This is a genomic window from Chitinophaga cymbidii (assembly GCF_007992715.1).
In the GTDB taxonomy this organism is placed as follows: domain Bacteria; phylum Bacteroidota; class Bacteroidia; order Chitinophagales; family Chitinophagaceae; genus Chitinophaga; species Chitinophaga cymbidii.
In genome coordinates, this window is record NZ_BKAU01000001.1 from 1 (window position 1) to 57,671 (window position 57,671).

Sequence of the window (57,671 nt, forward strand, 5' to 3'; positions counted from 1 at the left end):
GGTGGCTTCCGGTGTTAGCGTGAGTTGCTTGGGACCGGTGGCGTCAGTGATCGTTACCGTTGTGCCGGTGACGGTGAAGCCGGTAGCGGTGCCTTCCAGTATTAAGGTTTCGCTTCTTTCGAGGATGTTATCATTGCCTGCGGTAAGCGTGGTGCTACCGGAGGTCTGCGTTGCTGCGATCGTGATCTGGTTTAACGTGCTGTGGTCACTGCTCTGTGAGGAGGAGCTGCTGCCGCGGCTTAGGTTGATCACGATGTCTGTGCCGGCTGTCAGGCCGCCGAGGAGCGTGGCCGTGATCGTCGTGCCTGTGCCGCCTTCTGCAATCGTGGTTTGCGAGGTGCTTAGCGCAATCGTGGCACCGGTGTGGTCGTTGTCTAGGATATCTAATGTTACATCTGATCCGAACGTGAAGCCGGTGGCGGAAGGGATCAGGTGTAGTTTTTCTGTTGGTTCGAGGATGTTATCTGTTGACGGGTTTACGTGATAGTCCACGTGATCGCCGCCGGCGGGGATCGTTACACTCGTCAGTAATGCCGGGCTGAAGTCGGCGGCATCTGTTGCGGGTGTAGCAGTGCCCGGAGCGAGGTTTATGGTGATCGCTTCTGCGGTGGTGATGCCGGAAGGCAGGCTGAAGGTCAGCGTGGCGGAGCTACCTTCGGTGACAATAGCCGGACCAGAGATCGTGATCGTCCTATCATTTGCATCAACAATATCTACTTTATTTGACGCGGTAATCGAAGTTCCATACACCATCGCGCTCGCTTCAATCTCCAACTCTTCTAAAGGCTCGATCACATTATCCGTCATAATATCCAGATCAAAAGACACCTCGCTCCCACCCGCGGGAATCGTTACTGTCGGGTCGAAACTATATTCACTTGCCAGCAAACCTGCACTTGTAGCCGACCCTCTTTGCAAACTGATCGTCAGCGCCTCCTGCGTTTTCTGCGGCGACGGCAAGCGTATCCATACTTTTGTTCCACCTCCTTCTGTAACAGATGTGGCTTCAGGTGTTATCGTAAATATCTTGTTCGCAGCGTTCTGGCCGTTCTTGTCATCGATCGTTACGGTGGTGCCGGTTACCGTAAATCCTGTAGCGGTGCCTTCAACGACCAGTGTTTCCGCGGCTTCCAGGAAGTCGTCTTCCAACGTAGTAAGGGTCATCGTTCCGGTGGACGATTCCGCGGGAATCGTAATGTTCACGAGTGCGGCATGATCGGCAGCGTCCGCGGTGGATGCGGAGCCTGCGGAAATAGTGACAGTGATATCAATTCCTGCAACAAGACCACCCTCCAATGCAGCAGTGATCGTCGCGCTTTCTCCCTCCGTCACGCTTGCGTCGGAAGAAGTGATCGCGATAGCAGCACCGGTTATGCTATTATCAATAACATCCAGCGATACATTTCCACTAAACGTAAATCCGGTAGATGACGGGGTGAGCAACAGCTTTTCAGTCGCCTCAATAATATTGTCATTTGCAGCTTTAATGGTCAGCGTTGCATGATCTGCGCCGGCTGGTATCGTAACAGTTGACGGAATGGCAGGATTGAAATCCGCGGCAACGGTTGCCGGCGTTACAGTGCCGGCGGTGAGGCTGATAATAATATCCTCTGCGGAGGTAATGCCGGACGGCAGGCTGAAAGTGTAGCTCACGGCGCTGCCTTCCGTAACAGTAGCGGGGCCGCTAACGGTCACTACTTTATTGGCAGGGATCGTACCGGTTACATCCACGATACCCACATCCATAGCGGACGTTCTCGTATCACCGAATATGTCAGCCGTGGCAATCAGTTCCAGCCTTTCGTCTGCCGGTTCTATCACGCCATCAGGTTTTGCTTCCACGTCAAAGGCAACATAATTCGCACCGGCGGGAATCACAACGGATGCCGGGAAAGCGTATTCAGTAGCCAGTAATGAAGCAACGGAACCTGCGCCACGGCTAAGATTAACCGTCATGTTTTCTGATGCCAGAATACCATCATCCAGTTTCACCCTAAGCCGTAGCGTTGAGCTTTCCTCTACGAGCGGCGACATGGAAGGATCATCCAGCACCAGCGAGATATTCTTGCTGTTATTGTCCTCGAAATATAATGTTGTGCCCACAAAAGTATAACCGGCGGCAATCCCGCTGAGGTTGAGCACTTCCCTCCTTTCCAGGAGAAGATCGGCATTTGCCGCCATATAAAATGTGAAGCTGCTTTGGCCTGCTTCAATAATGACATCTTCCGGAAAGAAAACAAAATCATCATCCGTTGCCGTGGTGCCGGCTAATTTATCCAGCGTAATAGTGATGGGAGAAGACGCCGTACCAGACTGCAGTGACACAGTGATCTCCGCAATATCAAAGCCATCTTCCGACAGCGTGGACAGCGAAGTGGAGAACTCAATGGTTGTAGCGGGACTGGCAGACGTATTATCCAGCACTTCCACATCCACCGGATTATTGTCATTCACGGTGAACCCTGTAGAAGTGGTGGCTTGCAGCACCAGGTGCTCCGTACCCTCCGTCACGCCATCCGTTGCAGGCACTGCGGTCCACGTTACATTGTTGCCGCCGGCGGGGATCACGAGGAAAGGCGGTACGCCCCCCACGAAATCCAGGTTCTCCGCATATCCTGCACCCACCTGGGTAATGGCGATATCGATGGTGATGGGATCTGTGGTGGTAATGCCAGCGGGCAGGCTAAAGGTCACGGGCAGGCTGCTGCCTTCTGTTACCGACAGCGGTGTATTGACAGCGATCTTTTTGTTATCGGGATCATTGCCGGTGGCATCGAGGATGTCGATCGTCGCATATCGCGTAGTACTGTATCCGGAAATAGTGGCATTGCCGCTGATCTGTAACTGTTCCGCGGGTTCGATGATCATATCCGGTGCGGCCGTTAGCACAAAAGTGGCTTCGTTATTACCCGGATCGATCGTAACGGAAGGCGGCATGGTATAATCAGCGGCATCGGCTGTACCACCGCCGCCGTTGCCCAGGTCAATGGTGATCGCCTGTGTACTTTGCACGCCGGGCGCCAGTTTCACTTTTACATTAACGCTGTTGCCTTCCAGCACGTTTACAGCCTGGGGTTCGATGGTGAACTCGCACAATCCGGGCTGGTTCTTTGTTTCATCTTTAATGGTGACCGTTCCGGGAACGACAGTGAAATCCTTATAAGTACCGCCGATCTTCAGGAGCTCATCGGGTTCGAGCAACAGATCGGAATTGATATCCAGTGTAAATGATGCTTCGTTAGCAAGCACAGCGAAAGTCACCTTCGTATTCTGAAAATCAAAATCATCATCATCCGCAACAGAGGAAAGATCTTTCAAAAGGTCCAGCTCCAGCGCATATGTTGTGAGATATGGCAGATGAACGGTGCCTGTTACCGTATTCCCCTCGCTTACTTCACTGAGGTCGAAGCTGATCGTTATTTGTTTGTTGGCCTGATTGTCGATCACATAAAAGCTGCCCTGCTGCACGGTAAAACCGGTGGCGGTGGCATCGAAATAGGCAATTTCATCCGGCTCGATGCGGTTATCGGACGCGGCGGTAACCGTGAAGTCCACGGATGATTCAAATGCGCCGATGGTCACCGTGGCCGGGAATATCGTGTTGAAGTCGCTCGAAGATGCAAGGGAGCCAGACGAGAGGTTTGCCGGCATGGTGATCTCCAGCGGTAATTCTGTACTGACGCCGTCCGGCAGACTGGCCGTGAAAGTCACCGGCGTATTTTCCGGAGCGTTCTGTGTAATAAAATGAATGACTTTGTTCGCCGCATTGTTCTGCGTGGTATCAATGATGCGGATGGTATCGGCGGCTGTTTTTGTTTCTATGCCGAATGTCGCTGTGGCGTTGATCTCCAGTGTTTCTTCAGGTTCCAGTATCCGGTCCGGCGCAGCATCCAGATCAAATTCCACTTCCAGCTCACCGGCGGGGATCGTTACTGTCGTCGGCAGCGGGCTATGGTCTTCATCTTCCGCTTCCGATGTGCCGCCTTTTGACAGCGTTACGGTAACAGGCGTGGGCAGCAGCTCTCCCGTCATCCTTACCTTCACTTTCATGCTCTGTCCCTCATCCAGCGTCGGCTGCGCCGCTTCTACATATATTTTATGTTCATCATCATCTATGATCGTATAGCCGGATGACGTTATACTGCCGAGCTTCAGGTATGGTGAACACGTAGGCAGCAGCTCTACAGTAAGCGTTTTATCGGGATTCTCGATGGCATCGCCATTGATCAGAATATTGTTCAAAGGGATTTGAACAGGCGTAAAATAGCTTTCCGCGGGAATAACAACGTGGGTATATAATACTTCGTAATCCGTTCCGGGGGCGGCGTGACCGGTACCGGTGCCGGTTGTGACCACGCGGAGATATGCGATCTGCGGGGCATTGAACATGCCGCCGCTAACCGTCAATGTCAGACCTTCCAGCGGATGTGAGATCTCCCCTTCCATACCGGAAGATGTGGCGGCGGAGAGCTCGATGGTCACTTTGGATGAATCTGTAGAAGTTGTTTGCCCGTGGTTTTCTGATAGTACCAGTGGAGGTTCCGGCAGATCAAGCGCCGCTATTTCCGCCCTGTCAAAGCCGATGATGAACCTTTTTGTCGCGCTGCGGGTTTTGCCGGCATTGGAAGCTTCTATTTCAACGGTTTTATGAACGGCCACGCCCATGCTTTGGATGACAGACGTAATCTGCGATTCCAGCTCATATCCGGGAGTCACCTTGGTATCCCGTCCCTGTGGCGCACCCCCTTTATAGGAAGTAAAACCGCCTTTGGTCTTGAAATAATGCCCGCCGGTGAAGCCATCGGGACAATCACCGCTTCCACATTCGGCGCCCACCAGTTGCGGCTGATTCCAGGAAGGGACAAGCGTAAAATCCCACTCATCATCAAAATAATCATCCGTCTCACATGAAACCCAATCATCCGCAACAGCGCCGGCGATATCGGAATTATTCAGCCAGCTGCGTTCGGAGAAATAAATATGCATATAATACGGTCCGCCTGTGCCTGATGCTGTCAGGAATCTTTCATGTGCGCTGATATAAAAATCCACCAGGTAATAATCATTCCCGTTTACATAAGAATAAACGGTCGTAAGATTATAAATGCCGCCGGTGGCGTTATTGAGCGTAGTCAGCGTAGTGACCTTCCAGGGATCAGCGATGGTACCTTCGCCATGTACACCGGATATGTCACAAGCGGTGAGGTAAGTCGGTTGTTTGATCGTGTTGGTCCCCGATTTCTGTTGCAGGATCACGTATGTTTTCAGTCCACGGTCATGCGGGGGGATCGTATCGCTGAGATTATACTGTTCCAGTCCGTTCCTTTTTACGAGAATGGCGGTATCCGTGATCGTGATGCGCAGGCCATCCGTGGGCGTATTGCCGCCATCCGGGTTGATGATCGCTGACTGGGCCTGGGCTTTGGCTGCTCCGGGTGCAAGCAGGCAGGCTGCTATGGTGACAGCCAGCAGGAACAGGATGTTTTTCTTAGGATAGGATAGGACTAACATAATCTTTCAGTTTCAAACTTCCATACTAAATATTGCTGGTGGACGTTATATTCCGGTAACTGTTCCCCGTGGTATGAATGCGTGGGCCAATGTGCCTTTTCCCTCTCTATTTTGATTTATAAACGCTTCAGTTGCAGTTGCTTGGACCTTTAATAATCTCAAAATCTAATATGTAAACTCCTGGGAATATACGTCTCCAATTAGCAAATGTATATTATTTATAATATTAAATCAAATAATAATTATATTTAATTATCTATATAAATAATACGAAATATGGCTGGAAAGGGGTTCAGGATTATTAAGATATGTTTGGGAGAAAGCATTATGTCAAGAGTTAAAATAAAGGTAGATTTGCAAAAAATTATCAGGAATGTCCACAATTACTAAATCAAAAATTGATTTTAGCCTCAAGTACAAAGTAAAAGACATGTCTTTGGCTGAGTGGGGCCGTAAGGAGATAGAATTGGCGGAAGCCGAAATGCCGGGCCTGATGGCCTTGCGTGAAGAATATGGTAAATCCCAGCCGCTGAAAGGCGCGCGTATCGCGGGTTGCCTTCACATGACCATTCAAACTGCCGTGCTGATAGAAACCCTGGTTGCACTGGGTGCGGAAGTACGGTGGAGCTCCTGCAATATCTTTTCTACGCAAGACCATGCTGCTGCTGCCATTGCAGCGGCGGGCATCCCGGTATTCGCCTGGAAAGGGCTGAATGAAGAAGAATTTAACTGGTGTATCGAGCAGACGCTGTTCTTCGGTGGTGAAGACCGCCCGCTGAACATGATCCTGGACGACGGCGGCGACCTGACCAATATGGTGCTGGACACTTATCCCGAGCTGATCCAGCATATCAAGGGCCTGAGCGAAGAAACCACCACCGGCGTTCACCGTCTTTATGAAAGAATGAAGAACGGTACTTTGCCGATGCCTGCGATCAATATCAATGATTCTGTTACCAAATCCAAGTTCGACAACAAGTACGGTTGCCGTGAATCCTGTGTAGATGCGATCCGTCGCGCTACGGACGTGATGATAGCCGGTAAGGTGGCTGTTGTGGCCGGTTTTGGCGATGTGGGCAAAGGCTCCGCGGAATCACTCGCGGGCGCGGGCGCACGTGTGATCGTGACTGAGATCGACCCGATCTGCGCACTGCAGGCTGCGATGGAAGGTTATGAAGTGAAGAAAATGGCGGATGCGGTGAAGGAAGCCGATATCATCGTAACCACTACCGGTTGCCGCGATATCATCACCGGCGAACATTTCCGTGCCATGAAAGACAAAGCGATCGTTTGTAACATCGGTCACTTTGATATTGAAATTGATGTGGCCTGGCTGAACACCAACTACGGCCATAGCAAAGTAGAGATCAAACCGCAGGTGGACAAATACACCATCGAAGGAAAAGATATCATCCTGCTGGCGGAAGGCCGCCTGGTGAACCTGGGTTGCGCTACCGGCCATCCTTCTTTTGTGATGAGTAACTCCTTCACAAACCAGACGCTGGCTCAGCTGGAACTCTGGACGAACGCCGACAAGTACGAGAACAAAGTATACGTGCTGCCCAAGCACCTGGATGAAAAAGTAGCCCGTTTGCACCTGAAGAAGATCGGTGTGGAACTGGACGTACTGACCTCCGCACAGTCAAGCTACCTGGGCATCCCGGTAGAAGGGCCGTTCAAGCCGGAGTACTACCGCTACTAATACTTACTAACAGTCAGGTATAAACGTAATCTCTGAAAAGCAGTCCACACGGGCTGCTTTTCTCATTATAAGCCTGTGGCCTTATAATGGTACAATATAAGGCTATAGCCTTATAATGAGGTAATATAAGCCTGTAGCCTTATAATGGTGCAATATAAGGTTATAGCCTTATAATGGGGTATTATAAGCCTAAAGCCTTATATTTGTAACAGCAGATGAAAAAACAAGCAGCCGTTATCACCGGAGACATCATCCAGTCTTCCTTGCTAAAAGCCTCACAACGCAAGCGTTTACAACAAACGCTCGAGCAGGCTTTTAATATGGTCAAGTCGAAAGATGCGACTTTCAAAGCGGAGCAGTTCCGGGGAGACAGCTTTCAGGCGGTGCTGATAGAAAGGCCGGGGAATGCGCTGCTGGGCTGCCTGATCGTAGCGGCCAGGCTGCGGAAAGAGAATTTCAAGGTACGGCTGGCCATTGGTACCGGAGACATCACTTTCTCTGCAAAAAATATTGTTACCTCAGATGGTACGGCTTTCCAGCATTCGGGGCCTTACCTGGATGAACTGAAGAAAAAGAACGGGCTCATCTCCATTGTAACCCCCCATCCTGCCATGAACCAGGAATGGGAAATACACAGCCAGGTACTCTCCTACCTGCTGGAGCGCTGGAGCGCGTTACAGGCGGAAGCCGTGCTGGAACAACTGAACGGCCTCACACAGGCCCAGGCGGCGGAAAAACTGAAAATCAAACAACCCGCAGTGCATCAAAGGCTGCAAGCGGCCGGATGGCATGTGATCGTCCTGATCATTAACAGGTTCGGGCAACACATCCCTTCCATGTTTTAAAACCATATCGGATGTTACTACTCATCAAATGGCTTTGCGCCCATCTCATCGGCGACTTTGCCCTTCAAACCACGCGGTTCATACAACACAAGCGGCGGCACAAAGCATCGTCCGTTCACCTTTACCTGCACTGCCTTATCCACGGCGCACTGATATACCTGTTCACCGGATGGTGGCAGCAATGGCTGATTCCCGTTATTATTACGGTCACGCATTTTCTGATCGACTGGTGGAAGCTGTACCGGAAAGACAATGCCGCGAGCTTCGTGATCGACCAGGCGCTGCATGTGCTGGTGATCCTGGTGCTGTGGATACAAGCCTCCGGTTACTGGCATGATATATTGCCTTTCATGGGAAGCATCTGGCAGAACAATGCTTTCTGGGTGATACTGCTCGGCTATGCCGCCGTGATATGGCCGGTAGCTTTCCTGCTGGGCTTTGCCACCCGCCGCTGGCGCGACGAGGTGGCGGATTCCCGCCTCAACAACAGCAAGACCTCCCTCAGCGAGGCAGGAAGATGGATCGGCATATTTGAACGCGCACTGGTGCTTACTTTCATCATCACCAATCATTTTGAAGGCATCGGCTTCCTCATCGCCGCAAAATCCATCCTCCGCTTCAACGACCTGAAAGAAAGCGATAACCGCAGAGAAACGGAATATGTGCTCATCGGTACGCTGATGAGCTTCTCCATTTCCATTTTCATAGGGCTGGCGGTAAAGCTTCTGCTCTAATTTGATTAATTTTGCGGCATGACAAAGCTGAGTGTTAACATCAACAAGTTCGCTACCCTGCGCAACGCCCGCGGTGGCAACCTGCCGGATATCATACAGGTGGCAAAAGACTGTGAACGTTTTGGTGCGGACGGCATCACCGTACATCCGCGGCCGGATGAACGCCATATCCGTTACCAGGACGTAAGGGACCTGAAGCCCGTTGTTACAACCGAATTTAACATAGAAGGATATCCTTCCCCGGATTTTATGGACCTCGTGCTGGACGTAAAACCGCATCAGTGCACTCTCGTGCCTGATCCGCCCAATGCGATCACTTCCAACACAGGATGGGATACGGAACAATACCAGTCCTTCCTCCGCGATGTGATCGGCACACTCAAAAAAGCGGGCATACGGGTTTCTATTTTTCTGAATGCGGATGTCAGCAAGGTGGAAGGCGCCAAATCTGCCGGAGCGGACAGAATTGAGCTTTATACAGGCCCTTATGCGGAAGAATATACCCGGGCGCGTACCCAGCCGCAAAACCTTCAGCTCTTCAACGATTACAAGAATACTGCCAGGGAAGCAACCGCCATCGGGCTGGACCTGAATGCGGGACATGACCTGAACCTGGACAACCTGCGTTTCTTCAAGCTGCACATCCCGCAGCTGAAAGAAGTATCCATTGGCCATGCGCTTGTATGTGACGCATTATACTTCGGGCTGGAAAATACCATCCAGCTGTATAAAAGAGAACTGCACGATTAAACAGACGGCGGGGTGCGGCGCAACCGCATCCCGCCTATACTTCCAGCCGCGCCCAGGACGTTTCCCGGTATTTCATATACACCAGGTAAAAAGCGGCGATCGATAACAGCGCAAAAAGCCCCACCAGCCACAGCTCTCCCGCCACCAGAAAATGCCCGAACCCGATGCCCCCCGGAATGATCAGCGTCAGCAACCCCCGCAGGAAAGTACCCGCGCTCTGCTTGATGTTCTGCTCCGCCGAAAAAGGCAGCTTCCGCAGGAATACCAGCGCAAACACCAGGTTGATCAGCACTACGTTCACAAAGCCCAATGCCAGGTCCGGCAAGGTTTTGATGCCCCAGGTAAAAAGCGTGAACACCGCCACTACGCCATAAAAAGGCACGAAGAACTTCACCAGCGTGGCCTTGAACGCCCCCATCAGCAATTGCCCCGGCGATGCCAGCGGCGCCGCGTAATAGATCCAGGCGGCCCTGTGTTTGTCGGAATACACCAGGTTGCTGATAGCGGTGAGAAATACGAAGCTGCTGGTATAAATGAGAAAGATGAACATATTGGTTTCCGGCAGCTTGCTCCAGGCTTCTCCCGGAGAGCCATGCCGGCCGGTGAGCAGGAAGTAGGCGAAGAACACGAACACATACGCCAGTGAAGGATATACCTTCAGCTTGAACTCCCGCATCCGCCCCGTCATCAGCCATACCAGCTCAAAAGAAAGCTGCTCCTGCGTTCCGCTGGTAAAACGTTTCGCCAGCTGCTTATAAAACATGGATGTGCTCACCGCCTTTGTCCTCGCCGGCGCTTCTCCCCCGCTGCTGCCGATCATGGCCAGTTTGCGGTTGAAGCTGGGCGCGAATATCCGGATCACCAGCCAGAGGCTCCCGAACGGCACTATCCAAACCAGTACCAGGTAAGCCACATGAGAGGGGGTATACAATCCGTCCGCCACGGCCTGCCAGGCCCCCGCAAACCAGTAAGTGGGCACAATTTCCAGCCAGGGATAATCATGCAGGTTGATGTCCGCCAGCTGCGACTCCCGCAGCAGCCTGGGCACGAGGTAATAAGTGGCGAACACGATCACGGAAAAAATGATCTGCACATAGTTGATCACTTCCTTAAAACGCTCCGGTGTTGTGAGCTTCAGGGCAATAATATAGATGGTGTTCACCACGAATATGCCGAAAATGCTGAGCAGCAGCACCAGTATACCGAACCACACAGCGGCTATAAAACCATCGCGCACGGTCAGCCATACGAATGCCGGCAAAGCCAGCGGCAGCACGATCCGGGAGATGTGGATCATGATGTGCAGCAGGCGCGATACCACTACCGTACGGTCGTTCACCGGCCGCGGCAGGATCACGTAATTATCTTTTACATCGATGAGCACGCTCGTAAAATCCGATATCAGGGTAATGGTCATCATCACCATATACACCGTAAACCACATGAACAGCTGCATCAGGTGGTCCGGGCTGACAACGAAAAAATAGAGATAGAAAAGCCCCATCAGCAAGGAAACCAGCAGCATCACCACGGACCCGTTCTTCATTTCCTTTCTTTTCTTCTGCTGCATCTGCGTGTATGCATTGGGCCGGCGGTCGTCCATGATCAGCTTTGCCTGCAGGATAGCGCGGAGCTGGGGAACGTTCACGCCCAAACGCAGCCAGAGTGGGTTCAGCAGGGCTACCACCGCCAGGAAAAATCTGTTCATCATGGCTGGTTTTTATGAATGAAGGCATCGGCTACGTTGGTGAGGGACTGGCTGCCGGTGAGGTTGGCGAAGATCTTTTCCAGCGTATCCGCTTCGGCCTGCTTCAGCTGCTCGAACGTGCCGTCCGCCACAATGCTGCCTTCGTTGATGAGCACAATGCGGTCGGATACTTTCTCCACCACGTCCATCATATGCGAGCAATAAAAGATCGTTTTACCTTCTTTTTTTAATAACGACAGGATCTCCTTTACGATGATCACCGCATTGGCGTCGAGGCCGGACAACGGCTCGTCCAGCACCACGATCTGCGGATCATGCAGCAGGCCGGATGTGATCAGCACTTTCTGCCGCATGCCTTTGGAAAAGGTGTCCATCCGCTGGTCTTTGTTTTCGAGCAGGCCGAAAGCCTGCAGCATACGGTTAGCGCGCTCTTCGATCAGTGCATCGTCCATACCGTAGAGTTTTCCCACGAAAGAAAGGTATTCCACCGGCGTCAGCACTTCGTATATCTCGGCGTTCTCCGGCACATAACCCACCAGGCTTTTGACGGTCAGCGTATCCTTGCGGAGGTCCTGCCCCAGCATGCTCACTTCGCCTTCAAAATCACTCAACAGGCCGATGAGTATTTTTACCGTGGTGGATTTACCGGCGCCATTGGGACCGATGTACCCGATGATCTGGCCGGGATATACATCCAGGTCAATGCCTTTCAGCACCTGCTTTTGCCCGTAATTTTTCCGGAGGCCCCTGATAGCGATGATAGGTTCCATATATGTTGATTTAATCCTGTTTCCATCCGATGCGGTCTCCCAGCCTGCCCAGTCCCATCCACTGGTTCAGCGGCAGGCTGATGCCGAGATGATTGAATGCGGTGGCGCGCTGGAACCAGGAGCGCGCAAACCTTAACTGCAGCTTGTTCACGATCACGCCGGCGCCGAAAGAGAAGCCGCTCATGCCCTGCTGGTCCGGCAGCGCCAGCTCTCTCCGCCGCAGGTGGTTGTAAGCGGCGGTCAATTCCACATATTTTCCGATCTCGAACTGCGCCGCCAGCACAAAATGCCGGAAGACCTTGTCCATTGTCCCGCCGCCGGCCCTGATCGTATCGCCGTTCTCGATCACGGTGCCTTCCTCATAGTCCGGGTCCGCATACCGGATATCAAACTGGTAGGCATGATGCACGGTTGCGGATAGTTGCAGGGGGATGTGCGTGAGCCGTTTGGATATGCCGATCTGCAGGTCGAAGGGCAGCGGTTCCTGTACGCCGTTGCTGTAGGAAGTGAACTGTGTGCCCATATTCCTCGCCACCAGCCCCGCCTGCCAGCCGTGCGCCGTATCCTGGAAAGCGATGCCCACGTCCGCCGCCAAACCCGAAGAATGATATTCCTGGTAACGGGAACGGATATATTTCAGGCTGAGGCCGTAATGCCATTTTTCCAGGTATCGCCGGGAAGCGGTCATCTGCCAGGCGAAATCGGCGGGGCGAAAAGTGCCCATGATGTTGCCCGCCGCGTCCGTATGCGTTACATCGCCATAGCCAACGTATTGCAGGCTGGTGGCGAATGTTGTTTGAATGGAAGCGGCATGGTACCCCGCGGCGACGTGGCTGTATTTCACGCCCGCGAAGTAACCGGCATAGTTGACCTGCAGATGCGTGTGCATGGAAGGCCGCAGCAGTGCGGGATTCAGCAGGGCGAGAGAAAGGTCGCTGGTTTGCTGGCTCACGTTCACTCCGCCCAATGCTGTGATCTGCGGCGCGGGCGGCAGGTCCAGGAAAGCGAATACGTTCTTTCCGCCAAGCACCTGGGCCTGGGCGGGAGCGGATAGTAAAAGCGATATGAGCAGGTAACGGAGCAAGGTGATGAATTACCGGGACAAATTACGAATCGCCGGGCGGATTTCAACGGTGGCGGTGAAAGAATGAAATTGGCGGGCGGATGCCGGCGCCGGATACCGGCTGCAGCGACAGAACGAAATTGTCAGGCGGATGCGAAAGAAATGCAGCGGCATCCACCGCCCCAAAAAGAATAAGGCCTCCCCGCCGGGTGGCCTTATTCAAACCCTTAAACAATCAACATGCGCCCGCTTCCGGAGAAGCGGAGCTTCGTAGTTACATACCGTTGCCAGGAATGGCAATGATATGTCCTTATCTCTTTAATAACGCTGTTTCCAGCACTTGGTTCATTTCTTTTACATAATGAAACTTCAGCCCCTTGATATAATCGGGATTGATGTCCTGTATATCTTTCTCGTTCTGCCAGCAGAGCACGATCTCCTTGATGCCGGCGCGTTTGGCGGCCAGTATCTTTTCCTTGATGCCGCCCACCGGCAATACCTGTCCGCGCAGCGTGATCTCCCCCGTCATGGCAAGGAACGGCTTCACACGGCGGCCGGTGTAAGCGGAGGTAAGGGCGGTGAGCATGGTAACGCCCGCACTTGGCCCGTCTTTCGGCACGGCGCCTTCCGGCACATGCACGTGTACGTTCCGTTCGCGGAATATCTTCGGATCTATCCGGAGGGAAGTGGCGTTGGACTGCAGGTAGCTGAGCGCTGTTACGGCGGATTCTTTCATCACATTACCGAGGTTGCCGGTGAGCTTCAGCTCGCCTTTTCCTTCGCTGAGGCTGGATTCGATAAAGAGGATATCGCCGCCTACGTACGTCCAGGCCAAGCCCACGGCAACGCCGGGTGGGTTGCCGGTTTTATATATTTCGTTGCTGTATTTGGATTTGCCGAGCGCTTTGGCCACTCTTTCATCCGTCACGGCGTCTTTCAGTTTCACGCCCAGCGCCACATCTTTCGCCAGTGAGCGCATCACGGCGGCCAGCTGGCGGTCCAGCTCCCGCACACCGCTTTCGCGGGTGTAATCCGCAATTATCTTTTCGATCACCTTGTTGGAGAAAGTGAACTTGATGGTGTTCAGCCCGTGCGCTTCCCGCTGCTTGGGGATCAGGTGACGTTTGGCGATCTCCACCTTTTCTTCGATGGAATAACCGCTGAGGTCGATCACTTCCAGCCTGTCGCGGAGCGCGATGGGGATGGCATTGATATTATTGGCCGTTGCGATGAACAGCACTTTGCTGAGATCATATTCCAGCTCCAGGTAGTTATCGTAGAAGGTGCCGTTCTGTTCGGGGTCGAGCACTTCCAGCAAAGCGGATGCGGGATCGCCGCGGAAGTCGTTGCCAACTTTATCGATCTCGTCGAGGATCATCACCGGGTTGCCGGATTTCACCTTGCGGATCGTTTGCAGGATGCGACCGGCCATCGCGCCGATATAGGTTTTACGGTGGCCCCTGATCTCGCTTTCATCATGCAGTCCGCCAAGGCTCAGCCGGGCGTACTTGCGGCCGATGGCGTTGGCGATGGAGCGGCCAAGTGAGGTTTTGCCGATGCCCGGAGGGCCTACGAAGCACAGGATCGGTGACTTCATATCGCCTTTCAGCTTCAGCACGGCCAGGTATTCCAGGATGCGTTCCTTGATCCTGTCCATCCCGTAATGATCATTGTCCAGCACTTTCTTCGCTTTCTTCAGATCGTAGCTGTCCGTTGTATATTCGTTCCAGGGCAGGTCCAGCATCAGGTCCAGATGATTGTACACCACTGAATAATCCGGTGTGCTGGGATGCATGCGTTCGAGCTTTTCAATGCCTTTGGTGAAAAGCTCCTTCGCCGCTTCCGGCCACTTCTTCAGTTCCGATTTGCGGAGCATTTCCTTGATCTCCCGGTCGTTCGAATCACCGCCCAGTTCTTCCTTGATGGACTTCATCTGCTGTTGCAGGAAGTATTCCCGCTGCTGTTTGTCCAGGTCCTGCTTCGTTTTGTTGGTGATCTTGTTCTTCAGTTCCGCCAGCTGCAGCTCCATTTGCAGGAGCTTCATCAGCAGTTCCGCGCGGGTGCGGATGTTGTTGGTTTCCAGCAGCAGCTGCTTGTCTTTCAGCTCGCTGTTGAGGTTGGAAGACACGAAGTGGATCAGGAAAGTGGCGTTCTCTATATTCTTCAGGATGATATTGGCTTCTGAAGGGATATTGGGCGAAAGTTGTATGATCTGGCTCGCGAGGTCTTTGATAGAAGACACATAAGCGTCCAGCTCGGAATCATTCTCTTCCATTTCTTCCTGCAGCAGTTCGTAGCTGGCTTTGAAGTAAGGATCTTCTGTAAGAATGGATTTAATGGCGAAACGTTTGCGGCCCTGGATGATGATGGTGGTGCCGCCGTCCGGCATTTTGATGAGCTTGACAATGCGGGCGATGGTACCCACATTGGTGAGATCGGCAACGGACGGTTCTTCTACATTACTGTCTTTTTGCGCGACTACACCTATCATTTTGTCAGTCCGGTAAGCATCGTTTACCGCCTTTATGGATTTATCTCGTCCTACTGTAATGGGTAATACCACACCGGGAAACAGCACCGTATTTCGTAGCGGCAACAGGGCCAATTCCTCCGGTATCTTGTCTTCCTCCTGACCTTCGCCTTCTTCATTCAAAGGGATAATCGGCATAAATTCCATCTCGTCTTCCGAATTGCCTAAAAAAAATGTGTTCATCTGTCAGTTTTAAGTCCGGGGACAATATGGCAGGAACCTCCTGTTTATAGCCCCCAATTTAATAGTAATGCTATATAGTCAACTTTAATGCCATGATCAAAAGGTAATATTTATAACTGAGAAAAGGAAAAGGGCGCCTTGAGGGACGCCCTTTCGTTAACAGTGTAGGTGTACATCGGTTATAATGTAATACCTACGCCTAACTGGATGGCCTGGTTTTTCCAGGAATCAGGTTTTGTTGCATTGCTTAGTGTTACGTCGTTTACATTGGACAGGCCGATGATGTAACGGGCGCTGATGTTAACGATCGGCAGCTGCAGCCAGAGGCCGCCCACTGCGGAAAAGTCACCGCTCTTGAAAGCTTCCTTCCCTTCTTCGAACACGTTCTTCTTTTTGCTGGTCAGGATGCTGAACTGGGGACCTACCTGCAGTTTGAAACGCGGCGAGCCCAGGTCGATATTGGCCAGCACCGGAATGCTCAGATAATTCAGTTTCGGTTTTGTTTCTTTCAGATTGTTGAATTCATTCTCCGCGCTGAACTCCGAAGTATTTTTCACTTCAGCCGCGGTAGAAGAGAACACCAGTTCCGGCTGAATGCCGAATCCCTTTACCAGGTTGATCTGCGCAAAGCCGCCAAGGTGGTATCCCAGCTTGAATGCTTCATCATAACCTGTACCGTCGATCTTCCCGAGGTTGGCGCCTCCCTTGATACCAAAGCGTAATAATTTTTGGGCATTTACGGTGGAAACTGTGGATACGGTGGTAACAGCGATCACTGTCAAGGCGAAAAACAGTTTTTTCATATTGATTTGTTTAAGTGTTTAAGCGTCAATGGGTTTCTTGATTATGACGCGGGAAATGACTCTGACCCCTATCAGCCATGCAAAATCCATGCTAAATAACTTTCAGAAACTAACACTCAGGCTGGCCGTGAAATAGCCGGTGATATTATTGTCTTCTCCCTGCAACATTTTAAAAAGGGTGTAAGACGGCGAGAGGGTGAACTTACCAAGCAGATAAGACATCCGCAGGCTCATGTCTACCGCGCGGGGCTGAAAACCGGTGTTATCGCTCACGATCTCTTCCACTTCCACGACCTGCTGGCCCTGGCCCCTGTTTTTCTTTTGCCTGTTCCTTTTCTGGATAAGTTTCGAGCGGGATACATATTGGAAGCTTTTGAGGTTGCTGTAGTAATTGGCGGTGCCGGTGGTGAAAGACAACACGGGCATGATGAGTATGGCGTCGTCTTCCGTGAGGAGGTCCATGTAAATGAAAGAATGTCGCAGGTCCGCGATCACGTTGAAATCGCTGCCGGTAATGTTTTTTTCTGCCAGCTTGTCTTTTCCCCATCCGAAGTCCACGCTGAGACCGGGCTCCAGCCACCATTTCCGGAAGATGAAATAAGCGAACAGCTCGTTTTTGATGGGGGTTGGCGGTACGTCTGCCGAATCTTTATAAAAGTAACGGGTATACGAAATGCCGGTGAGCACGTTCCGGTGTTTCGTGTAGTCATAACCAGTACTCAGGTCCAGCTCGAACCAGGGGTTCCGGTTGGCGGAAAAAAGATAGTATCCGTAGGCGGAGGCGAACCAGCCGCTTTTATGGTTGTAGGAAACGACGGGGGACAGGAAAGGCTTCATGGTAATGGGCCGGAAGGGGTCGGTGGTTTTGCCGCCGTACGCGGGGTTGTTGCCATATCCGATGCCGATGGACACTTCACTTTTCTGTTGCGCGCCCAGCAGCGAATCGAGCTGGCGTTCCAGCTCGGCCAGCGTCTGCCCTGCAGCCTGTTGAACAGAGAAAAGAAGGATGGATAAAATGATATGGTGTCGCACAGCGCCCCCAATTTAAGCTAATTTCCTTTATGCCAGTTCGAGAAGCAAGAATCTCGGCGATGATGGGCTACGCCAGTTCGATGACGGTGATCTCCGGCATGATGCCCATACGGCCGGATGACAGCGATCTCCGGGATGACGGGCTACGCCAGTTCGATGACGGTGATCTCCGGCATAATGCCCACGCGGCCGGGATACCCGAGGAAGCCGTAACCGCGGTTGACGTAAAGCTTTTGCGCGCCTTCCTCGTAGAGGCCGGCCCATTGCTTGTAGATATATTGGGCGGGGCTCCATTTGAAGAACGGTATTTCCACCCCAAACTGCATGCCGTGCGTGTGGCCGGCCAACATCAGGTCAATGTCCGGGTAAGTGCTGCGCACCTGTCCGTCCCAATGCGTCGGATCATGGGAAAGCAGTATTTTAAAAGGGATGCCGGTGGTGCCCGCATGCGCCGCCGCCAGGTCACCTTTCCGGGGGAAGCGGGGGTTCTGGCTCCAGTTCTCCACGCCTATCAGGGCGATCTTTTCACCGTTTCTTTCCAGCGTAACGTGCTCGTTCATCAGCAAACGCCAGCCCAGTTCACCGTGGATGGCCTTGAGGCGTTCGAGGTTCTGCACTTTGAGAACGCTGTGGCGGTTGGCATCGTAATCCGGCCAGTGATAGTAATCGCCGTAATCGTGGTTGCCGAGGGTGGAGTAAACGCCCATCGGCGCGCTGATCTTGTTGAATACATCGATGTAATCCTCCATTTCATTAGCGCGGTCATTTACCAGGTCCCCGGTAAACACCACCAGGTCCGGCTTCTGCGCCTGGATCAGTTCAATGCCGCGCATCACGGCCTCTTTATTGGCGAAGCTGCCGGAGTGAACGTCCGATATCTGCACCATTTTCAGTCCACGGAAAGCTTCAGGAAGGTTCGGATATTGGAGGCGCAGCTTGCGCACATGATAATTATACTTGTTGGAAAATCCGTACAGCAGCGTCCCGAATAGCGTGCCTCCCACCAGCAGGCCGGATTTCATCAGGAACTGCGAGCGGCTGATCCCGTCCACCTCCTTATTGCCTTCCGCCACGGCCGCGGCCACCGCGGGAGCCGAACGGAACTTCTCCACCACCCACATCACGGCTCGCCGTCCGTCATCTATCAGCATAAACAGCACCACCACCGTCTTCGCCAGCCCCAACCCGATCGCAACAGCCCGGAAATAGCTGCGGAACATCGGGAAGGCGTCGCCGGGAATGAACTGGAAGAATAATATGGACAGGATGACCGGGGCGGATACCAGCCAGTAAAGGCTGTATACCGGTATTTTCCAGCGCAGGGAAGTGTGCTGCATCAGTGAACGGATGGCGACAAATACATAAATATCTATCAGAAGAAGCAGGATAGCAAAAAAGATGATGAAAGATGTAGATCTCATAAATTATTTGAACTCAACTGTTTTTAATCCGGAAACAGCAAATTTACCATAAAGCGGCGGCATGATTCCTGCTGTTTGATTTTGTAGACGATCATGTGACCAAAAAATTGCAATCCGGCGGAAAAAATCCTACTTTTCCCCACCGGGGCTGTGTGAATAAATAAATCAGGGGCGAGCCCCATTTGTTATTGATTCGTTGTATTTTTGTCCGATTAGGTCATTATAATAGATAATTACAATATGAAATTCACCTATTACGGCCATTCCAGCTTTGCGGTGGAGATAAAGGGCAAGAAAATCGTTTTTGACCCGTTTATAACACACAACGAGCTGGCCCGTGCGATAGATGTAAATCGTATTGAGGCTGATTATATTTTTGTATCGCATGGTCATCAGGACCATGTGGGGGACCTGGTGGCGCTGGCGCAGCGTACCGGCGCCAAAGTGGTGGGAGCGTTCGAGCTGGTGGAATGGGTGGCGAAACAGGGCATTACCAATACCCATCCGATGAATACGGGGGGTAAATGGGCGTTCGACTTCGGCGCCGTGAAATGTGTGGTAGCGCATCATTCCAGCGGTCTGCCGGACGGCAGCTACGGCGGCAATCCCATGGGGTTCATATTCACCACGGAACAGGGGAACTTCTACTACAGCGGTGATACCGCGCTGACGTTCGACATGGAGCTGATCCCCCGCTGGGCGAAGCTGGACTTTGCGGTGCTGCCGGTCGGGGATAACTTCACGATGGGCGTGGAAGATGCCATTATAGCAGCAGAATTTATTCAATGCAGCCGGATCGTGGGCGTACATTACGACACGTTCGGTTTCATCAAGATAGATAAACAAGACGCTATCCGCCAGTTTGAGGCAGCCGGACTGAACCTGCTGCTCCCGGCCATCGGAGAAACGATCGAAGTTTGATCCTGTTATCCTGTAAAACCTAAGAATTCAAGACAGAACAAATGGCAAGAATTATCGCAATCGCCAATCAAAAAGGGGGCGTGGGAAAAACCACCAGTGCTATCAACCTGGCCAGCAGCCTGGCAGTACTGGAATACAAGACATTGCTCGTAGATGCGGACCCCCAGGCAAACAGCACCACCGGCCTCGGCTTTGACCTGCGCAATGTGCAGCAAAGCCTGTACGACTGCATGGTGAACGATGTACAGGCCCGGGACGTGATCCTGGAATCCGATACACCGAACCTCAAGGTATTGCCCTCGCATATCGACCTCGTAGGCGCCGAACTGGAACTCATCAACCACCCCAACCGGGAAAGGGTGATGAAACAGGTGATCGACTCCGTACAGGGAGATTATGATTTCGTGATCGTAGACTGCTCCCCCTCCCTCGGCCTGATCACCGTGAACGCCCTCGTGGCCTCCAACTCCGTGATCATCCCCGTGCAATGCGAATTCTTCGCGCTGGAAGGGCTCGGCAAACTGCTCAACACCATCAAGATCGTACAAAGCAGGCTGAATACGGAGCTGGAAATTGAAGGCATCCTCATGACCATGTACGACGGCCGCCTCCGCCTCAGCAACCAGGTGGTGGACGAAGTAAAACAACACTTCGAGGAAAGCGTGTTCAACACCATCATCCACCGCAATACCAAACTGGGCGAAGCCCCGAGCTTCGGCAAGTCCGTGATCATGTACGACGCCGCCAGCACCGGCGCCATCAACTACCTGAACCTGGCAAAGGAAATACTGCAAAAGCATAACTTTACCAAGATCAAAACAGAAGATAAAATCCTAGCAATAAACGATGACCAATCCGAGTAAGAAAGAGGCACTGGGGAAAGGTATCCGGTCGCTGTTACAGAACATCGATACGGACCTGAAGCAGACTACCAGCGCCTTAGGCGAACAGGTGGTGGCACAGGCTACCGGCATTGAACGTATTCCGCTGGACCTCATAGAGATCAATCCCAAGCAGCCGCGCCGGGATTTTGATGAGCAGGCTTTACAGGAGCTGAGTCAATCCATCAAACTGCACGACATCATCCAGCCCGTTACTGTGGCGCGCCTCGGCAAAAAGTACCAGCTCATCGCCGGTGAACGCCGCTTCCGCGCCAGCAAAATGGCCGGGCTGAAAGATATTCCCGCATACGTAAGGCAGGCGAACGACCAGGAACTGCTGGAACTCGCCCTGCTCGAAAACCTTCAAAGGGAAAACCTCAACGCCATAGAAATCGGCCTCAGCTACAAACGCCTGATGGAAGAGATCAGCCTCACCCAGGAACAGGTAGCCGAGCGCATGGGCAAAGAACGCAGCACCGTCACCAACTACATCCGCCTGCTGAAACTGCCGCCGGACATACAGGTGGCCGTACGCAACGCCAAGCTCAGCATGGGCCACGCCCGCACCCTCATCGCCGTGGAGAACGTGGAAAAACAACTCTTCATCTTCGGCGAGATCATGAAAAACGGGCTTTCCGTACGCCAGACAGAAGAGCTGGTGCGGAAAGTAAATCATATTGAAAAAGGCAACGTCAAAAAATCCGTCAAAAATACACTGCCGCCCGCCTATCAGAAGATACAGGACAACCTGGCCTCGCACTTTTCCACCAAAGTGAGCCTGGACAGAAGCAAGAACGGCAAAGGCAGCATCAACATCGAGTTTTATTCTGACGAAGAACTGGACAGTATCCTGGAAAAATTATCATTATACGGTGAAAAATAAGACAGGGTACACGCTTTATACCCTGTTGTTCCTGCTCTTATTACCCGCCCTCACAAGCCATGCACAGGATACAACAGGCAACAACCGGCTGATCGTGGATTCCCTGCAGCGCCGGACAGTTGCCGCCGCGCGCGATACCACGCCGCCCGTTGTTTCCGTTGAAGATTCCCTGCTGCTCAGCTATAAATCCATTCACAGCCCCCGCAAGGCGGCGTTCTACTCCGCCGTACTGCCCGGCCTCGGTCAGGCTTACAACCGCCAGTACTGGAAGATCCCCCTCGTATATGCCGCACTGGGCATCAGTACCGGTTTTTTTATCGGGAATATGGACCTGTTCACCGAGTACCGCAATGCTTACCGCGTGCGGGTAGCCAATGCGAGCAACCCGGATTATGTGGACCAGTATCCGCAGTACAGCGACGCCAACCTGAAATACCTGCGGGACGCTTACCGGCAGTACGTGGACTATTCCGTGCTGGTATTCGTGGCCGCGTACGCGCTGAATATCGTGGACGCCACGGTGTTCGGGCATCTCCGGCAGTTTGACATGAGCGACGACCTCAGCATACGCATTTTTCCAAAAGTAATCGACAACCGCGCCATCGGCGTCGGCGTCAACATATCCCTCTCCCCCAGGAAGAAGATCAGGCAGGGATTGGCTTTCAGATAAATCACAACGCATTATGAAGATAGCATTAATCGGATACGGCAAAATGGGCAAGGCCATTGAAGCCATCGCCCAGGGCCGCGGACACGAGATCGTTCACCGCATAGACATCAACAGCAGCCACCTGCTGGAAAAAGAACACCTGTCACAGGCCGATGTGGCCATTGAATTCACCACGCCTGAAACCGCCTATCATAACATCGAAAAATGCTTCGACGCCAATGTGCCCGTTGTTTGCGGCACCACCGGCTGGCTGGAAAAGCTGCCCGAAGTAAAGGCCCAATGCCTTGAAAAACACCAGGCTTTCCTGTACGCCAGCAATTTCAGCATCGGCGTGAACATCTTTTTTGAGCTGAACCGCAGGCTGGCCGAACTGATGGCCCCGCAAAAGGAATACAGGGTGAGCATGGTGGAAGTGCACCACACCCAGAAGAAAGACGCCCCCAGCGGCACCGCCATCACCCTCGCCGAACAGATCCTCGAAAAAGTACCCGGAAAAACCGGCTGGGTGAATGAAGCCACCAACGACCCCGCCAGCCTGGGCATCGTTTCCAAAAGAGAAGATCCCGCCCCCGGCACCCATACCATCCACTACAGCTCCGCAATAGACGACATCACCATCACCCATACGGCCCACTCCCGCGAAGGGTTCGCCGCCGGCGCCGTCACCGCCGCGGAATGGCTGAAAGGCAAAAAAGGCATCTTCACCATGAAAGATGTGCTAAGCCTGTAGACCGGAGGATTTTGTTATATTTGTGCCCAGGGAGTGCAATCACTATCGATCTCTAATTCAATATGCTGTCAAAAAAAACACAATATGCGTTTCACGCATTAGTATATCTGGCCGAAAATATTGACAAAGGACCTATACTGATATCAGAAATAGCGTCCGAAAAAAATATTTCCATCAAATTCCTCGAGAATATCCTCCTGGAATTGAAGAATGCCGGTATCCTGGGCAGCAAAAAAGGTAAAGGCGGCGGCTACTACCTGCTGCGGCCTCCAAAGGAGATCCAGCTGGCACGCATCATCCGCTTGCTCGACGGCGCCATCGCCCTCCTGCCCTGCGTTAGCCTCAACTACTACGAGCGCTGCGAAAACTGCAAGGACGAGGCCGTTTGCGGGCTGAACGAAGTAATGAGCAAAGTGCGGGACGCGACGCTTAAACTGCTGGAAAACAAAACGTTAAAAGATATCCTCACCAAGGAACGATAAATATTTACAATGGGTTATAAGCAGGGAAAGTCTATGTGGACTTTCCCTTTTTCATGCGCGGCAATTTTCATGCGCGGCACCCCCCAAAAAATACTCACTTATAGGTATTGTAAAACGCATCCCCTTCCGCTTACCTTTGCTGTATACATTAGTACTTTAGTTACTGCTTATCAATTAGTTAAAAGAAGTTTCCCTATACCTGTTTTCTATCGTAACCAGAGAAGAAAAACGTTCTCAGAACCGACAAACAGCACGTTCCCCAGGAAAGTTGGCAAAGGCCCCGGGAAACCGGGGCTCTCTGTTTCCCAATCTCCCCTTTTACCAACACATTCTGTTTCTCAATCCTCCTTTACCAACACATTCCGCTTCCCAAATCCTCCAAGTTGCCAGCGCATTCCCTTTCCTCAATCCCCCAATCCCCCCGGTCCGCTGTTTTTTTTAATCTTCTTCATAATTAGTCTATCTTTTTTATAGGTTTTATGTATTTTTGCAGGAGGTAGTTAGGAAGCATTATGAATGACTTAGCAGGGCTGGTAGCCCAACAGCAGGACATAGCTGCAGGAATACGCATATTAACGGAAAAATTCCCTGGCGCAGTGGCCTTTTCCACGTCATTTGGCCAGGAAGACCAGGTACTCGCAGATATCATCTGGCGCAATCATCTACCGGTGCGGGTATTCACACTGGATACCGGCCGCCTTTTCCAGGAAACGTATGACCTGATGGACCTTACCAGGGCCCGCTACAAGCAGCCTTTCGAGATATATTTCCCCGAAACAGCCGCCGTGGAAGCGCTGGTAAAGGAAAAAGGAATGAACAGCTTCTATGATTCCGTGGAAAACCGGAAGGAATGCTGCCATGTCCGCAAAGTAGTGCCCCTCAACAGGGCGCTGCAAAACACTAAAGTATGGATCACCGGCCTTCGCGCGGAACAAAGTGAAAACCGGCACGACATGCCGGCGCTGGAATGGGACGAAGGCCGTCAGTTATATAAATACAATCCCCTCATACACTGGTCGTATGAACAAATGCTCGCCTATCTGCAGGATAACAACGTGCCCTACAACAAGCTGCACGACAAAGGTTTTATCAGCATAGGCTGCGCACCCTGTACACGCGCCATTGAACCTGGAGAACACCCCCGCGCCGGCCGCTGGTGGTGGGAAACATCCAAAAAAGAGTGTGGTTTACATAGTAGTTGATCAAGTTTAACATCGTTATATGAGTAGTAGTATTCAATGGCAATTCCCCCGGGCGCTGGAAGATGAGGCAATTTACATCCTCCGTGAAACGGCTGCGCAATTTGAACGCCCTGCCATCCTCTTTTCGGGCGGCAAAGACTCTATTACCCTGGTACGCCTGGCACAAAAGGCGTTCTACCCGGGCAAGATCCCCTTTCCCCTGCTCCACGTGGATACCGGGCATAACTTCCCCGAAACCATCCAGTTCCGCGACTGGCTCGTGGAATCCCTCGGGCTCAACCTCATCGTTCGCAACGTACAGGACTCCATAGACCAGGGAAAGGCGAAAGAAGAAACCGGCAAATACGCCAGCAGGAACGCCCTCCAGACCGTAACCCTCCTCGACGCCATCGAAGAACTCAAGTTCGACGCCTGCATCGGCGGCGCACGCCGCGATGAAGAAAAAGCCCGCGCCAAGGAAAGGATCTTCTCCGTACGCGACGAATTCGGACAATGGAACGCCAAGATCCAGCGTCCCGAACTGTTCGACATGCTCAACGGTAAAATTAATATAGGCGAAAACGTTAGGGTGTTCCCGATCTCCAACTGGACGGAGCTGGACGTATGGAACTACATCCGGGAAGAAGAATTGCAGATACCCTCCATCTACTTCTCCCACGAACGCGAGATCATCGAGCGGGACGGCATGTACTGGCCGTACTCCTCCTTCCTCAACACCTCCGAAGACGAAGTGCCCTTCCGCAGCAAAGTACGCTTCCGCACCGTAGGCGATATGACCTGTACCGCCGCCGTGCTCTCCGAAGCCGACAAGCTGGAAGACATCATCAGCGAGATCCTCGCCGCCAAGATCTCCGAAAGAGGCGCGCGCATAGACGACAAACGCTCAGAAGCCGCCATGGAAAAACGCAAGCAGGCGGGATATTTTTAAACTACGAACCGATCGATAACATGGATGTTTTACGTATAACCACCTCCGGTAGTGTAGATGATGGCAAAAGCACCCTCATCGGGCGATTGCTGTATGATACAAAATCCATCACGCAAGACAAGATGGAAGCGCTGCAGGCCGCCAGCAAACGCAAAGGGCTCGACTTTACCGACCTTTCCCTGCTGACGGACGGCCTCATCGCGGAACGCGAACAGGGCATCACCATAGACGTGGCGCACATCTACTTCTCCACACCCAACCGCAAATACATTATTGCAGATACCCCCGGCCACTTTGAATACACCCGTAACATGGTGACCGGCGCATCAACGGCACAGGTTTCCCTCATCCTCATAGACGCCCGCAAAGGCATCGTGGAACAAACCTACCGCCACTTCTTCATCGCCTGCATGCTGCGCATTCCCCACCTGGTAGTGTGCATCAACAAAATGGACCTCGTGGAATACGACCAGGCGCGCTTTAACCAGATCGTGGAAGACTTCCAGGCACTGCTGAAAGGTTCCCACTACGAGGATAAAGAAGTGAAGTTCATCCCCATCTCCTCCCTCTACGGGGAAAATGTGGTGACAAGAACAGAAAAGATCAGCTGGTACAACGAACAGCCGCTGCTCGAATACCTCGAGTCCATCACCTTCGACCTGAACGACCGCCAGCACCCCGCGCGCTTCCCCGTACAGTATGTGATCCGGCCTAAAACAGACCAGCATCACGACTTCCGCGGTTTCGCCGGCAAAATTGCCAGCGGCAGCTTTCATGTGGGCAAGGAAATCGTTTCCCTCCCGAACGGCCAGCGCAGCAGGATCAAATCCATCGAAAAATTCGATCAGCAGCTGGATGCCGCACACGCCGGCGAAAGCGTGGTGATCACCCTCGAAGATGAAATAGATATCAGCCGCGGTAACCTGCTCGTAACGCCGGACAGTGTACCGGAAGGCAAAAAGGAACTGCAGGCAAGCATCTGCTGGATGGACCAGCAAAAGCTCACCGCCGGTAAAACCTATCTGCTGCAGCACGGCGCCAACCGCATCAAGGCGAAAGTGCAGCAACTGCATCATGTAGTGGAAGTGACCAGCAACCGGACAGAAGAAAAGCAGGAAATGGGGCTGAACGACATCGGCAGGATCACGTTGAAGACCGCGCAGCCGGTATTCGCGGATGCATATGCGGAAAACCCCGCCAACGGCACATTCATTCTCGTGGATGAATTCAGCAATGCCACCGTGGCCGTAGGTTTCGTGGAATAACTAACAGCAGGCCGGCTCACAGGCACGGCAGGAAATAACCACACAAAAAAGCCGGTAGCAAAACACTACCGGCTTTATTTTTTTCATCTACTGCTTTTTCTATTGCATATTTTTCTGCACCTTCAGATTTTTCAGCATATCATCCGTCATCTTCTCCAGATCAAACTCCGGCTTCCACCCCCAATCCTTCGCGGCAAGGCTGTCATCAATGCTCTTCGGCCATCCTTCCGCGATCTGCTGGCGGTAGTCCGGCTCGTAGCTGATCGTAAAATCAGGCAGGCGTTGCTGAATCGCTCCCGCGATCTCTTTCGGGGAAAAGCTCATACCGGAAAGGTTATACGAAGAACGAACGCTGATCCTTGCGCTGTCCGCCTCCATCAGTTCGATAGTAGCGCGGATGGCGTCCGGCATGTACATCATGGGTAAGTAAGTGCTTTCGGACAGGAAACATTTGTAAGTGCCTTCTTCCAGCGCTTCATGATAGATCTCCACGGCATAGTCCGTAGTGCCGCCACCCGGGGCGGATTTGTAGCTGATCAGGCCGGGATAGCGCAGGCTGCGCACATCCACGCCGTAACGGTGATTGTAATATTCACACCAGCGCTCTCCGGCAAATTTGCTGATGCCGTATATGGTGGTCGGTTCGATGACCGTGTGTTGCGGGGTCGCTTCTTTGGGTGAATCCGGACCGAATACCGCAATGGAACTGGGCCAGTACACTTTGTCCAGCCCCTCTTCCTTCGCAATGTCCAGCACGTTCAGCAGGCTTTGCATGTTGATATGCCAGGCCAGCAAAGGATTTTTCTCGCCGGTGGCGGAAAGAATGGCCGCCAGCAGGTAAACCTGGGTGATATTATGACGGATCACCAGCACATGCAGCATCTCCTTGTTCATAACATCCAGCGACACATAGGGACCGCTGCCCCGGAGCAGCTCATGCTCCTCCCGGAGGTCGGAAGCCACTACGTTATTGTCGCCATACATTTTACGCAGCGCCAGCGTCAGTTCCACACCTATCTGGCCGCAGGCGCCTATTACCAGGATCTTGTCTTTCTTCATACAGCGGTTTAAGAATTGTAGCCAAATTTAGCGCCCCGGATGCATACCGGCTCAACTGCCTTTCGAAACAATGACAATACAATTACAATTAAACGCCGGATATGTTGCGCGATCGTTTCAGTTTTATCAGGAAGCAGGAAAGTGCATGTCGGGAAATAACGCTAATTTTGCGCGAGCAAAGGCCAAATGAAATCGCAAGATTCCATTTGGCAAGTAAAAAAGACAGCATGAAAACATTAAAAGCACTCTTCAAGGAACAATATAATCCTGAAAACTTCTTCCTGATCGCCGGCCCCTGTGTGGTGGAAGACGAGGACCTGGTAATGGGCGTGGCAGAAAAAGTATCCGCCATCTGCAAAAGGCTGAACATCCCTTACGTGTTCAAAGCCTCCTACCGCAAGGCCAACCGCACCAGCATCAATTCCTTCACCGGCATCGGCGATGTGGAAGGGCTGGAACTCCTGCAGAAAACAGGCCAGCACTTCAACCTGCCGGTCACATCAGATATCCACTCCGCGGCAGAAGCCGCGATGGCCGCCGCATACGTGGACGTATTGCAGATCCCCGCTTTCCTCTGCCGCCAGACAGATATTCTGCTCGCCGCGGCAGACACCGGCAAGTTCGTGAATGTGAAAAAAGGACAGTTCGTCAGCGGTGAAGCCATGAAATTTGCGGTGGAAAAGATCGAACAGGCCGGTAACAAGCATGTGTTGCTCACGGAAAGAGGCACCACATTCGGTTACCAGGACCTGGTGGTGGATTACCGCAATATTCCCGTGATGAAAGGCCACGGCGTTCCCGTGGTGATGGACTGCACGCACTCGCTGCAACAGCCCAACCAGAGCAGCGGCGTTACCGGCGGCAATCCCCAGCTCATCGGCACCATTGCAAAAGCGGCCATCGCCACCGGCGCGGACGGTCTTTTCATAGAAACCCATCCCGAGCCCTCCAAAGCCAAGTCAGACGGCGCCAACATGCTGCGACTGGACCTGCTGGAACCCTTGCTGGAAGAGCTGGTACGGATCAGGGAAGCCGTGTACGTAAAAGGATAAGAAAACGATATAGAAATAATTGAAGGCAGGCCGCGCATGCGGTTCTGCCTTTTTTTTATTATATTCATATCACACTAAACATCGCACCATGATTAATTTTTCAGAATTAAAAACCGGTGATATTGTGATCGCGAAGTATGAAGAACAGATGCTTGAAGGCAGGATTTTGCAGGTGGACCACGAACACCGCCAGGTCTGCGTTTTAACCCACGAAGAGCAGGAAAACTGGTACTCCGCGGAAGACCTCTTCCCCATCCCGCTCACAGCGGAACAGCTTGTTAAACTGAAGTTCAAAAAAACGGATGAGCCACCCATCAACGGTAACGGCGAAGCCTGGGTACGCGGGCCTTTCACCGTACTGCTCTCCAACAACCGCATCGTGCTGCATTACCGGGACGAAACGCGGGACATTCCCAACAACATCATGGTGCATCAGCTGCAAAATCATTATCAGGGCATGACGCTGTATCATCTCGACTAACGGCAAAACCCGAGGGTAAGAAAATGGAAAAGCCACGGCCTTATGAGGTACCGCGGCATTCCGTTTCTCGAAAACCCTTATTTTTTGACCAGTTGCACAGTGTCTACTGTCGTCACTTGTCCAAGATTTACGACTACCCCGGGTGTTACGAAAGGTAACAGGGTAGTGTCGGTTGGTATAAAATGCAGGGCGTAAGTGCCCGCGTCGATGCCACGGATCAGGTATTCGCCCGCCGCGCTGTAAGTGCTGGCAACAGTGTCTGCACCGTTGATCGCCAGTACCGCCGTCTGCACGCTGTCCGGCAGCACCACCCCTTTGATGTTTCCGCCGACTGCTTCCAGCACGGTGCGGATCACCGGTTTGAGGATGTACTTGCCGCTGCCGGTTTCCACGATGGATTTGGCCACGTCAAAATCAAGCGTCAGTTTGTTAATGATCCCGGCTATTACCGTCTGATGGATGTTCAGCTTCAACCCGGATTGTTGTGCGCTGGGTGTTTGCAACATGAGCTTTTCACCGGTGTTGGTGATGATGTAGTTGTTGTCGCCCAGCACCAGCCTGATCTGGCTGATACTGCCGCTGGGAATAACGGCATCCACCAGCACCGTGTCCTTGTCATTCACAAGGTCCAGCAGGTTGTAAGCGCCGGTATTTACGCCGGCCAGCGTCGTCCAGCCATTATCATCCTGGTCGGTCATGTTAATGCGGATCTCCTTTACATCGATCCATACCTCCTTGTAATCGCCGGGATCATCTGTTAATGCAATTTGTAATTGCGCAGACTCAGCTTTGGATGATTCATTAGTGCTGCACGCAGTCAGGTACACAGCAGCGCCGCCAAACAGCAGGGCGCCTGCTAAAAGATTTTTCAACATAAGAGTAAGTAATGGTTACCGGTTAGATGTGCGGTAATGAAAAAGGTTTAACGGCAGGAAAAAAATTTTACAGATAGCGCAGCGGATTTCTGCGGGCGTTGGTGATGTAATGCTTGATATTCATCCAGAAAGCCAGGATCATATATACGATCAGTGGAGAACCCATGGCCAGGAATGTAGCATAGATAAAGAAAATACGGATGCGGGAGGTGGCTATGCCCAGTTTATTGCCTAAAGCTGCGCAAACGCCAAAAGCCTTCCATTCAACAAAGTCCTTGATCTTGTTCATCGATCATCGTTTCATATATCAAATTTATTATAATCCTTCTTAAATAACAAATGTTATTCCCTGTTAACCCTGCAACAACTATGCCTGGCAGAACTTTAAAAACTCATCGATATTGATTAACTTCGCGGTGCAATTTTTAGTATAATCGCTCTTAAATTCTTTATTTCCATGGTGTTTGATATTGACATGATTAAAAAACTGTATGCGGCACTGCCGGGTAAGGTGGAAGCTACCCGTAAGTTGTTAGGCCGTCCGCTTACACTGGCTGAAAAAATCTTATACGCTCACCTGTATGCACCGACCACCTCCTCCTACGAAAGAGGCAAATCCTATGTGGAATTTGCGCCGGACCGTGTAGCCATGCAGGATGCCACCGCCCAGATGGCGTTGTTGCAGTTCATGACCTGCGGTCGTGCATCCGTAGCCGTGCCCTCCACGGTTCACTGCGATCACCTGATCCAGGCAAAAACAGGCGCAGCGGAAGATTTGGCCACAGCGATCAACACCAACAAGGAAGTTTACGATTTTCTGTCTTCTATTTCTGATAAATACGGTATCGGTTTCTGGAAACCCGGCGCGGGCATCATTCACCAGGTAGTACTGGAGAATTATGCGTTCCCCGGCGGTATGATGATCGGTACGGACTCCCATACGCCCAATGCCGGCGGTCTGGGCATGCTCGCCATCGGCGTGGGCGGCGCGGACGCGGTGGACGTAATGGCCGGCCTTGCATGGGAGCTGAAAATGCCGAAGCTCATCGGCGTGAAGCTCACCGGCAAACTCAGCGGCTGGGCCTCCCCGAAAGACGTGATCCTCCGCGTTGCCGGCATCCTCACCGTGAAAGGCGGTACCGGCTGCATCGTGGAATACTTTGGCGAAGGCGCGGACAGCATGAGCGCTACCGGTAAAGGCACCATCTGTAACATGGGCGCGGAGATCGGCGCCACCTGCTCCGTATTCGCGTACGACCAGAAAATGTCTGACTACCTGAAGATCACCAGCCGTGCGGAAGTAGCTGAACTGGCCGATGGCGTGAGAGAACACCTTCGTCCGGATGAAGCCGTATACCAGAACCCCGACAAATTCTACGACCAGGTGATCGAGATCAACCTGGACGAACTGGAACCCTATGTGAACGGTCCCTTTACACCGGACCTCGCATGGCCCATCTCCAAATTCGCGCAGGCGGTAAAGGAAAACAACTGGCCCGAAAAGCTGGAAGTAGCCCTGATCGGCTCCTGCACCAACTCCTCTTACGAAGATATCAGCCGTTCCGCCTCCCTGGCCAAACAGGCGATCGATAAAAAACTGAAAGTACATTCCGAGTTCACCATCACACCGGGTTCCGAGCTGGTACGGTATACCATCGAAAGGGACGGCCTGCTGAACACGTTCGACCAGATCGGCGGCGTGGTGCTCGCCAACGCCTGCGGCCCCTGTATCGGTCAGTGGGCGCGTCATATAGACGATCCCAACCGCAAGAACTCCATCATCACTTCCTTCAACCGTAACTTCGCGAAAAGGAATGACGGCCTCGCCTCCACCCACGCATTCGTTGCATCTCCCGAGATCGTAACCGCGCTGGCCATCGCAGGCGACCTGACCTTCAACCCGCTGACAGATACACTGAAAAATGTGAACGGCGAAGACGTGAAGCTCGATGAGCCCACCGGCTTTGAACTGCCCCCCAAAGGCTTTGACGTGAAAGATGCCGGTTACCAGGCGCCCGCCGCAGACGGCAGCGGCGTAGAGGTGATCGTATCCCCCACTTCAGACCGCCTGCAGCTGCTGGCGCCTTTTAAGCCGTGGGAAGGCACAGACCTGAAAGGACTGAAGCTCCTCATCAAGGCGAAAGGAAAATGTACCACCGACCACATCTCCATGGCAGGCCCCTGGCTGAAATACCGCGGTCACCTGGACAATATCTCCAACAACATGCTCATCGGCGCGATCAATGCGTACAATGATAAAACCGACAACGTAAAGAACCAGCTCTCCGGCGAATACGGCGCTGTACCCGCTACCGCCCGCGCTTACAAAGCCGCTAACGTAGGTTCCATAGTGGTAGGCGACGAGAACTATGGCGAAGGCTCCAGCCGTGAGCACGCCGCCATGGAACCCCGTCACCTCGGCGTTCGCGCGATACTCGTGAAATCCTTCGCACGTATCCACGAAACCAACCTGAAAAAACAGGGCATGCTTGCACTGACCTTTAACGACAAGGACGACTACGAAAAAGTGCAGGAAGACGATACCATCGACATCATCGGCCTCACCTCTTTCGCGCCCGGCAAATCGCTGACCGTGGTATTGTACCACAGCAACGGCACCGAAGATTCCATCACCGTCAATCACACCTACAATGAACAACAGATCGAGTGGTTCAAGGCAGGTGGCGCGTTGAACGTGATCAGAGCGCAGTTCGCCGCAAAAAAATAACATGATTTTAACAGCATGTATAGAGGCCCCGTTCCCACAGGAGCGGGGCTTTTTCATGCCCCTGAACCACCTTCCTCTGGCCCGTTATTTGCAAAATTCAAGCTATGCAGATAAACGAGATCAGGGAATATTGGCTGCTTCTCAACAGCCGCCACGGCAGCGCCGGCCCCCTTGCGACGGATACTGTTAACAGGATACTGGCGCAGTACGGGGCGGAGGACAGGTATTACCATAACACCCGTCATCTTACCGATCTCATCTGCCTTCAACAGCAATATGCGCCCTTCATCGTTGATAACGACAGCCTGCTTTTCGCCATCTATTTTCACGACCTGGTCTGCAAAGCCTCGCAGCATGATAACGAAGAGAAAAGCGCGCAGGAAGCCCTGCGCTTCCTGAAAAAGATCGGTTACCCGGAAGAAAAGCAGCAGAAGGTATACGCCTTCATCATGGCTACCAAAGGGCATCAGAACCCGCTGGCAGACCCGGACCTGGATTATTTCCTGGACTTCGACCTGCATATCCTCGGCGCATCGCCTTCTCTCTATGATGCCTATACGAAACAGGTCAGGAAAGAATATTCCCGCTATCCGTCGTTCTTCTATAAAAAGGGGAGAAAGCGTGTGCTGCAGCATTTCCTGGGGCAAACATGCATTTATCATACCGCCGCTTTCCGGGAGAAATATGAAAAACGGGCAAGGGAAAATATGGAACGCGAGCTGGAAGGATTGTAACGTTTAAAATTTCCCGATCAGCGGCTTCTTCAGCGTAAACCTTCTCACCACGCTGAACCGCATATTGCCCGCTCCGAAATTCTGATGCGCGCCGGGTATAGGCGATCTGCTGCGCGTCATCATATCCACATAATGCAAACCGGCAAACCAGCGCCGCGCGTTGTACCCCGCCGCAAAGCGCACCGTGTTGTTCAGCTGCCAGCCGAACCCGCGCATCCTTGGCCGGCCATCATCATATCGGAAGCCGGAATGACTGATGCCGCCTGCGGCGGACAGGGAAGCGGTGATGAAAAAATGTCTGAGGATGACGAACGTGTGTGCGTAACCGATATTCATAGCGAGGCTCACCGCCCCGGATTGGGTAAAAGGCTCATCATCAAAAAAGCCCTCGGTATAATTAGACGGGATCAACGCGGAATCGCCGCGCATTTGCCAGGCAAACGCCTCCGCCCCCACGATCAGTGAACCGGCGCTTCTTTTCTGGTATTCGTTCTGCAAATAGGCCGCCCGGTAGGAAAAGCGCTCGTCGTTGAAAATATACTGAAAGCTCAACCCGATGTTCTTGTTCTCGAGGTCCGGCCGCAAAGCGATCAACCCCTGTTGCACGGAATTGAATGCCGAAGGTTTCCGCTCCGCTTCGTAATATCCTTTGTAATACTGTCCATAGAAATCCACTACAAACTTGCGCAGGTACAAATGCGCCTGCAGATCGAGGTATTTTGTTTCGCCATATTTGTCGTGGCGGTTGTTAATGAAGGGGAAATTAAAGCCGATGTTCAGCCCCACAAATTTATAGTTCGCCCCGAAACCCAGATTAGTGCCGGTATTGGGACGGTACAGCAGTTCCTTTTTCGGGTCCCTGTCTTTCAGATCATAATAGTTGTACTTGCGCGAACCGTAGACGCGCACGGTCAGGTCCTGCGTGTAGTCTTCCACGTAAGCTGAATCGTTCACTGTTTTATACCACTGCGCGGTAGCGGGAACAAACGCGAACATCACGGCCAGTAAAGCAAGATTTCGTTTTATCATAACAGTTGCAGGTACGTCAAGGTACGATCAATCGGGCAATTCTATCACTTCCATCCCTTTTATTTCTCCGTTCGTCAGCTCAAACCGCACAAGGGTCTTCACTTTATGCCAGCCCTGTTTGCCGCAGGCGCCCGGGTTGATATGTAACAATTGTAATGCCGGATCGGGCACGATCTTTAAAATATGGGAATGCCCGCTGATGAATAGTTTGGGACGCTTTTCGCGGATGTGGGGTTTGAGGACGGGAGTATATTTGGGAGGATATCCCCCGATGTGTGTCATCCACACCTTTACGCCTTCGCAAATAAAAAGGTTGTGCTCGGGATAACGGATACGGATATCCTGTCCGTCGATATTCCCGTACACCGCCCGCAGGCGCTTGAAAGCCTCCAGCTCGTCCGCCAGCGCAACGGAGCCGATGTCGCCCGCGTGCCATATTTCGTCTACATGCTCAAAATAGCGGAATACCTGCGGGTGCAGGTAACCGTGGGTATCCGACATCAATCCGATCTTCATGCTGCGAATGTAAAACAGTTCATCACAATCTCAAATACCAGTGATGCGGCGAGTTTGGCGGTACGGTTATCGGGGTCGAGGGAAGGATTCAGTTCCGCGATGTCCGCGCCGGCCAGTTTACCGCTGCGCAGCACGGTGCGGAAGCAATCGAGGAAAAGCGCGTCCGGCACAAGACCGTTATAGGCCGTGGCGCTGACGCCGGGGGCATAGGGCGCGGCAAATACGTCCAGGCAGGTGGTCAGGTAGATTTTGTCGTTACGCCGGATGAACGCTTCGATAGCGCCGATCAGCCGGTCGTGGTACTTGGGCTGGAACAGCGATGCGGGCAGGTATTCGGCGCCGAGCGCGTCCGCGGTATCGAAGAGGCGGCGGGTGTTGCTGTTCTGCTGGATGCCGAGGGCGAGGTAATGGAAAGGCAGACCGGCGGCTTTTCTGTCTTCCGCCATTTGCCAGAAGCCTGTGCCGGAGGTGGGGCCTTGCGCTTCGGGTTGCCGCAGGTCGAAGTGGGCGTCGAAGTTGATAATGCCGAGCTGGCTGGGAGGGGTGGCCCGGCGGATGCCACGCTCATGCCCGTACGCTATTTCATGCCCCCCGCCGAACAGCACGGGTAAATACCCCGCACCGATCAATTGCTGCACACGCGCGGAAAGCGCTTCCTGCGCGGCTTCCAGGTCATGCCCCGAACAAACGACATCACCCGCGTCCACCAGGATATGATGATCAAAATGCACCGGGAAGTTGGCGCACATTTTCCGCAAAGCCTCCGGCCCTTGCGCGGCGCCCGTTCTGCCCTTGTTACGGCGTACGCCTTCATCGCAGGCAAAGCCGAGAAAGGCGATGCCCTTTTGCCCCGCTTCAAGCGCCGGTAAAGTATCCCCGGCGATCTTCACTACCTGGTGCCAGCGCAGCACATCGGGGGAAGTGCCATCTGTGCGGCCCTGCCAGCTGTTCATATGCTTTCATTTTGAATAAGTGTTCCGCTTTTCCATACCATGGCGGGTTTCATGCGGCCCTGGTAATACAGGATATCCCGGTAATCCTTACACGGATATGCCTGCATATCCAAAGGATCGGCCGTGATGCCCAGCGCCCTTGCAGCCCGGAAGGTCAGCCCGGCCAATACCTCGGCGGTAGATAATTTTTCCGCCGCGCTCATCACCGCGGCCTGCATCAGCAGATCTCCCATGGGCGCGGAACCGGGGTTCCAGTCACTGGCCACCGCCACACAGGCGCCCGCATCCAGCAGGCGGCGCGCGGGAGCATAAGGCATGCCCAGTCCCAGCGACGCACCCGGCAACACCACCGCCACCGTATCAGATTTCGCGATCCGCCGGATATCTTCTGCTGTGGAGGCTTCCAGGTGATCCGCTGAGCGCGCGCCTGTTTCCACCGCCACTGCCGAACCTCCGCTGCTGAACTGGTCCGCATGCACCGTCAGCTCAAAACCCTTCGCTTTCGCGGCCAGCAAAAACGGTTTGGCGGCAGCGGCGGAAAACGCTGTTTCTTCGATGAAAATATCCACCCGCCCGCTAAGCTGTTCTTCCCTCACCACAGGCAGCAGCTCTTCCAGTATCCATTGCAGGTAATCCCTTCCCGAAAAATCCTTTGGCTGCATGTGCGCGGCTAGACAGGTAGGAATGAGCGTGGCAGCGGTATGCAGACCAGCATAACGGATCGCGCGCAGCATCTTCAATTCCGATTGCAGATCGAGGCCGTAACCGCTTTTTACTTCCATGGTAGTAACGCCGTCCCGGAGATGCCGGTTGGCGCGGGCAACGGTGAGCATGGCCAGTTCCGTTTCATCCGCTTCGCGGGTCTTCATCACGGAATCCCATATGCCGCCACCAGCACGGGCGATATCCAAATATGATTTACCCGCGATGCGCATCGCGTAGTCACGGCTGCGTGTACCGGCATGGCAGATGTGCGTATGGCAATCGATGAAACCTGGCAGCAATACCATCGGCTCGTCGATCCATGCTATGGCGGCGCCGGGATATTTGTCTTTCAGCTCCGCGTAACCGCCGGTTGCGAGATGCCTGCCGTCCTCCATCAATACGCCGCCCGCTTCTATTACGATCAGCTGCTCGTCTTTCAGCGCGCCTTTCAGCGGGAGGTCCTGCAGCAGCAGTATTTGTGAAAATGGTCCGATCAGTTTCATGACGAATATATTTTAAAGCCCTAACTGAAAACGCTCCAGCCACTCCTGCGCTCTTTCATACCCCGCATCCGCATGCCGGAAGATTCCCAGCGCCGGATCGTTGTGCAGCACTCTTTGCAGGCAGGCAGCCGCCCGTTCCGTACCATCCGCCAGTATCACCATGCCCGCATGCTGCGAATATCCCATGCCCACGCCGCCGCCATGGTGGAAAGACACCCAGGTAGCGCCGCCCGCGGTATTCGCCATCAGGTTGAGTAACGTCCAGTCAGATACAGCGTCCGATCCATCTTTCATCGCTTCCGTTTCCCGGTTGGGAGAGGCCACGGACCCACAGTCCAGGTGATCCCGCCCGATCACGATCGGCGCTTTCACTTTGCCGGTGCGCACCAGCTCGTTGAATATCAGCCCCGCCTTTTCGCGTTCTCCCATGCCAAGCCAGCAGATCCTCGCCGGCAGGCCCTGGAACGCCACCCGCTCCTGCGCTTTCCGCAGCCAGTTGAGCAAAGGCTTGTTATCCGGGAACGCCTCCATCAGCGCGCGGTCTGTAGTATAAATATCTTCCGGATCACCGGAAAGCGCCACCCAGCGGAAAGGCCCTTTGCCTTCGCAGAACAGCGGGCGGATGTACGCCGGCGTGAAGCCGGGGAAATTGAACGCATCCGGTTCGCCGCCTTCACGGGCGAACTCCCGCAGGTTGTTGCCATAGTCAAACGTGACCGCGCCACGGCGCTGCAATTCCAGCATGTAGCGCACATGCCGCGCCATGCTTTTCAGCGAGCGTTGCTTATAGCTAACAGGGTCGCTTACACGAAGGTCGGCCGCCTGCCGCAGGGTGAGCCCGTCCGGCACATATCCGTTCACGGGGTCATGCGCGGAGGTCTGGTCCGTGAGGATGTCCGGCGTAATGTTGTCGTTGATGAGGCGTTCGAGGAGATCGCCCGCATCGCTGACAAGACCGATGGACAGCGCTTCCCCTTTGGCCTGTGCTTCTTTCGCCCATTGTACCGCCTCTTCGTAGGAATGCGTCATCCTGTCGATATACTTTGTATCGATGCGTTTCTGAATGCGTGACGGATCAACGTCCGCGCCGAGGAACACAGCGCCGGCCATCGTGGCGGCCAGCGGCTGGGCGCCGCCCATCCCGCCAAGCCCCGCCGTTACCAGCAGCTTGCCTTTCAGGTCGCCATTAAAATGCTGGCGGCCGCATTCCACAAAGGTTTCGTAAGTGCCTTGCAGGATGCCCTGTGTGCCGATGTAGATCCAGCTGCCCGCCGTCATCTGCCCGTACATCATCAGCCCTTTCGCGCGCAGCTCGTTAAAATGTTCCCAGGTAGCCCACTTGGGCACGAGGTTGCTGTTCGCCAGCAGTACGCGCGGGGCCTGCGGATGCGTGCGCACGATGCCCACCGGCTTGCCGGATTGCACCAGCAGAGAATGGTCTTCATCCAAAGTGAGCAATACGCGGATGATCTGCTGTAATGCTTCGCGGTTGCGCGCCGCCTGGCCGATGCCGCCATACACCACCAGCTCGTCCGGGTTCTCGGCTACCTCCTGGTCGAGGTTATTGAGCAGCATGCGCAGCGGTGCTTCCGTTTGCCAGGAGCGGGCGTGCAGGTCGGCGCCACGGGGGGCCTTGTAGTGCGGGTGCGCCGCATAAGTATCAAGAAAGCTGGAATTGTTTTTCATACGGTCCGTTTAAATTGATCTGGTGTTGCGTGGCCACGGTATCGGCCACACGAATAAGTGATTGATCGGTAATAATAGCATGCAGCGCGGCAATGTCATGCGCAAAAACGCGGTCTTTCTTCGCAAAGGAAACTTTTTCGCGGACATAATGATGACATGCCTCAATGACCTTTGCGGATTGCAGCGGCCGCCTGAAATCTATGGCCTGCGCGGCATACAGCAACTCTATCGCCAGGATGTATTCCAGGTTACCGATCACCTGCAGCAGCTTTCTGCCGCTGATGGAGCCCATGGACACATGGTCTTCCTGCCCTAAAGACGTAGGCACACTGTCCGCGCTCGCGGGGAAACACAATGTTTTGTTCTCCGTTACCAGCGCCGCCGTAGTGTATTGCGGGATCATGAAACCGGAATTCAGCCCCGCGTCTTCGATGAGCAGTTTGGGTAGTCCGTACCGCCCTTCGATCATCATATAACAACGGCGGTCCGCTATATTCCCCAGCTCCGCCGCCGCCACAGTGGCATAATCCAGCGGCAACGCCATGGGCTGCCCGTGAAAATTACCGCCGCTGATGGTATCGTGTTCCGAAAAGATGATGGGATTGTCTGTAACAGCATTCAGTTCGATAGCGGTCAGTTCTTCGAGGTGCTTCCAGGCGGTGCGGGAAGCGCCGTGCACCTGGGGCATGCAGCGCAATGAGTACGGGTCCTGCACCCGGCCGCAGTCCACATGCGACGCCATGATCTCCGAACCACGCAGCAATGCTTCCAGCCTGTGCGCTACGAGCTGGTTACCCGCATATGAACGAATAGCATGTAACCGCGGGTCGAAGGGCTTGGCCGTGCCCATCAATCCTTCGAGGGACATGGCGCCGATGATATCCGCCGCTTCCAAAGCATTGTGCAGGCGTTCCACTGCTTTCACCGCGAAGGAAAGAATGAACTGCGTACCGTTGATGAGCGCCAGCCCTTCCTTTGGCCCCAGCACCACCGGGTCTTTGCCTTCCTGCCGCAGCGCTTCCGCAGCCGGCATCCGCTTTCCATCGTACCATACTTCGCCCAGCCCTATCAGCGGCAGAAAGAGGTGTGACAAGGGTGCGAGGTCGCCGGAAGCGCCGACAGAGCCTTTCTCCGGCACCAGTGGTGTGATCCGCCGGTCTATATGCCAGAGGATGCGTTCCAGCGTGGCGGGGTTCACGCCGGAATAACCCTGCGCCAATGCCTGTACTTTGGTGATCAGCATCAGTCTTGCGATCTCTTCGGGGATGGGAGCGCCCACGCCTACGCTGTGGCTTTGCAGGATGTTGTATTGCAGGGCGCGTGTATCCGCTTCCGATATACGGGTATCGCACAGCGGCCCGAAGCCGGTGTTGATGCCGTATACAACGGTATGCTCCTTTACAATGGCCTGCACATGACCGTGACTGGCTTCCACGCGCGCCATCACCTCCGGCGTCAGCACGCCCTGCATGCGGCCTGCAGCGAGTTCCAGTGCTGTGGCTACCGTCAGCTGGTCTTGTCCGTATTTGAATGTCTGGCTCATGATGTATAAATAGATTGTTTTGGTATTGATCATTTCTCCACCGGCATCGCCCGCAATATCCGCTCCGCCAGCGGCTCCGCTTCCACCGCTCTTTCCAGCGCCCCGATCGCTTCCAGTATCCTGCTGCTTTGTTTGTTTTCCATCACCATATCACCCATCGCCGCTTCAATCCCTTTCCATACCGGCAGCACCTGCTTCAGCAGCTCCTCCCCCTTTCTGGACAGCACCACCCACTGGCGGCGGCCATCCTCTTCGCAGCGGCTGGTCTTCAGCAGCCCCTTGCCTTTCAGGTTGGTCACCAGCTGGCTCACGGCGGAATGGGACACTTCCAGCTCGGTGGCAATGTCCATCAGCGTCAGCTTGTCTTTCACCGATAATAAATAAAACAAGGGGAACCAGCTGGCGTCAAAGGCAATGCCCGCCCGGGCGTACACTTTGTTCACCTCTGCCAGGAAGTACTCGCTCAGGCGCCGGAGCCGGCTGCCGAAAATGAGATAACCAAGTGAAGGATAAAAGCTCATAGTAAAAATATATAAGTGCTTATATATTTTACAATATTAAGAAATCCTGACCATACCGGCCGGATTTTTTATTTACGCTTTACGTCGAACCAAACAGGTGATTTGTCGGTGATATCGCCGTTATAGTTGATGGTCAGCTCCTCGCCTTTTTTGATATCGCGGCGGGTCTTGATAGCCATGGTATCCGCGTCGAAGTCCATTTCATATTCACAATTAGGCTCGTAATCGTGATTGTAAATGGAGCAGAAGCCCAAAGCAATGCAGGAGCGGGTTTCGCGTACACCCCAAAGGAAGATGTAGTTGTGCAGCTTGGTTTTATCCACGATCTGCGTATCGCTGTTAGACAATACCAGCACGGGGGATATTTCGATGAGCGTTCCGGCGGGAATACGTTCCTTGGTGAAAACACCGCGGCCTTTTTCTTTGGTCTTGTTAATGTACAAATACGGCTTGATCATATGTCACTGGTAAAAAGAAGGCGTAAAGTAACACTAAACTTTGTGGTTATCAAAATATCAATTCGTAACGGCCATTCCTGTGAATCATAATAGATGTTATTTTTGTGCGTATGATCAATTATAACCCGAAGGACTGGTTTACCTTTATATTCCGTATTCACAAGGCCGATACGGTCAAGCGGCTGTTCCCCATGTTCGTTGCCATTGCGCTTTATTCAGCGGCCATTGCCTGGCTGGAGCTGGAAGTGTTCAAGTTATCCGAAAAGGACCATCTGCGGAATATTACGGCCATGCACGGCCTGCTGGGTTTTGTGATCTCCCTGTTGCTGGTATTCCGTACCAATACGGCGTATGACCGCTGGTGGGAAGGGCGCAAACAATGGGGGATGCTGGTGAACAACTGCCGTAACCTTGCCCTGAAGCTGCAGGGCGTACTGCCGGCGGGGCATCCGGCCCGCGCGTATTTCCGCCATATGATCCCCAACTTCGCCTATACGCTGAAGGACCATCTGCGCGGGGAGCTGCATGTGGACAAACTGGAAAACCTCAGCGCCGAAGAGCTTTCCCGCCTGCAGGAAGGCATACATGTGCCGAACCAGATCGCCGCGTTCATCATTGCAAAAGCCAACGAACTGTACCGCCAGCAGGTGATCACCGGCGACCAGCTCATTACCATCAACCACCAGCTCGAGGCGCTGACGGACATCTCCGGCGCCTGCGAACGCATCAAAAATACCCCCATCCCCTTTTCATACAGCGTGTTCCTGAAGAAGTTCATTTTCTTTTACGTGATGACGCTGCCAATGGGATACGTATTCGGATTGGGTTACCTTGTGGTGCCGATGGTCGTTTTTATATTTTATGTGCTGGCGAGCCTGGAGCTGATCGCGGAGGAGATCGAAGATCCTTTTGGCAAGGATGCGAACGATCTGCCCACGGAAATGATCAGCGCCAATATCCGCAGGCATGTGCAGGAGATACTCTAAATTGGTCTTATGGAAAATGAAGTATTAATGGAACGGTTCGAACAACTGGTGAAAACGCCGGATGCCGGGGAGCTGAAGATATTCCTGGACGACCAGCTGATCACGGACATTGCCGAACTTGTTTATGAAGAGCCGGACCACGCGCCGCTGATCTTCAAACATCTCAGCCTGAGCCGCGCCACCGCGGTTTTCAGGATACTTGAATTTCCCACGCAGGAAGAGATCATCCGCGCCCTGCCGCCCGCCAAGATCGCGGAACTGCTGAACGAGCTGCCGCCGGACGACCGTACCGCTTTCCTGGAAGAGCTGCCCAGCCAGGTCGTGCAGGAGCTGATCAAACTGCTGGACCCCGAAGAAAGAAAGGTCACGCTCTCACTGCTCGGCTACCCCGAAAGCAGCGTGGGCCGTATCATGACGCCCGATTACATCGCCGCCAAAGAGCACTGGACCGTAGCCAAAGTGCTGAGCCACATCCGCATGTACGGGCGGGACAGTGAAACCATCGACGTTATTTACATCATCGATAACAACGGCAGACTCCTGGATGACTTCCGTATCCGCGAATTCCTGCTCGTGTCCCCCGAAACGGTTGTCAGCTCCCTGATGGACGACCGCTTTGTAGCCCTGCACGTGAACGACGAACAGGAAGAGGCCATCCAGGTGTTCCGCCTTGAAAACCGTGTAGCCCTCCCCGTGCTGGACGACAAGGGCGTTATGCTCGGTATCGTCACGATCGACGACATGCTGTGGATCGCCAACGAAGAACATACGGAAGACGTGCAGAAGATCGGTGGTACCGAGGCGCTGGACGAACCTTACCTGGACATGCCGCTGCTCAGCCTCATCAAAAAACGGGTGGGCTGGCTCATCATTCTTTTTATCGGCGAAATGCTCACCGCTTCGGTGATGACCTATTTTGAAGACGAGATCGCCAAAGCCGTGGTGCTTGCGCTGTTCATCCCGCTGATCATTTCCAGCGGCGGCAACAGCGGCTCCCAGGCGTCTACGCTCATCATCCAGGCCATGGCGCTGGGCGAGCTGACGATCAAGGACTGGTGGAGGGTGATGCGCCGCGAGATCGCTTCGGGCATTATGCTCGGCAGCGTACTGGGGTTGATCGGCTTTATCAGGATCATTATCTGGAACCAGTTCTTTCATACCTACGGAGAACATACCATCCTTATCGCGCTCACGCTTGGCGTATCACTGATAGGCGTGGTGCTGTGGGGAACATTGTCCGGCTCCATGCTGCCGCTGATATTAAAGCGCGCCGGGGCCGACCCCGCCAGCTCATCCGCGCCCTTTGTTGCGACGCTTGTTGACGTGACGGGGCTGCTGATCTACTTTTCCGTGGCTTACCTCTTCCTGCGGGGGATACTGCTGTAAGGAATCGCCGTCATGATGCAGCAGCAGCCGGATGTGCTGCACTTTGCTGGCAGCGCTCGTTTTATGTACAATGAATATATTCCCGTAATCGGTATCCGCAATGGAATCCATTCTCGTTCTGGCATTCAGGCTTTTCAGTATGGGAAGCATGGTGTTGCTGTGCGCGATCACCAGGATGTGCTTGCCCCAGTCCCCGCGGCGGCTGATCTCGTAGATCAGCGATTCACCGGTGGCGTCCGGTTTGTAAAATGCCGTGTCGATCCTGTTTAAAATGCGCAGGGAATCCCCGGTTTGCACACTGCGTTTATAAGGCGTGCAGTAAATTCTGCTGATGGAGGAATCTTTCAGCAGGCGGTACAAAGCGCCCGCCCTTTTTCTGCCCGCCGCCGTGAGGGAAGGATCTTCCCCTTTGTCTTTTTCCGCGTGGCGCACGAGATAAATAGTGCCTGTGAGAAAGGTGCTGTCCTCCGAAACCTGCACCCGCGCCCGCTGTCCCATATTCCCGCATGCGGCCAGCAGCAGAACAAGGCTTACACCGGTTATCATTTTACCTGCGATCATGCGCTGTTGTTTATCTATATTGCAACAAATTATAAAATTCTTCACTATTAATATGAAAAAAATACTGCTCCCGCTGGCAGGCGTGCTGCTGGCTTCCGTGACTTTTGCACAGCAAAGCAGCCCGCTGACGGTTGAAAAGATCATGCGCGATCCGAAGTGGATCGGCACTTCGCCGGACAACCTGACCTGGAGCCCGAAGGGACAAACGGTTTATTTCAACTGGAACCCTGAACAGGCGCCGGCGGATTCGCTGTATGCCATCACATTAAATAACCATACGCCCGTTAAAACAAAACCGGCGGAACGGCAACGGATCAGCGCCCGGAACTATGGCCGCTACAACCTTGCCAGAACGCAGCTGGTGTATACTTTTCTCGGCGACGTGTTCCTGCTGGACCTCTCGTCCGGCAAGGAAACGCGCATCACCAACACCACCGAAGCAGAATCCGGCGCAGCATTCGCCTTTCATGATACCCGCATCCTTTTCCGCCGCCAGCGCGATCTTTTCACCTGGGATATCAAAACGGGAACGATTGAGCAGCTGACGGATTTCGTTTCCGGCAGCAAACCCGCTGCCAGAGAAGCGCGCAGCACTCCGCAGGAAAAATTCCTCAAAGCGCAGCAGCTGGAACTGATGGAAGTACTGAAAGAGAAAAAGGCGAAGACAGACGCGGCTACCGCTTACAGCAACAGCCTGCCCAAACCTCCGCAGCTGCGCCCCCTCTATTTGGAAGATAAAAGTCTCGGCGCCGTAGAGATCAGTCCCGATGGCCGCTTCATCACTTACCGCCTCTACCGCGCACCGTCCGGCAGCGAGCACACCATTGTGCCCGCATTTGTAACGGAAAGCGGATACACGCAGGATATCAGGAGCCGTTCAAAAGTAGGCGCACCGCAGGGCAGCTTTGAATCTTTTGTGTATGACCGTGAAAAAGATACTGTGCTGCCGGTTAAAACCGCCGCCATCCCCGGTATTACAGACCGCCCGGATTATGCAAAGAATGACACCGGCAAAGTAAAACCGCGCGGCGTGATCATCAGTGAGCCGGTATGGTCGGACAAGGGCACGCATGCCGTGGTGGAAGTAAGCTCGCAGGATAATAAAGACCGGTGGATCATGCTGCTGGAAGCCGCTACGGGTACGCTCCGGCTGGTGGACAGGCAACGCGATGAAGCGTGGATCGGCGGGCCGGGGATACATGCCGGCAACATCGGCTGGATAGATGAACAAACGCTGTGGTTCCAGAGCGAAGCCACCGGCTATTCGCACCTGTATACCTATAACGTTTCCTCCAACAAAAAAAAGGCGCTGACCAGCGGAAAATATGAAGTGCAGGACGTACAGCTCGCACACAACAAAAAGCATTTTTACATCCTCACCAATGAAGTGCATCCCGGCGAAAAACAGTTTTACCGTTTGCCGGCGAGCGGCGGGAAAGCAGAACGCATCACCAGCCTGCCCGGCGCACATACCGTTAGCATGTCGCCGGACGAAAAATGGATCGCCTACCGTTATTCCGCTTCCAACAAACCCTGGGAAATGTACCTCCAGGAAAACAGGCCGGGCGCCAAACCATTGCAGATAACGGACAAAGCACAGTCCGCCGAATTCAAAGCCTACCCCTGGCGCGAGCCGCAGGTGATCTCCTTCAAAGCCCGCGACAATGCCGATGTGCCGGCAAGGCTTTACCTGCCAGAAGCATCTAAAAAGAACGGCGCCGCTGTGATATTTGTGCATGGCGCCGGCTACCTGCAGAACGCGCATAAATTCTGGAGCACCTACTTCCGGGAATATATGTTCCACAACCTGCTGACAGACCTGGGGTATACCGTGCTGGACATGGATTACCGCGGAAGCGCGGGCTATGGCCGCGACTGGCGTACCGGCATCTACCGCCACATGGGCGGTAAAGACCTGACGGACCAGGTGGACGGCGCTAAATTCCTGGCGCAGCAGCATGGCGTAGACCCGAAGCGCATCGGCATCTACGGCGGCAGCTATGGCGGCTTCATCACACTGATGGCCATGTTCACCACGCCGGATGAATTCGCAGCCGGCGCTGCGCTTCGCTCGGTAACGGACTGGGCGCATTACAACCACGGCTATACTTCCAACATCCTCAACGAACCGCATACGGATTCTCTCGCCTACCGCCGTTCTTCACCTATTTATTATGCGGAAGGGCTGAAAGGCCACCTGCTGATGTGTCATGGCATGGTGGATACCAACGTGCACTTCCAGGACATTGTACGCCTTTGCCAGCGGCTGATAGAACTGGGGAAGAACAACTGGGAACTGGCTGTATACCCTGTGGAAGATCACGCTTTTACAGAGCCGGCCAGCTGGACGGACGAATATAAGCGGATACTGAAGCTTTTTGAGGACGTGCTGCAACGCAAGTGAAGGCGCCACATGCCGCAACGCCCGTGAACAAGCCGGCCGATGCCCTGCAACGCCCGTAAATCAGTATATTTGACTGCACAAAATTCCCTATCAGCCATTTATGAACTATTTGCAAAGAAGCGTTTTGACGTGCCTGCTGCTGTCAGCAAGCACCCTCGGAGCAGGACAAACAAAACCCACAGCTAAAAAGCAATACCAGGGCCTTCTCTGGGAGATTTCCGGCAATGGCCTGCAAAAGCCTTCTTACCTGTTCGGCACCATGCACGTCAGCTCAAAGCTGGCTTTTCACCTGAGCGATTCCTTCTACCATTGCATCCGCAAAGCGGACATTGTGGCGCTGGAAACAGATCCGCAGCAGCTGCAGGAAGATTTTTCCAAAAGCAGCATGCTCCGCCTCAGCTCCCGTTACATGACGGACATGAGCGCGGGCATGATGACCAAAGATGCCTTTACCATTGGCTCCTATTCGGACCTTCTGCGGACAGGGCTCACCTACCGCCCGGAAATGATCAACCACCTGCTGTACCGTTCCTTCGCCGCGCAGGAAGATTTTGAGGAAGATACTTTCCTGGACATGTACATCTACCAGGTTGGAAAGAAAATGGGAAAACGCGCTACCGGCGTGGAGAACTTTGCGGAATCGGAGCGCCTGATGCTGGAAGCTTACCGCGATGCCGCCAACGATAAAAAAAATAAACGACCCGAACGGATAGAAAATGCCGGTGAAAAGCTCAACGATGCTTACCGCCGCGGGGACCTGGACATGCTGGATTCCCTCTCCAACAACCAGTTCTCCTCCCCCGCTTTCCTTGAAAAGTTCCTGTACAAACGTAACGAGAACATGTTCCGCTCCATCGATTCCATTATCCGCAAAGACGCCCTGTTCGCGGGCGTAGGCGCCGCGCACCTGCCCGGTGATCGCGGCCTTATCAACATGCTGCGGAAGGCAGGGTATAAAGTAAGGCCCATTGCCATGACGAACCGGGACAGCGAGCAGAAAGAACAGATCGAAAAGATAAAAGCGCCCGTCGTTTTTTTCCCGTATACATCAGCAGACGGATGGATCAGCGCGGAATTACCCGGAAAGCTCTACAACTTCAGCAGCCTGACCATGCTGAACCAGTTGCAGTATGCAGACCTCGCCAACGGCGCTTACTACCTCGTGAGCCGCATCCGCACCAACGCGCTCAGCCTCGGGCAAAGCGAACAGGACGTATATGCCAAAGTTGACAGCCTCCTTTATGAAAACATCCCCGGCAGGATCATCACCCGGAAATCCATCACCAATAACGGTTACAAAGGGTTTGACATTCTCAACAGAACGCGCCGCGGCGATCTGCAGCGCTATAATATTTTCATCACGCCCTTTGAAGTGATGATCTTCAAGATCAGCGGCACCGGCGACTATGTGGAAGGCGCGGAAGCCAGCCGCTTCCTGTCATCCATCCGGCTGCAACCCCTCGCGTCCGCGGCATGGACCAACTACCGCGCGCCGGACAACAGCTTCTCCGTACGTGTGCCGCATACCCCTGTATCCGGCTCCAACTTCTCATTGCGCAGCCTGAGCAAAAGGCAGGAATATGAGGCGGTGGACCGGCAGAACGGCAACAGCTTTCTCGTGATCCGCAAGGCCATTCCCGATTACGAGATACTGGAAGAAGACACCACGGACATCAGCTTCGTGGAAGAGAGCTTCCAGCAGTCACCGTTCATCAAACAGCAGAAAAGCCGGCAGTTCATCCGGTATAAAGGCCACCCCTGCCTGGAGATCGTCAATCAGAATAACGATAACAGCTACACGCAAACACGCATCCTGCTGCAGGGCCCGCAATACTTCATTCTGTCAGCCCGCTACAGGCATGATAAAAAAGCGGTACAGGAATTTTTCAACTCCTTTACACCCGGCAACCCGGATTACAAGGCATTCCATCCCTATACGGACACCAGCCTTTACTTCCTCGTTAACACCGCGGTAAAGCCTAACGACGATGATGCCCTGGTGGAAGCCATGTCCGGCGGCAGACAGGAACAGGAAGATTATCTTTACCAGACGCGCAGCAAAGTATTCCGTTCAGATACCACCGGCGAAGAGGTTAAAGTTTCTTTCGAAAAGTTTTCAAAATACTACAGCACGAAAGACAGTGCGGAGTTCTGGCAGAACCAGGAAGAAGACCTCACCAATGATGGTGATTATGTGATCGCATCCCGCAGCTTTGAACGGCTGCCCGGCTGGGAAAGCCTGCTGCTGAAAATGCGCGACACCAACAGCTCTCGGAACATGCTGGCGAAGGTGATCGTACGCGGCGGCGCACAATATACCTTGCAGGCGGTGATCGATGAGGTGAACGGCCCCTCGTCTTTTATAACAACCTTTTTCGATTCTTTCCGGCCCGCGGACACGCTGTTTGGCAGGTCCATCTACATCAGCAAAGGCGATGCGCTGATCGCCGATTTTCACAGCCAGGACAGCACCACGCGCGCACAGGCCCGCAAATCCATCGGCAGGGCCAACTACCGGAACGAACATGCGCCCGCGCTCATCAACCTGATCCGTGGATGGAACACGTCCGAAAAGAACTATCTCGAGATCAAAAGAGATCTTATCCGCGAGCTGGGATACATCCAACATCCGGCGATCCTGCCATTCCTGCGGAACGCCTACGTGGCGGCCAACGACACGGCAAGCCTGCAGCACATCATCCTCTTCAGCATCGCCAAACAGCAGACCAGTGAAGGGCATGCCCTGCTGAAGGAACTGGTGATGCAGGAGATCCCCATCTTCAGCGATCATAACAGCCTCAGCTCCATCACCTCCGTGCTGGAAGATTCCCTGCAGCTGGCGGCCACGCTTTTCCCCGATCTTTTAAAACTCACGGCGTTAACGGACTACAAAGACCCGGTGTACGGCCTGCTGGCGGAACTGGTGGACAGCAATGCGATCCGGCCGGCCGTGTATGAACCGTATATCAACCAGATCGCGTTCGATGCGCGCGTAGCCGTGCAAAAAGAACTGGCAGGCGAGCAGAACCGGATGGACAAGGATGATGACGATATCAATCCGGGAGGATCGCGCTTGTATGAAAATACTTCCCTGCAGGAATTCGCCGTGCTGCTGTTCCCCTACCGCAGGCAGCATAAGAACGCAGAACGTTTCTTCGCCCGTTACGAAGCCAGCAACAACCCCTTGCAGCAAATTCCGCTGGCGCAGCTGTACCTCCGCCACCAATGGCCGGTGTCTGACAGCATACTGTTAAGTGTAGCCACGCAGGAGAAATACCGTATTCATTTATGGCAGGCATTGACGGACATTAACCGGCTGGATAAATTTCCCTCGGCCTGGAAGCAGCAGGAAGCCATCGCCAAAAGCGTGCTGTACGATGCTGTTCCTTACGACATCAGGCTGGACTCCGTGGTGCTGCTCAGCAAGCAACATACCACACACCGCTTTAAAAAAGGGATCGTATATCTTTACAAGTTCAGGCAGAAAGAAGATGATGCATGGTACCTCGGTATCAGTGGTATGCAGCCTGATGATGAAAAGCAAAGTTCCGGTAACCAGTCACTCACACAATTCACCAATATCCGCTATACGAAAGACAAAACAACAGCCGAGCAATTCAACAAAGTGCTGCGGCAGGTGAAATATAAAAACCGCTATGGATGGGACGATGATCAGTTACTCCATCCGTTCCGCGCGGGCGGTTACTAGACAAATTAATGTTTCAACATCTGAATTCCGCTCCTTCATTTGCGGAAATTCTCTCATTTTTTCCCATATTGCAGGGATTAACCACAAAAATCACTTACAAACATGTGTGGAATTGTAGCCTACATAGGAAAACGGGAAGCATATCCCGTTGTAATCAAAGGTCTCAAACGTCTGGAATACCGCGGATACGACAGTGCCGGAGTTGCCCTTCTCAACGGTGGCGACCTCAAAGTATATAAGAAGAAAGGAAAAGTGGCGGAGCTGGAAGACCATGTAGTAGGGAAAGACCTGCACAGCGTACTCGCCATCGGTCATACCCGCTGGGCCACACACGGCGAGCCCTGCGACCGCAACGCGCACCCCCATTTGTCCGGCGACGGCAAGCTGGCAATGGTGCATAACGGCATCATCGAAAACTACGCGCAGCTGAAAAAAGAACTGCTGAACAAAGGCCACCAGTTCACCAGCGATACCGATACCGAAGTACTGATACACTTCATACAGGAGATCAAAAAAAGCAATCAGTGCTCCACGGAAGAAGCGTTGCGCATTGCCCTGAAAAGAGTGGTGGGCGCATATGTGATCCTCATCGTGGATGAAGATAATCCGGATACGCTGCTCGCCGCCCGCAAGGGAAGCCCGCTCGTGATCGGCGTGGGCAAGGGCGAACACTTCCTCGCGTCTGACGCCTCTCCCATTGTGGAATACACGAAAGAAGTAGTATATGTAAATGATTACGAGATCGCGATCGTGAAAGCCGATGAGCTGATCCTGAAAAATATTTCCAACGAAATACAAACGCCTTACATCCAGAAGCTGGACGTGGAACTGGCCGCTATTGAAAAAGGCGGTTACGACCACTTTATGCTGAAGGAGATCTTCGAGCAGCCGCAAACGATATTCGACAGCCTCCGTGGCCGCCTGGATGCGAAAGCCGGCAAGCTCACGCTGGGCGGCCTCCGCGAGCATACAGACCTGCTGAAGGAAGCTAACCGCATCATCATTGTGGCCTGCGGTACTTCCTGGCATGCGGGACTGGTAGCGGAATACATGATCGAAGAATTGTGCCGCATACCGGTGGAAGTGGAATACGCTTCCGAGTTCCGTTACCGCAACCCCGTAGTAGGCAAAGGCGATGTGATCATCGCCGTATCGCAGTCCGGCGAAACGGCGGACACGCTGGTGGCGATGGAAAGCGCCAAGGAAAAGGGCGCCATCATTCTCGGTGTATGTAATGTGGTAGGCTCCTCCATCGCACGGCTTTCTCACGCCGGCGTATACACACACGCAGGCCCGGAGATCGGCGTAGCCAGCACCAAGGCTTTCACTGCGCAGCTGGCAGTGCTCGCCCTGATCGGCCTGAAAGTAGCCGTGGAAAAAGGCACCATCACCGAACAACGTTTCCAGCACCTGCTGGACGAACTGGAAGATGTATCCGACAAAGTAGCCATCGCTCTCGAACTGAACGAACAGGTGAAAAAAATCGCCGACAAATACAAGGATGCCCGCGACTTCCTTTACCTCGGCCGCGGTTACAACTTCCCCGTGGCGCTGGAAGGCGCGCTGAAGCTGAAAGAAATATCCTATATACACGCGGAAGGCTATCCCGCCGCGGAAATGAAACATGGCCCCATTGCACTGGTGGACGAAAATCTGCCGGTGGTGTTCGTGGCTACGAAGGACAGCTATTATGAAAAGATCGTGTCCAACATCCAGGAGATCAAAGCGCGCAAAGGCATGGTGATCGCCATCACCACGGAAGGCGACCAGATCATCCCCGGCATGGCGGACGATGTGATCGTGGTGCCGGAAGCCGATGAGCTGGTAGCGCCGATCATCTCGGTGATCCCCCTGCAATTGCTGGCATACCACATCGGCGTGCTGAAAGGGCTGGATGTGGACAAGCCCCGCAACCTGGCGAAGTCAGTCACTGTAGAATAATATCCTTATGAACCATATAGAAAAGAAGCCACTCAGCCAGCTCGGTTATCAGTTCATCGATAACACCTGGCTGCCGGAAGGCAAAACCGAATACTATCTCCGCGATCAGCAAAGAGGCAAGGAAACCGTGCACCGCAAGCTGAAAGCCTGGGAGATAGAAACGCTGGTACGCAACGACAATACTTCAGACGACTGGAACAACATTTTTGTAGATAACGAATTTGATCCCAACCTCGTGCAGCACTGCCACTTCTACGGCATGATCCGCATCGGGAAGCTGGAACCTTACTTCCTCGAATTCCACAACCTCCGCCTGCCGGTGGGGCTGTACAACAGCACCATCGCCTCCTGCGATTTCGGGGATAACGTAGTGGTGCATAACGTGAACTTCCTGTCGCATTACATCATCGGCAACGAGGTGATCATTGCCAACGTGAACGAAATGGGCGTGACCGATCATGCCAAATTCGGGAACGGCATTGTGAAAGAAGGTGAACCGGAAAGCGTACGCATCTGGATGGAGCTGTGCAACGAGAACGGCGGCAGAAGCGTGATGCCGTTCGACGGCATGCTGCCCGGTGATGCCTGGCTGTGGACCCGCAGCCGGCAGGACCAGGCGCTGATGGACCAGTTCAAGTCCTTCACCGAAAAACAGTTCGATAAAAAAAGAGGATACTACGGCATGGTGGGCGACCGCACGGTGATCAAGAACTGCAAGATCATCAAGGACGTGACCATCGGAACGGACGCCTATCTCAAAGGCGCCAACAAGATCAAGAACGTGACCATCAACAGCGAAGCGGGCGCTCCCTCGCAGATAGGCGAAGGCTGCGAGCTGGTGAACGGCATTGTGGGGCTGGGCTGCCGCGTGTTTTATGGCGTAAAGGCCGTGCGTTTTGTAATGGCCTCCCATTCACAGCTGAAATACGGCGCGCGCCTCATCAACTCCTATCTCGGCAACAACGCCACCATCTCCTGCTGTGAAGTGCTGAACTCGCTCATATTCCCGGCGCATGAACAGCACCATAACAATTCATTCCTCTGCGCGGCGCTCGTCATGGGGCAAAGCAACATGGCCGCCGGCGCTACCATCGGCTCCAATCACAACTCCCGCGGCGCGGACGGCGAGATTATCGCCGGACGGGGCTTCTGGCCGGGACTTTGCGTAAGCCTCAAGCATAACTCAAAATTTGCCAGCTTCGCACTGATCTCCAAAGGCAATTATATGAGCGAACTGCGCGTGCCTTTCCCGTTCAGCCTTGTGGTGAACGACGAGCACGAGAACATGCTCAAAATAATGCCGGGGTACTTCTTCCTGCATAACATGTACGCCCTCGCGCGTAATTCCTGGAAGTATGTGGACCGCGACAAACGCACCGACAAAACACAACCCATCGAATACGACTACCTGGCGCCGGACTCCGTGGAAGAGATACTGGAATCGCTGGAGCTGATGGAGATCGCGGTGGCGAAAGCCTACTACCGGAAGCAGGACAAGAACATCGAAAAGCTGTCCAAGAACACCATCCGGCAAACGGGCAGAAACCTTCTCCTGGAAGAGAACGCCAAAGTAAGCCGCATGGAAATACTGGGAGAAAACATTGAGAACAGCCAGCGCAAGGTACAGCTGCTGAAAGTGCACAAGTCCTACCCGCTGTTCCGCGAACTGATCACCCTGCATGCCATCCGCAACCTCATCAAAAACGCCACAGCCTTCAACATCAGCTCCTTTTCCGCTTTGCAGGCTTACTGCAAGAATGTGAAACGCAGCGCCTGGCACAATGCCGGCGGGCAACTCATCAAGGCGGAAACGCTGGAAGACCTGAAGAACCGCATCCGCAAAGGGAAGATCGGCAGCTGGCCGCAGCTGCACGATGCGTACCGCGAGATCGGCGCTTCCTATGAGCAGGACAAGCTGCAGCACGCGCTGGCCTGCCTCCTGCAGCTGCACGACATCAGCCCGAAAGAACTAACGAAACAACAGCTCAAGAAATTTCTCGAACAGTCCGTTTTCACTTTCGGCACACTGACGGAAGGCATCTATCATTCCCGCGAAAAAGATTACCGCAACCCATTCCGCCAAATGACCTACGAAAACGAAGCGGAAATGGAAGCCGTAGTCGGCAAGCTGGAAGATAACAGCTTCATCCAGCAAACGATCAACGATCTGAAAACATACAAGAAACAGGTGAAAGAAATGATCAAAAAATGGGAACTGTAACACGCTGCAGCTGGTGCCTGAAAGACCAGCTTTACATGGATTACCATGACCATGAATGGGGCACGCCGAGCCATGACGATACGCATCTCTTTGAAATGCTGAACCTCGAAGGCGCGCAGGCGGGGCTGAGCTGGTATACCGTGCTCACCAAACGCGAAAATTACCGCAAGGCTTTTGACAGCTGGGACGCGAAGAAGATCGCGAAATATACCGAAGCCAAAGTGGAGAAGCTGATGCAGAACCCCGGCATCATCCGCAACCGTTTAAAGATCAACGCTACCATCGGTAATGCGAAAGCATTTCTTGCCGTACAAAAGGAATTCGGCAGCTTTGATACATACATCTGGCAATTCGTTGGCGGCCAACCCATCGATCACAAATACAAAAGCCTTTCGCAGGTGCCGCCCCGCACGCCGGAATCAGACGCCATGAGCAAGGATTTGCTGAAGCGGGGGTTCAAGTTCGTGGGCTCTACGATCTGCTATGCGTACATGCAGGCTACGGGTATGGTGAACGATCATATTACCGCCTGCTGGAAGCACCAATAAAAAACTCCCGGCATTATACCGGGAGCTGTGAATAGACTATGGAAGCGCCTTTGCGGGCGCTTCCTTTTTTATGATTTCTTTCCTGTGATCGATTTGATAAATTCTGTTTCTTCCTTGCTATACGGTTCTCCGTTCTTTCTGAACACGTCATGGAACCAGGGTTTAGGCTCTTCCTTGTAGGGTTTCTGCCAGCTGTCCCAGGGATAGTTGGTTTGTGATTTCCCTTCGGCAAAGCCCCAGTTGTAAGCGCCGATGTTATGTTTTTTGAAGATCGGGAGGATGGCGAAGAAAGTGCTGTTCCGCGGGCGCGCCATGTATTCGGTACAAACCAGCGGTTTGCCGAGCTGCTGCAATATGGCGATGCGCTTTTCCACTTCGGTGGTATCGTCGTACGTATGGAAGCTGATGATATCCGATTGTTCCAGCATCAGCTGGCTGATGGGACTGATCTTTTCGGGCGTCCAGTCGCCGATCCATACGCCGGAAGTCAGCGGCTGTTCAGGGTTTGCGGCCCTGGCCCACTCAAAGGTCTTTTTCAGTTTCGGCAGTACGTACTCCGCTTTGTTTTGCAGCTCCACCGTTCCGTAGGCGGATTTGTTGGGATTATCGGGCTCGTTCCATACGTCCCAGCATACCACTCTTTTATCCTTTCCGAAACGTTTAATCGTTTCCGTTACATAGCCTTCCAGCTTGTTGAAAGCCGCGGAATCTTCCAGTATTTTGAGGCCGGGGCTTTGCACCCATCCGGAGTTGTGCACACCGGGTTTGGGCTCGCGCTGTTTACCGGCTACCGGGAAGGGGTCCCACACGGAATCGAACAATACGAACATGATGCGGATGTTGTGTTTGGCCGCGATGCCGAGGAAGGTTTCCATCCGCTGGAAAAGCCCTTCAGGGTCCTGCGTGTACAGCAGGTCATGCAGGAATACGCGCATGGTATTCATGCCGATGGAAGCCGCGAGGCCCAGTTCCTTGTCGATCGCCGCGGTATCGAACGTTTCGGCCTGCCACATTTCCAGCTGGTTGATGGCCGAGCTGGTGATGTAATTGGCGCCTACCAGCCAGGGCTGGTCCTTATACCAGTTATTCGCCTGCTCCGCGGTCCACACCGTTCTGGTGGCGGTGGAGTCCGCGTTACCGGCAGATGCTGCTTTTTTTTGCCCGGATTGACAGGCAAACAGGGTCATGGCCCCGAGTAACAATGTCCATGTGTGTTTGATCATAAAGGAAATATTTTACTGACGTGGAACTGGTAAAATATCATTTTTTACCGGAATATGCAACACATTCCATGCGTGGGGACGATTGGTTATTCACTTCTGAGGCTCTTCACCGGGTTGAGCATAGCGGCTTTGACCGCCTGTGTACTTACCGTCAGCAAGGCGATCACAACAGCGAGCGATCCCGCGAGGATAAATATCCACCAGCTGATATCGATCCGGTAATCATAGTGCCGCAGCCAGTTCTGCATCAGCCAGAAAGCCAGTGGTGAAGCAATGAGGCAGCCGGCCAGCACCAGCCATACAAATTCCTTTGATAACAGCATCCACACGTCCGCCAGGGAAGCGCCCAGCACTTTGCGGATACCGATCTCCTTCGTTCTTCGTTCCGCCATGAACATTGCCAGGCCAAACAGCCCGAGGCAGGAAATAAAAATCGCCAGCACCGCGAAAATACCTGCCAGCTTGCCCACCTGGTTTTCCATGGCGAACTTCTTGCCGTATTCTTCATCCACGAAATTGTAGGCAAAAGGCAGGGAAGGATTGTAGCGTTCAACAACGGGCTGAATGGCGGCCAGCGCCTGACGCACGTCCCTGCCGGGTTTCAGGCGGAGCAGGATATCGGAAACGTTATCCGGGTTGAAAATGATAACGGTAGGAACAACGGATTTGAACGGATCTCTCATGATCACGTTTTCGTTGACGCCGATGATGGTGAGCGGCTGGTCGTTCAGCCGGATTATTTTGCCGAGCGGCTCTTTGAAGCCGATCACCTTCATGGCGGCTTCATTGATGATCACGGCGGACGAATCGGTGCGAAACTCTTTCGAGAAGGCAC

Annotated in this window: 46 protein-coding genes (1 of these 46 running past the window's edge); 24 read left to right on the top strand and 22 right to left on the bottom strand. The window is 53.5% G+C overall.

Annotated features, from left to right (window positions below):
- Positions 1-5,511: Calx-beta domain-containing protein (locus CCY01nite_RS00005; RefSeq protein ID WP_146857252.1), on the bottom strand; the 5,511-nt coding region annotated here is incomplete at its 3' end.
- A 373-nt stretch (positions 5,512-5,884) separates the two neighbouring features.
- Between CCY01nite_RS00005 and ahcY the strand changes: the two genes are divergently transcribed.
- The 4 genes from ahcY to CCY01nite_RS00025 all read left to right on the top strand — a co-directional run bounded on the left by ahcY (position 5,885) and on the right by CCY01nite_RS00025 (position 9,542).
- Positions 5,885-7,213 carry an adenosylhomocysteinase gene (gene ahcY / locus CCY01nite_RS00010; RefSeq protein WP_146857253.1) on the top strand — a complete coding sequence of 443 codons (1,329 nt, stop codon included), beginning with the start codon at positions 5,885-5,887 and terminating at the stop codon, positions 7,211-7,213.
- A gap of 215 nt (positions 7,214-7,428) precedes the next feature.
- Positions 7,429-8,058, top strand: coding sequence for a SatD family protein (locus tag CCY01nite_RS00015; protein ID WP_146857254.1), 630 nt, complete (start codon positions 7,429-7,431; stop codon positions 8,056-8,058).
- Between the two features lie 11 nt (positions 8,059-8,069).
- Positions 8,070-8,792 carry a DUF3307 domain-containing protein gene (locus tag CCY01nite_RS00020; protein WP_146857255.1) on the top strand — a complete coding sequence of 241 codons (723 nt, stop codon included), beginning with the start codon at positions 8,070-8,072 and terminating at the stop codon, positions 8,790-8,792.
- 18 nt (positions 8,793-8,810) lie between these two features.
- Entirely contained in the window at positions 8,811-9,542 is a 732-nt protein-coding gene (locus CCY01nite_RS00025) for a pyridoxine 5'-phosphate synthase (RefSeq protein WP_146857256.1), read from the top strand.
- A gap of 34 nt (positions 9,543-9,576) precedes the next feature.
- Here CCY01nite_RS00025 and CCY01nite_RS00030 read toward each other — a convergent pair whose 3' ends face one another.
- The 7 genes from CCY01nite_RS00030 to CCY01nite_RS00060 form a co-directional block, all read right to left on the bottom strand.
- On the bottom strand, positions 9,577-11,253 hold the full coding sequence (locus CCY01nite_RS00030; RefSeq protein ID WP_186830829.1) for a hypothetical protein: 1,677 nt from the start codon (positions 11,251-11,253) through the stop codon (positions 9,577-9,579).
- Positions 11,250-12,020, bottom strand: coding sequence for an ABC transporter ATP-binding protein (locus tag CCY01nite_RS00035; RefSeq protein ID WP_146857258.1), 771 nt, complete (start codon positions 12,018-12,020; stop codon positions 11,250-11,252). Before CCY01nite_RS00035 ends, CCY01nite_RS00030 begins: the two co-directional genes overlap by 4 nt.
- A gap of 10 nt (positions 12,021-12,030) precedes the next feature.
- Positions 12,031-13,104, bottom strand: coding sequence for a type IX secretion system protein PorQ (gene porQ, locus CCY01nite_RS00040; RefSeq protein WP_186830830.1), 1,074 nt, complete (start codon positions 13,102-13,104; stop codon positions 12,031-12,033).
- 289 nt (positions 13,105-13,393) lie between these two features.
- Complete coding sequence (gene lon, locus CCY01nite_RS00045) at positions 13,394-15,796, bottom strand: endopeptidase La (protein ID WP_146857260.1); 2,403 nt, start codon at positions 15,794-15,796, stop codon at positions 13,394-13,396.
- A gap of 179 nt (positions 15,797-15,975) precedes the next feature.
- On the bottom strand, positions 15,976-16,599 hold the full coding sequence (locus CCY01nite_RS00050) for a porin family protein (protein ID WP_146857261.1): 624 nt from the start codon (positions 16,597-16,599) through the stop codon (positions 15,976-15,978).
- Positions 16,600-16,701: 102 nt separating this feature from the next.
- Entirely contained in the window at positions 16,702-17,631 is a 930-nt protein-coding gene (locus CCY01nite_RS00055; protein WP_146857262.1) for a hypothetical protein, read from the bottom strand.
- A 143-nt stretch (positions 17,632-17,774) separates the two neighbouring features.
- Complete coding sequence (locus tag CCY01nite_RS00060) at positions 17,775-19,052, bottom strand: metallophosphoesterase (RefSeq protein ID WP_146857263.1); 1,278 nt, start codon at positions 19,050-19,052, stop codon at positions 17,775-17,777.
- 240 nt (positions 19,053-19,292) lie between these two features.
- On the opposite strand from CCY01nite_RS00060, the gene CCY01nite_RS00065 reads away from it, so the two are divergent.
- The 9 genes from CCY01nite_RS00065 (at position 19,293) to CCY01nite_RS00105 (ending at position 27,014) form a co-directional block, all read left to right on the top strand.
- Entirely contained in the window at positions 19,293-19,973 is a 681-nt protein-coding gene (locus CCY01nite_RS00065) for a metal-dependent hydrolase (RefSeq protein ID WP_146857264.1), read from the top strand.
- 41 nt (positions 19,974-20,014) lie between these two features.
- A complete protein-coding gene (locus tag CCY01nite_RS00070) occupies positions 20,015-20,836 on the top strand; it encodes a ParA family protein (RefSeq protein WP_146857265.1) in 822 nt (273 codons plus the stop codon).
- On the top strand, positions 20,820-21,737 hold the full coding sequence (locus tag CCY01nite_RS00075) for a ParB/RepB/Spo0J family partition protein (RefSeq protein WP_146857266.1): 918 nt from the start codon (positions 20,820-20,822) through the stop codon (positions 21,735-21,737). Before CCY01nite_RS00070 ends, CCY01nite_RS00075 begins: the two co-directional genes overlap by 17 nt.
- A complete protein-coding gene (locus tag CCY01nite_RS00080; RefSeq protein WP_146857267.1) occupies positions 21,727-22,407 on the top strand; it encodes a DUF5683 domain-containing protein in 681 nt (226 codons plus the stop codon). Before CCY01nite_RS00075 ends, CCY01nite_RS00080 begins: the two co-directional genes overlap by 11 nt.
- Positions 22,408-22,420: 13 nt before the next feature.
- Positions 22,421-23,137, top strand: a complete 717-nt coding sequence (gene dapB / locus CCY01nite_RS00085) for a 4-hydroxy-tetrahydrodipicolinate reductase (protein WP_146857268.1) — start codon at positions 22,421-22,423, stop codon at positions 23,135-23,137.
- 62 nt (positions 23,138-23,199) lie between these two features.
- Positions 23,200-23,619: an RrF2 family transcriptional regulator gene (locus tag CCY01nite_RS00090; RefSeq protein WP_146857269.1), complete on the top strand. Its 420-nt coding sequence runs from the start codon at positions 23,200-23,202 to the stop codon at positions 23,617-23,619.
- 512 nt (positions 23,620-24,131) lie between these two features.
- Entirely contained in the window at positions 24,132-24,821 is a 690-nt protein-coding gene (locus CCY01nite_RS00095) for a phosphoadenylyl-sulfate reductase (RefSeq protein WP_146857270.1), read from the top strand.
- Between the two features lie 19 nt (positions 24,822-24,840).
- Positions 24,841-25,749 carry a sulfate adenylyltransferase subunit CysD gene (cysD, locus tag CCY01nite_RS00100; RefSeq protein WP_146857271.1) on the top strand — a complete coding sequence of 303 codons (909 nt, stop codon included), beginning with the start codon at positions 24,841-24,843 and terminating at the stop codon, positions 25,747-25,749.
- Positions 25,750-25,769: 20 nt separating this feature from the next.
- Entirely contained in the window at positions 25,770-27,014 is a 1,245-nt protein-coding gene (locus CCY01nite_RS00105) for a sulfate adenylyltransferase subunit 1 (RefSeq protein ID WP_146857272.1), read from the top strand.
- A gap of 99 nt (positions 27,015-27,113) precedes the next feature.
- On the opposite strand, the gene CCY01nite_RS00110 is transcribed toward CCY01nite_RS00105, so the two are convergent.
- Positions 27,114-28,073 (bottom strand): NAD-dependent epimerase/dehydratase family protein, encoded by a 960-nt coding sequence (locus tag CCY01nite_RS00110; protein WP_146857273.1) that lies wholly within the window; start codon positions 28,071-28,073, stop codon positions 27,114-27,116.
- Between the two features lie 227 nt (positions 28,074-28,300).
- Here CCY01nite_RS00110 and kdsA point away from each other — a divergent pair, with 227 nt between their 5' ends.
- Positions 28,301-29,125, top strand: coding sequence for a 3-deoxy-8-phosphooctulonate synthase (gene kdsA, locus CCY01nite_RS00115; RefSeq protein ID WP_146857274.1), 825 nt, complete (start codon positions 28,301-28,303; stop codon positions 29,123-29,125).
- 88 nt (positions 29,126-29,213) lie between these two features.
- A complete protein-coding gene (locus CCY01nite_RS00120; protein ID WP_146857275.1) occupies positions 29,214-29,606 on the top strand; it encodes a hypothetical protein in 393 nt (130 codons plus the stop codon).
- 77 nt (positions 29,607-29,683) lie between these two features.
- Here the strand turns inward: CCY01nite_RS00120 and CCY01nite_RS00125 are convergent, their stop codons facing one another.
- Both CCY01nite_RS00125 and CCY01nite_RS00130 read right to left on the bottom strand, forming a co-directional pair.
- The gene (locus tag CCY01nite_RS00125) at positions 29,684-30,481 is read right to left on the bottom strand and encodes a DUF4382 domain-containing protein (protein WP_146857276.1); all 798 of its coding nucleotides are present in this window, start codon (positions 30,479-30,481) and stop codon (positions 29,684-29,686) included.
- A 67-nt stretch (positions 30,482-30,548) separates the two neighbouring features.
- A complete protein-coding gene (locus CCY01nite_RS00130; protein ID WP_146857277.1) occupies positions 30,549-30,770 on the bottom strand; it encodes a PspC domain-containing protein in 222 nt (73 codons plus the stop codon).
- Positions 30,771-30,956: 186 nt separating this feature from the next.
- Between CCY01nite_RS00130 and CCY01nite_RS00135 the strand changes: the two genes are divergently transcribed.
- Positions 30,957-33,209, top strand: a complete 2,253-nt coding sequence (locus tag CCY01nite_RS00135; RefSeq protein ID WP_262713295.1) for an aconitate hydratase — start codon at positions 30,957-30,959, stop codon at positions 33,207-33,209.
- 104 nt (positions 33,210-33,313) lie between these two features.
- Positions 33,314-33,943 carry an HD domain-containing protein gene (locus CCY01nite_RS00140; protein ID WP_146857279.1) on the top strand — a complete coding sequence of 210 codons (630 nt, stop codon included), beginning with the start codon at positions 33,314-33,316 and terminating at the stop codon, positions 33,941-33,943.
- A 3-nt stretch (positions 33,944-33,946) separates the two neighbouring features.
- On the opposite strand, the gene CCY01nite_RS00145 is transcribed toward CCY01nite_RS00140, so the two are convergent.
- The 8 genes from CCY01nite_RS00145 to CCY01nite_RS00180 form a co-directional block, all read right to left on the bottom strand.
- Positions 33,947-34,972 carry a DUF4421 domain-containing protein gene (locus tag CCY01nite_RS00145; RefSeq protein ID WP_146857280.1) on the bottom strand — a complete coding sequence of 342 codons (1,026 nt, stop codon included), beginning with the start codon at positions 34,970-34,972 and terminating at the stop codon, positions 33,947-33,949.
- Between the two features lie 27 nt (positions 34,973-34,999).
- Complete coding sequence (locus tag CCY01nite_RS00150; RefSeq protein WP_146857281.1) at positions 35,000-35,488, bottom strand: metallophosphoesterase family protein; 489 nt, start codon at positions 35,486-35,488, stop codon at positions 35,000-35,002.
- On the bottom strand, positions 35,485-36,441 hold the full coding sequence (gene hutG, locus CCY01nite_RS00155; RefSeq protein WP_146857282.1) for a formimidoylglutamase: 957 nt from the start codon (positions 36,439-36,441) through the stop codon (positions 35,485-35,487). The genes CCY01nite_RS00150 and hutG overlap by 4 nt, the downstream gene beginning before the upstream one ends.
- Positions 36,438-37,649: an imidazolonepropionase gene (hutI, locus tag CCY01nite_RS00160; protein ID WP_146857283.1), complete on the bottom strand. Its 1,212-nt coding sequence runs from the start codon at positions 37,647-37,649 to the stop codon at positions 36,438-36,440. Before hutI ends, hutG begins: the two co-directional genes overlap by 4 nt.
- Before the next feature lie 12 nt (positions 37,650-37,661).
- Entirely contained in the window at positions 37,662-39,335 is a 1,674-nt protein-coding gene (hutU, locus tag CCY01nite_RS00165; RefSeq protein ID WP_146857284.1) for a urocanate hydratase, read from the bottom strand.
- The gene (gene hutH / locus CCY01nite_RS00170; RefSeq protein ID WP_146857285.1) at positions 39,310-40,878 is read right to left on the bottom strand and encodes a histidine ammonia-lyase; all 1,569 of its coding nucleotides are present in this window, start codon (positions 40,876-40,878) and stop codon (positions 39,310-39,312) included. Before hutH ends, hutU begins: the two co-directional genes overlap by 26 nt.
- A gap of 29 nt (positions 40,879-40,907) precedes the next feature.
- Positions 40,908-41,399: a MarR family winged helix-turn-helix transcriptional regulator gene (locus tag CCY01nite_RS00175; protein WP_146857286.1), complete on the bottom strand. Its 492-nt coding sequence runs from the start codon at positions 41,397-41,399 to the stop codon at positions 40,908-40,910.
- Between the two features lie 68 nt (positions 41,400-41,467).
- Positions 41,468-41,857, bottom strand: coding sequence for an SET domain-containing protein (locus CCY01nite_RS00180; protein WP_146857287.1), 390 nt, complete (start codon positions 41,855-41,857; stop codon positions 41,468-41,470).
- A gap of 110 nt (positions 41,858-41,967) precedes the next feature.
- On the opposite strand from CCY01nite_RS00180, the gene CCY01nite_RS00185 reads away from it, so the two are divergent.
- On the top strand, positions 41,968-42,843 hold the full coding sequence (locus CCY01nite_RS00185; RefSeq protein WP_146857288.1) for a bestrophin family protein: 876 nt from the start codon (positions 41,968-41,970) through the stop codon (positions 42,841-42,843).
- 9 nt (positions 42,844-42,852) lie between these two features.
- Complete coding sequence (gene mgtE, locus CCY01nite_RS00190; RefSeq protein WP_146857289.1) at positions 42,853-44,229, top strand: magnesium transporter; 1,377 nt, start codon at positions 42,853-42,855, stop codon at positions 44,227-44,229.
- Here mgtE and CCY01nite_RS00195 read toward each other — a convergent pair.
- Positions 44,134-44,790: a SixA phosphatase family protein gene (locus CCY01nite_RS00195; protein WP_186830831.1), complete on the bottom strand. Its 657-nt coding sequence runs from the start codon at positions 44,788-44,790 to the stop codon at positions 44,134-44,136. The two genes, mgtE and CCY01nite_RS00195, sit on opposite strands and share 96 nt — an antisense overlap.
- A 52-nt stretch (positions 44,791-44,842) precedes the next feature.
- On the opposite strand from CCY01nite_RS00195, the gene CCY01nite_RS00200 reads away from it, so the two are divergent.
- From CCY01nite_RS00200 to CCY01nite_RS00220, 5 genes are all read left to right on the top strand, one after another.
- Entirely contained in the window at positions 44,843-47,194 is a 2,352-nt protein-coding gene (locus CCY01nite_RS00200) for a S9 family peptidase (protein ID WP_146857291.1), read from the top strand.
- Positions 47,195-47,294: 100 nt separating this feature from the next.
- Entirely contained in the window at positions 47,295-50,903 is a 3,609-nt protein-coding gene (locus tag CCY01nite_RS00205) for a TraB/GumN family protein (protein ID WP_146857292.1), read from the top strand.
- A 102-nt stretch (positions 50,904-51,005) separates the two neighbouring features.
- On the top strand, positions 51,006-52,844 hold the full coding sequence (glmS, locus tag CCY01nite_RS00210) for a glutamine--fructose-6-phosphate transaminase (isomerizing) (protein ID WP_146857293.1): 1,839 nt from the start codon (positions 51,006-51,008) through the stop codon (positions 52,842-52,844).
- A gap of 7 nt (positions 52,845-52,851) precedes the next feature.
- Complete coding sequence (locus tag CCY01nite_RS00215; RefSeq protein WP_146857294.1) at positions 52,852-55,065, top strand: DUF4954 family protein; 2,214 nt, start codon at positions 52,852-52,854, stop codon at positions 55,063-55,065.
- The gene (locus tag CCY01nite_RS00220) at positions 55,053-55,613 is read left to right on the top strand and encodes a DNA-3-methyladenine glycosylase I (RefSeq protein WP_146857295.1); all 561 of its coding nucleotides are present in this window, start codon (positions 55,053-55,055) and stop codon (positions 55,611-55,613) included. Before CCY01nite_RS00215 ends, CCY01nite_RS00220 begins: the two co-directional genes overlap by 13 nt.
- A 68-nt stretch (positions 55,614-55,681) precedes the next feature.
- Here the strand turns inward: CCY01nite_RS00220 and CCY01nite_RS00225 are convergent, their stop codons facing one another.
- Both CCY01nite_RS00225 and CCY01nite_RS00230 read right to left on the bottom strand, forming a co-directional pair.
- Positions 55,682-56,836: a cellulase family glycosylhydrolase gene (locus CCY01nite_RS00225; protein WP_146857296.1), complete on the bottom strand. Its 1,155-nt coding sequence runs from the start codon at positions 56,834-56,836 to the stop codon at positions 55,682-55,684.
- Positions 56,837-56,922: 86 nt separating this feature from the next.
- Positions 56,923-57,671 carry the final stretch of an ABC transporter permease gene (locus CCY01nite_RS00230; RefSeq protein ID WP_146857297.1) on the bottom strand. The gene runs 1,621 nt beyond the window's last position, so 749 of the gene's 2,370 nt are visible here — the last part of the coding sequence; its start codon lies off the right edge, out of view — the gene reads right to left on this strand; it ends in the stop codon at positions 56,923-56,925.

What these genes read in the sequence shown, in the direction of transcription:
- CCY01nite_RS00180 (WP_146857287.1), bottom strand. Translation starts at nt 41,857, where the DNA reads ATGATCAAGCCGTATTTGTACATTAACAAGACCAAAGAAAAAGGCCGC.
- CCY01nite_RS00195 (WP_186830831.1), bottom strand. Translation starts at nt 44,790, where the DNA reads ATGATCGCAGGTAAAATGATAACCGGTGTAAGCCTTGTTCTGCTGCTG.
- CCY01nite_RS00105 (WP_146857272.1), top strand. Translation starts at nt 25,770, where the DNA reads ATGGATGTTTTACGTATAACCACCTCCGGTAGTGTAGATGATGGCAAA.
- CCY01nite_RS00065 (WP_146857264.1), top strand. Translation starts at nt 19,293, where the DNA reads ATGAAATTCACCTATTACGGCCATTCCAGCTTTGCGGTGGAGATAAAG.
- CCY01nite_RS00050 (WP_146857261.1), bottom strand. Translation starts at nt 16,599, where the DNA reads ATGAAAAAACTGTTTTTCGCCTTGACAGTGATCGCTGTTACCACCGTA.
- CCY01nite_RS00225 (WP_146857296.1), bottom strand. Translation starts at nt 56,836, where the DNA reads ATGATCAAACACACATGGACATTGTTACTCGGGGCCATGACCCTGTTT.
- CCY01nite_RS00030 (WP_186830829.1), bottom strand. Translation starts at nt 11,253, where the DNA reads ATGATGAACAGATTTTTCCTGGCGGTGGTAGCCCTGCTGAACCCACTC.
- CCY01nite_RS00150 (WP_146857281.1), bottom strand. Translation starts at nt 35,488, where the DNA reads ATGAAGATCGGATTGATGTCGGATACCCACGGTTACCTGCACCCGCAG.
- CCY01nite_RS00015 (WP_146857254.1), top strand. Translation starts at nt 7,429, where the DNA reads ATGAAAAAACAAGCAGCCGTTATCACCGGAGACATCATCCAGTCTTCC.
- dapB (WP_146857268.1), top strand. Translation starts at nt 22,421, where the DNA reads ATGAAGATAGCATTAATCGGATACGGCAAAATGGGCAAGGCCATTGAA.
- CCY01nite_RS00110 (WP_146857273.1), bottom strand. Translation starts at nt 28,073, where the DNA reads ATGAAGAAAGACAAGATCCTGGTAATAGGCGCCTGCGGCCAGATAGGT.
- CCY01nite_RS00220 (WP_146857295.1), top strand. Translation starts at nt 55,053, where the DNA reads ATGGGAACTGTAACACGCTGCAGCTGGTGCCTGAAAGACCAGCTTTAC.
- CCY01nite_RS00185 (WP_146857288.1), top strand. Translation starts at nt 41,968, where the DNA reads ATGATCAATTATAACCCGAAGGACTGGTTTACCTTTATATTCCGTATT.
- CCY01nite_RS00075 (WP_146857266.1), top strand. Translation starts at nt 20,820, where the DNA reads ATGACCAATCCGAGTAAGAAAGAGGCACTGGGGAAAGGTATCCGGTCG.
- CCY01nite_RS00200 (WP_146857291.1), top strand. Translation starts at nt 44,843, where the DNA reads ATGAAAAAAATACTGCTCCCGCTGGCAGGCGTGCTGCTGGCTTCCGTG.
- CCY01nite_RS00215 (WP_146857294.1), top strand. Translation starts at nt 52,852, where the DNA reads ATGAACCATATAGAAAAGAAGCCACTCAGCCAGCTCGGTTATCAGTTC.
- hutI (WP_146857283.1), bottom strand. Translation starts at nt 37,649, where the DNA reads ATGAAACTGATCGGACCATTTTCACAAATACTGCTGCTGCAGGACCTC.
- CCY01nite_RS00145 (WP_146857280.1), bottom strand. Translation starts at nt 34,972, where the DNA reads ATGATAAAACGAAATCTTGCTTTACTGGCCGTGATGTTCGCGTTTGTT.
- CCY01nite_RS00130 (WP_146857277.1), bottom strand. Translation starts at nt 30,770, where the DNA reads ATGAACAAGATCAAGGACTTTGTTGAATGGAAGGCTTTTGGCGTTTGC.
- CCY01nite_RS00060 (WP_146857263.1), bottom strand. Translation starts at nt 19,052, where the DNA reads ATGAGATCTACATCTTTCATCATCTTTTTTGCTATCCTGCTTCTTCTG.
- CCY01nite_RS00070 (WP_146857265.1), top strand. Translation starts at nt 20,015, where the DNA reads ATGGCAAGAATTATCGCAATCGCCAATCAAAAAGGGGGCGTGGGAAAA.
- CCY01nite_RS00090 (WP_146857269.1), top strand. Translation starts at nt 23,200, where the DNA reads ATGCTGTCAAAAAAAACACAATATGCGTTTCACGCATTAGTATATCTG.
- hutG (WP_146857282.1), bottom strand. Translation starts at nt 36,441, where the DNA reads ATGAACAGCTGGCAGGGCCGCACAGATGGCACTTCCCCCGATGTGCTG.
- ahcY (WP_146857253.1), top strand. Translation starts at nt 5,885, where the DNA reads ATGTCCACAATTACTAAATCAAAAATTGATTTTAGCCTCAAGTACAAA.
- CCY01nite_RS00020 (WP_146857255.1), top strand. Translation starts at nt 8,070, where the DNA reads ATGTTACTACTCATCAAATGGCTTTGCGCCCATCTCATCGGCGACTTT.
- CCY01nite_RS00095 (WP_146857270.1), top strand. Translation starts at nt 24,132, where the DNA reads ATGAATGACTTAGCAGGGCTGGTAGCCCAACAGCAGGACATAGCTGCA.
- CCY01nite_RS00135 (WP_262713295.1), top strand. Translation starts at nt 30,957, where the DNA reads ATGATTAAAAAACTGTATGCGGCACTGCCGGGTAAGGTGGAAGCTACC.
- CCY01nite_RS00035 (WP_146857258.1), bottom strand. Translation starts at nt 12,020, where the DNA reads ATGGAACCTATCATCGCTATCAGGGGCCTCCGGAAAAATTACGGGCAA.
- kdsA (WP_146857274.1), top strand. Translation starts at nt 28,301, where the DNA reads ATGAAAACATTAAAAGCACTCTTCAAGGAACAATATAATCCTGAAAAC.
- CCY01nite_RS00120 (WP_146857275.1), top strand. Translation starts at nt 29,214, where the DNA reads ATGATTAATTTTTCAGAATTAAAAACCGGTGATATTGTGATCGCGAAG.
- CCY01nite_RS00140 (WP_146857279.1), top strand. Translation starts at nt 33,314, where the DNA reads ATGCAGATAAACGAGATCAGGGAATATTGGCTGCTTCTCAACAGCCGC.
- CCY01nite_RS00125 (WP_146857276.1), bottom strand. Translation starts at nt 30,481, where the DNA reads ATGTTGAAAAATCTTTTAGCAGGCGCCCTGCTGTTTGGCGGCGCTGCT.
- hutU (WP_146857284.1), bottom strand. Translation starts at nt 39,335, where the DNA reads ATGAAAAACAATTCCAGCTTTCTTGATACTTATGCGGCGCACCCGCAC.
- CCY01nite_RS00025 (WP_146857256.1), top strand. Translation starts at nt 8,811, where the DNA reads ATGACAAAGCTGAGTGTTAACATCAACAAGTTCGCTACCCTGCGCAAC.
- cysD (WP_146857271.1), top strand. Translation starts at nt 24,841, where the DNA reads ATGAGTAGTAGTATTCAATGGCAATTCCCCCGGGCGCTGGAAGATGAG.
- CCY01nite_RS00175 (WP_146857286.1), bottom strand. Translation starts at nt 41,399, where the DNA reads ATGAGCTTTTATCCTTCACTTGGTTATCTCATTTTCGGCAGCCGGCTC.
- lon (WP_146857260.1), bottom strand. Translation starts at nt 15,796, where the DNA reads ATGAACACATTTTTTTTAGGCAATTCGGAAGACGAGATGGAATTTATG.
- hutH (WP_146857285.1), bottom strand. Translation starts at nt 40,878, where the DNA reads ATGAGCCAGACATTCAAATACGGACAAGACCAGCTGACGGTAGCCACA.
- CCY01nite_RS00205 (WP_146857292.1), top strand. Translation starts at nt 47,295, where the DNA reads ATGAACTATTTGCAAAGAAGCGTTTTGACGTGCCTGCTGCTGTCAGCA.
- mgtE (WP_146857289.1), top strand. Translation starts at nt 42,853, where the DNA reads ATGGAAAATGAAGTATTAATGGAACGGTTCGAACAACTGGTGAAAACG.
- glmS (WP_146857293.1), top strand. Translation starts at nt 51,006, where the DNA reads ATGTGTGGAATTGTAGCCTACATAGGAAAACGGGAAGCATATCCCGTT.